This window comes from Ensifer sp. LC163 (assembly GCF_001695855.1).
Lineage (GTDB): Bacteria > Pseudomonadota > Alphaproteobacteria > Rhizobiales > Rhizobiaceae > Ensifer.
Map to the genome: position 1 here is coordinate 392672 of NZ_MBSS01000001.1, position 57671 is coordinate 450342.

At 62.9% G+C, this 57671-nt stretch carries 52 protein-coding genes, 1 other RNA gene and 1 riboswitch (2 of these 54 running past the window's edge); of the genes, 23 read left to right on the top strand and 30 right to left on the bottom strand.

Translation table 11 applies throughout. The features are described from left to right. The 10 genes from BC360_RS01940 to BC360_RS01985 form a co-directional block, all read right to left on the bottom strand. A protein-coding gene (locus tag BC360_RS01940) for a UDP-N-acetylmuramoyl-L-alanyl-D-glutamate--2,6-diaminopimelate ligase (RefSeq protein WP_065794040.1) crosses the window boundary here: on the bottom strand, positions 1–662 show its 5' end (the start). 802 nt of this gene lie to the left of the window's left edge; the window shows 662 of its 1464 coding nt (coding positions 1–662); the start codon lies at positions 660–662; its stop codon lies off the left edge, out of view. A gap of 66 nt (positions 663–728) precedes the next feature. Continuing rightward, complete coding sequence (locus BC360_RS01945) at positions 729–2477, bottom strand: peptidoglycan D,D-transpeptidase FtsI family protein (RefSeq protein ID WP_065794041.1); 1749 nt, start codon at positions 2475–2477, stop codon at positions 729–731. Continuing rightward, on the bottom strand, positions 2477–2860 hold the full coding sequence (locus tag BC360_RS01950) for a hypothetical protein (protein ID WP_065786780.1): 384 nt from the start codon (positions 2858–2860) through the stop codon (positions 2477–2479). Before BC360_RS01950 ends, BC360_RS01945 begins: the two co-directional genes overlap by 1 nt. A 7-nt stretch (positions 2861–2867) precedes the next feature. Continuing rightward, the gene (rsmH, locus tag BC360_RS01955) at positions 2868–3893 is read right to left on the bottom strand and encodes a 16S rRNA (cytosine(1402)-N(4))-methyltransferase RsmH (protein ID WP_065786779.1); all 1026 of its coding nucleotides are present in this window, start codon (positions 3891–3893) and stop codon (positions 2868–2870) included. Between the two features lie 14 nt (positions 3894–3907). After that, positions 3908–4348, bottom strand: a complete 441-nt coding sequence (gene mraZ, locus BC360_RS01960; protein ID WP_065794042.1) for a division/cell wall cluster transcriptional repressor MraZ — start codon at positions 4346–4348, stop codon at positions 3908–3910. Positions 4349–4839: 491 nt separating this feature from the next. After that, an RNA gene (gene rnpB, locus BC360_RS01965) (RNase P RNA component class A) lies at positions 4840–5239 on the bottom strand. A 98-nt stretch (positions 5240–5337) separates the two neighbouring features. Beyond that, positions 5338–6528, bottom strand: a complete 1191-nt coding sequence (locus tag BC360_RS01970) for an NAD(P)/FAD-dependent oxidoreductase (RefSeq protein WP_065794043.1) — start codon at positions 6526–6528, stop codon at positions 5338–5340. Positions 6529–6728: 200 nt separating this feature from the next. Beyond that, on the bottom strand, positions 6729–7256 hold the full coding sequence (locus BC360_RS01975; protein WP_065794044.1) for a lytic transglycosylase domain-containing protein: 528 nt from the start codon (positions 7254–7256) through the stop codon (positions 6729–6731). A 228-nt stretch (positions 7257–7484) separates the two neighbouring features. Next, a complete protein-coding gene (locus BC360_RS01980) occupies positions 7485–8249 on the bottom strand; it encodes an N-acetylmuramoyl-L-alanine amidase (RefSeq protein ID WP_065786775.1) in 765 nt (254 codons plus the stop codon). Then, complete coding sequence (locus BC360_RS01985; RefSeq protein ID WP_065786774.1) at positions 8246–8953, bottom strand: J domain-containing protein; 708 nt, start codon at positions 8951–8953, stop codon at positions 8246–8248. The genes BC360_RS01980 and BC360_RS01985 overlap by 4 nt, the downstream gene beginning before the upstream one ends. A gap of 410 nt (positions 8954–9363) precedes the next feature. On the opposite strand from BC360_RS01985, the gene BC360_RS01990 reads away from it, so the two are divergent. From BC360_RS01990 to BC360_RS02000, 3 genes are all read left to right on the top strand, one after another. Continuing rightward, entirely contained in the window at positions 9364–10578 is a 1215-nt protein-coding gene (locus BC360_RS01990; RefSeq protein ID WP_065786773.1) for a pyrophosphate--fructose-6-phosphate 1-phosphotransferase, read from the top strand. A 134-nt stretch (positions 10579–10712) separates the two neighbouring features. After that, positions 10713–11348, top strand: a complete 636-nt coding sequence (locus BC360_RS01995; RefSeq protein WP_065786772.1) for a LysE family translocator — start codon at positions 10713–10715, stop codon at positions 11346–11348. 116 nt (positions 11349–11464) lie between these two features. Beyond that, positions 11465–12460 carry a lytic transglycosylase domain-containing protein gene (locus BC360_RS02000; RefSeq protein WP_065794045.1) on the top strand — a complete coding sequence of 332 codons (996 nt, stop codon included), beginning with the start codon at positions 11465–11467 and terminating at the stop codon, positions 12458–12460. A gap of 215 nt (positions 12461–12675) precedes the next feature. Here BC360_RS02000 and BC360_RS02005 read toward each other — a convergent pair whose 3' ends face one another. Then, on the bottom strand, positions 12676–14031 hold the full coding sequence (locus BC360_RS02005) for a serine hydrolase domain-containing protein (RefSeq protein ID WP_065794046.1): 1356 nt from the start codon (positions 14029–14031) through the stop codon (positions 12676–12678). A 95-nt stretch (positions 14032–14126) separates the two neighbouring features. Next, complete coding sequence (locus BC360_RS02010) at positions 14127–15689, bottom strand: putative bifunctional diguanylate cyclase/phosphodiesterase (protein ID WP_065794047.1); 1563 nt, start codon at positions 15687–15689, stop codon at positions 14127–14129. 177 nt (positions 15690–15866) lie between these two features. Here BC360_RS02010 and BC360_RS02015 point away from each other — a divergent pair, with 177 nt between their 5' ends. From BC360_RS02015 to BC360_RS02055, 9 genes are all read left to right on the top strand, one after another. Further along, entirely contained in the window at positions 15867–17117 is a 1251-nt protein-coding gene (locus BC360_RS02015; RefSeq protein ID WP_065794048.1) for a DUF3419 family protein, read from the top strand. Further along, positions 17114–17848 carry a class I SAM-dependent methyltransferase gene (locus tag BC360_RS02020; RefSeq protein ID WP_083222387.1) on the top strand — a complete coding sequence of 245 codons (735 nt, stop codon included), beginning with the start codon at positions 17114–17116 and terminating at the stop codon, positions 17846–17848. Before BC360_RS02015 ends, BC360_RS02020 begins: the two co-directional genes overlap by 4 nt. A 120-nt stretch (positions 17849–17968) precedes the next feature. Beyond that, positions 17969–18754 carry a GH25 family lysozyme gene (locus BC360_RS02025; protein WP_065786767.1) on the top strand — a complete coding sequence of 262 codons (786 nt, stop codon included), beginning with the start codon at positions 17969–17971 and terminating at the stop codon, positions 18752–18754. 153 nt (positions 18755–18907) lie between these two features. Further along, positions 18908–20101, top strand: a complete 1194-nt coding sequence (locus BC360_RS02030; RefSeq protein ID WP_065786766.1) for a lytic murein transglycosylase — start codon at positions 18908–18910, stop codon at positions 20099–20101. 515 nt (positions 20102–20616) lie between these two features. Beyond that, on the top strand, positions 20617–21567 hold the full coding sequence (locus BC360_RS02035) for a DMT family transporter (protein WP_065794273.1): 951 nt from the start codon (positions 20617–20619) through the stop codon (positions 21565–21567). A gap of 671 nt (positions 21568–22238) precedes the next feature. Next, positions 22239–22574: an ArsR/SmtB family transcription factor gene (locus tag BC360_RS02040; RefSeq protein WP_083222388.1), complete on the top strand. Its 336-nt coding sequence runs from the start codon at positions 22239–22241 to the stop codon at positions 22572–22574. Next, positions 22571–23002, top strand: coding sequence for an SRPBCC family protein (locus tag BC360_RS02045; RefSeq protein ID WP_065794049.1), 432 nt, complete (start codon positions 22571–22573; stop codon positions 23000–23002). Before BC360_RS02040 ends, BC360_RS02045 begins: the two co-directional genes overlap by 4 nt. Before the next feature lie 44 nt (positions 23003–23046). Further along, positions 23047–23259 (top strand): hypothetical protein, encoded by a 213-nt coding sequence (locus BC360_RS32615; RefSeq protein ID WP_065787022.1) that lies wholly within the window; start codon positions 23047–23049, stop codon positions 23257–23259. A gap of 61 nt (positions 23260–23320) precedes the next feature. Next, positions 23321–23941: a YdeI/OmpD-associated family protein gene (locus BC360_RS02055; protein WP_065794274.1), complete on the top strand. Its 621-nt coding sequence runs from the start codon at positions 23321–23323 to the stop codon at positions 23939–23941. Positions 23942–24035: 94 nt separating this feature from the next. Here BC360_RS02055 and metF read toward each other — a convergent pair whose 3' ends face one another. The 4 genes from metF to BC360_RS02080 form a co-directional block, all read right to left on the bottom strand. Further along, a complete protein-coding gene (metF, locus tag BC360_RS02060) occupies positions 24036–24977 on the bottom strand; it encodes a methylenetetrahydrofolate reductase [NAD(P)H] (protein ID WP_065794050.1) in 942 nt (313 codons plus the stop codon). Between the two features lie 2 nt (positions 24978–24979). Next, on the bottom strand, positions 24980–25999 hold the full coding sequence (locus BC360_RS02065) for an ArsR/SmtB family transcription factor (protein ID WP_065794051.1): 1020 nt from the start codon (positions 25997–25999) through the stop codon (positions 24980–24982). A gap of 596 nt (positions 26000–26595) precedes the next feature. Continuing rightward, positions 26596–28245 carry an energy-dependent translational throttle protein EttA gene (gene ettA, locus BC360_RS02075; RefSeq protein ID WP_065786762.1) on the bottom strand — a complete coding sequence of 550 codons (1650 nt, stop codon included), beginning with the start codon at positions 28243–28245 and terminating at the stop codon, positions 26596–26598. A 118-nt stretch (positions 28246–28363) separates the two neighbouring features. Beyond that, complete coding sequence (locus tag BC360_RS02080; protein ID WP_083222389.1) at positions 28364–29110, bottom strand: ribonuclease T2 family protein; 747 nt, start codon at positions 29108–29110, stop codon at positions 28364–28366. A gap of 216 nt (positions 29111–29326) precedes the next feature. On the opposite strand from BC360_RS02080, the gene BC360_RS02085 reads away from it, so the two are divergent. From BC360_RS02085 to BC360_RS02095, 3 genes are read left to right on the top strand one after another with little or no spacing between them, the layout of a single operon-like run. Then, positions 29327–30277, top strand: coding sequence for an alpha/beta fold hydrolase (locus tag BC360_RS02085; RefSeq protein ID WP_065786760.1), 951 nt, complete (start codon positions 29327–29329; stop codon positions 30275–30277). 12 nt (positions 30278–30289) lie between these two features. Beyond that, on the top strand, positions 30290–31237 hold the full coding sequence (locus BC360_RS02090) for a DMT family transporter (RefSeq protein ID WP_065794053.1): 948 nt from the start codon (positions 30290–30292) through the stop codon (positions 31235–31237). Between the two features lie 45 nt (positions 31238–31282). Then, positions 31283–32929 carry a thiamine pyrophosphate-binding protein gene (locus tag BC360_RS02095; protein WP_065794054.1) on the top strand — a complete coding sequence of 549 codons (1647 nt, stop codon included), beginning with the start codon at positions 31283–31285 and terminating at the stop codon, positions 32927–32929. A gap of 121 nt (positions 32930–33050) precedes the next feature. Here the strand turns inward: BC360_RS02095 and BC360_RS02100 are convergent, their stop codons facing one another. The 3 genes from BC360_RS02100 to BC360_RS02110 all read right to left on the bottom strand — a co-directional run bounded on the left by BC360_RS02100 (position 33051) and on the right by BC360_RS02110 (position 34828). Beyond that, the gene (locus BC360_RS02100) at positions 33051–33401 is read right to left on the bottom strand and encodes a cupin domain-containing protein (RefSeq protein ID WP_065794055.1); all 351 of its coding nucleotides are present in this window, start codon (positions 33399–33401) and stop codon (positions 33051–33053) included. A gap of 156 nt (positions 33402–33557) precedes the next feature. Continuing rightward, positions 33558–33896 carry a TIGR01244 family sulfur transferase gene (locus tag BC360_RS02105; RefSeq protein WP_065786755.1) on the bottom strand — a complete coding sequence of 113 codons (339 nt, stop codon included), beginning with the start codon at positions 33894–33896 and terminating at the stop codon, positions 33558–33560. An 86-nt stretch (positions 33897–33982) separates the two neighbouring features. Beyond that, positions 33983–34828 (bottom strand): DUF4432 family protein, encoded by an 846-nt coding sequence (locus BC360_RS02110; protein WP_065794056.1) that lies wholly within the window; start codon positions 34826–34828, stop codon positions 33983–33985. A 166-nt stretch (positions 34829–34994) separates the two neighbouring features. On the opposite strand from BC360_RS02110, the gene BC360_RS02115 reads away from it, so the two are divergent. Together BC360_RS02115 and BC360_RS02120 are read left to right on the top strand one after the other, a co-directional pair. Beyond that, entirely contained in the window at positions 34995–36422 is a 1428-nt protein-coding gene (locus BC360_RS02115) for a L,D-transpeptidase family protein (protein WP_065794057.1), read from the top strand. A gap of 467 nt (positions 36423–36889) precedes the next feature. After that, positions 36890–38179 (top strand): NAD(P)/FAD-dependent oxidoreductase, encoded by a 1290-nt coding sequence (locus tag BC360_RS02120; RefSeq protein ID WP_065794276.1) that lies wholly within the window; start codon positions 36890–36892, stop codon positions 38177–38179. A 419-nt stretch (positions 38180–38598) separates the two neighbouring features. Here BC360_RS02120 and BC360_RS02125 read toward each other — a convergent pair whose 3' ends face one another. The 7 genes from BC360_RS02125 to BC360_RS02155 form a co-directional block, all read right to left on the bottom strand. Beyond that, positions 38599–40119, bottom strand: coding sequence for a globin-coupled sensor protein (locus BC360_RS02125; protein WP_065794058.1), 1521 nt, complete (start codon positions 40117–40119; stop codon positions 38599–38601). A 289-nt stretch (positions 40120–40408) separates the two neighbouring features. Further along, complete coding sequence (locus BC360_RS02130) at positions 40409–41128, bottom strand: ParA family protein (protein WP_065794059.1); 720 nt, start codon at positions 41126–41128, stop codon at positions 40409–40411. 235 nt (positions 41129–41363) lie between these two features. Further along, positions 41364–42509: an iron-containing alcohol dehydrogenase gene (locus BC360_RS02135; RefSeq protein WP_065794060.1), complete on the bottom strand. Its 1146-nt coding sequence runs from the start codon at positions 42507–42509 to the stop codon at positions 41364–41366. Continuing rightward, positions 42506–43891 (bottom strand): aldehyde dehydrogenase family protein, encoded by a 1386-nt coding sequence (locus BC360_RS02140; RefSeq protein WP_065794061.1) that lies wholly within the window; start codon positions 43889–43891, stop codon positions 42506–42508. Before BC360_RS02140 ends, BC360_RS02135 begins: the two co-directional genes overlap by 4 nt. Before the next feature lie 86 nt (positions 43892–43977). After that, entirely contained in the window at positions 43978–45342 is a 1365-nt protein-coding gene (locus tag BC360_RS02145) for a glutamine synthetase family protein (protein ID WP_065794062.1), read from the bottom strand. Positions 45343–45436: 94 nt separating this feature from the next. Beyond that, positions 45437–46984 carry an amino acid permease gene (locus BC360_RS02150; protein WP_065786743.1) on the bottom strand — a complete coding sequence of 516 codons (1548 nt, stop codon included), beginning with the start codon at positions 46982–46984 and terminating at the stop codon, positions 45437–45439. A gap of 112 nt (positions 46985–47096) precedes the next feature. Then, positions 47097–47870, bottom strand: coding sequence for an N-formylglutamate amidohydrolase (locus BC360_RS02155; RefSeq protein WP_083222419.1), 774 nt, complete (start codon positions 47868–47870; stop codon positions 47097–47099). A gap of 175 nt (positions 47871–48045) precedes the next feature. Between BC360_RS02155 and BC360_RS02160 the strand changes: the two genes are divergently transcribed. The 6 genes from BC360_RS02160 (at position 48046) to BC360_RS02185 (ending at position 54013) form a co-directional block, all read left to right on the top strand. Beyond that, positions 48046–48924, top strand: coding sequence for a MurR/RpiR family transcriptional regulator (locus tag BC360_RS02160; RefSeq protein ID WP_065794064.1), 879 nt, complete (start codon positions 48046–48048; stop codon positions 48922–48924). Between the two features lie 187 nt (positions 48925–49111). Then, a complete protein-coding gene (locus tag BC360_RS02165) occupies positions 49112–50218 on the top strand; it encodes an ABC transporter substrate-binding protein (protein WP_065794065.1) in 1107 nt (368 codons plus the stop codon). A 209-nt stretch (positions 50219–50427) separates the two neighbouring features. Then, a complete protein-coding gene (locus BC360_RS02170) occupies positions 50428–51309 on the top strand; it encodes an ABC transporter permease (protein WP_065786735.1) in 882 nt (293 codons plus the stop codon). Next, a complete protein-coding gene (locus tag BC360_RS02175) occupies positions 51306–52088 on the top strand; it encodes an ABC transporter permease (protein WP_065786733.1) in 783 nt (260 codons plus the stop codon). Before BC360_RS02170 ends, BC360_RS02175 begins: the two co-directional genes overlap by 4 nt. Before the next feature lie 12 nt (positions 52089–52100). Further along, positions 52101–53162, top strand: a complete 1062-nt coding sequence (locus BC360_RS02180; protein ID WP_065794066.1) for an ABC transporter ATP-binding protein — start codon at positions 52101–52103, stop codon at positions 53160–53162. Positions 53163–53297: 135 nt separating this feature from the next. Continuing rightward, positions 53298–53448: riboswitch (FMN riboswitch) on the top strand. A 91-nt stretch (positions 53449–53539) separates the two neighbouring features. Further along, positions 53540–54013 (top strand): 6,7-dimethyl-8-ribityllumazine synthase, encoded by a 474-nt coding sequence (locus BC360_RS02185; protein WP_065786729.1) that lies wholly within the window; start codon positions 53540–53542, stop codon positions 54011–54013. A 351-nt stretch (positions 54014–54364) separates the two neighbouring features. On the opposite strand, the gene BC360_RS02190 is transcribed toward BC360_RS02185, so the two are convergent. The 4 genes from BC360_RS02190 to BC360_RS02205 all read right to left on the bottom strand — a co-directional run. Beyond that, positions 54365–55648 (bottom strand): low temperature requirement protein A, encoded by a 1284-nt coding sequence (locus tag BC360_RS02190; RefSeq protein ID WP_202618515.1) that lies wholly within the window; start codon positions 55646–55648, stop codon positions 54365–54367. A gap of 171 nt (positions 55649–55819) precedes the next feature. Then, a complete protein-coding gene (locus BC360_RS02195) occupies positions 55820–56257 on the bottom strand; it encodes an RpiB/LacA/LacB family sugar-phosphate isomerase (protein ID WP_065794067.1) in 438 nt (145 codons plus the stop codon). A 43-nt stretch (positions 56258–56300) separates the two neighbouring features. Then, positions 56301–57068 (bottom strand): triose-phosphate isomerase, encoded by a 768-nt coding sequence (locus BC360_RS02200; protein WP_065794068.1) that lies wholly within the window; start codon positions 57066–57068, stop codon positions 56301–56303. Continuing rightward, positions 57065–57671, bottom strand: partial view of a DeoR/GlpR family DNA-binding transcription regulator gene (locus BC360_RS02205; protein ID WP_065794277.1) — the 3' portion only. Its footprint extends 179 nt past the window's final position; 607 of the gene's 786 nt are visible here — the last part of the coding sequence; its start codon lies beyond the right edge, outside the window — the gene reads right to left on this strand; its stop codon occupies positions 57065–57067. The genes BC360_RS02200 and BC360_RS02205 overlap by 4 nt, the downstream gene beginning before the upstream one ends.

Consider the following 57671-nt stretch of genomic DNA (forward strand, 5'->3'; position numbering starts at 1 on the left):
GAGGCCATGTAGTGCTCGACCGTCGGGTGGTAGTCCATGTGGTCGCGACCGAGATTGGTAAAGGCCGCCGCCGAAAGGCGCACACCGTCGAGGCGGCTCTGGTCGAGGCCGTGGCTGGAGGCCTCCATCGCCGCATGGGTGACGCCGGCGTCAGCGAGTTCGGCGAGAAGCTTGTGCAGGGAAACCGGGTCGGGCGTGGTCAGCGAGCCGTAGTCGTTGCGGCCGGGCGCAACCACGCCCGTCGTGCCGATCATCGCCGCGGCAAGGCCGGAATGCGCCCAGATCTGCCGGGTGAAGGAGGCGACCGAGGTCTTGCCGGCCGTGCCCGTCACCGCCACCATCGTCTCCGGCTGGCGGCCGTAGAAGGCAGCGGCCGCGCGCGCCAGAAAGGCGCGCGGGTTGCCGAGCGAGAGAACCGGTGCGGAAGCTCCATCCGGCTTTGCACCGGATTCGGCAACGACGGCGACCGCGCCGCGCGCAAGCGCATCGGCGATATAGCTGGTGCCGTTCGCCTTGCTGCCGGACACGGCGACGAAAAGATCCCCTGGCTGCACCTGCCGACTGTCGGCCGTGATACCGGCAACCTCGATCTGCGAGGAAGCGCCATCCAGTTGCGCAGAAAGTTCAGGGAAGCTCGTTCCCGCCAGGTCTTTTATCTTCATGAACCGCACGTCTCACATCGCTCTCAATCCGCCGGCTGGCGAATCGTCTGCATTCTCATTTCATGCCTAATAAGACACAAGCATGGCAGAACCATCTTCTCCGAACTTTGGTTCGACGCCGAGAAGCGGTGCGGAGCGGCTGATGATGTCGCGAACCATGGGCGCAGCATTCGAGCCGGCGGTCCGTCCGCCGCCTTCGCCGGTCTTCGGCGCGTCGATGAATGTCAGCACGATGTACTTCGGATTGTCGATCGGAAAGGCTGCGAGAAAGGCGTTGAAGTTCTGGTCGCTGGCATAGCGGCCGTTGACGACCTTGTCGGCCGTGCCGGTCTTGCCACCGACGTTGAAGCCCGGCACCTGCGCGCGCTTGCCCGAACCGGCGATGCCGTTCCAGCGCAGCAGGAAGCGCATGTCGTCGCTGGTGCTCTTCTTGACGACCGTGGTCGCCAGTTCGTCAGCCTGCTCCTGCGAACGCGGCAGGAAGGTCGGCGGGATCAGCTTGCCGCCGTTGACGAGTGCCGCACCGGCGACGGCCGTCTGCAGCGGCGTCGTCGAAACGCCGTGACCGAAGGAGATGGTGATCGAGTTGATCTTCTTCCATTCGCGCGGCTGGGTCGGCGATTTGACTTCCGGCAGCTCGGTCGGCAGCTTCGACAGGAGGCCGATGCGGGTGAGGAATTCCTTGTGGCCGGGAATGCCGATGAGGTCGGCGATCTTGGCCGTGCCGATGTTCGACGAATACTGGAAGATTTCCGGAACGGTCAGCACCCGGCGCTTGCCGTGAAAGTCCTTGATGGTGAAGCCGCCGATGCGGATAGGTGCTGTGGCGTCGAAGCTGTCGTTGAGCGTCACCTTGCCGGAATCGAGGCCCATGGCGATGGTGAAGGTCTTGAAGGTGGAGCCCATCTCGAACGTGCCATTCGACATGCGGTTCATCCAGCCCTCTTCCGCACCTTCGGCCGGCTTGTTGGGGTCGTAATCGGGAACCGACGCCATCGCCAGCACTTCGCCGGTGTTCACGTCGAGCACGACGGCGCCTGCGGCCAGCGCCTGGTAGTTCTTCATGCCGGCGTCGATCACGTCGCGCACGATGTTCTGGACCCGAACGTCGATCGACAGCTTGACCGGCTCGAGCTTGGCATCGCTGGTCATGCCGATGGCGGCGAGATCGGCGAGCCCCTGCCCGTCGATGTAGCGTTCCATGCCGGCAACGCCGCGATTGTCGATGTTGACGTGGCCGAGGATATGGGCGGCGGTCGGGCCGCCGGGATAGAAGCGGCGCTTTTCCGGCCGGAAGCCGACGCCGGGAATGCCGAGCGCCAGGATTTCGCTCTGCTGCTTCGGGGTCAGCTGGCGGCGCAGCCACTGGAAGCGCGATTTCGACTTCAGCTTGTTGTAGATCTCGCGGGCGTTGAGATCGGGAAGAACCGTTGCCAGCCGCTCGACCGCCTCATCCGCGTCGACGATCTTGTGCGGCTCGGCATAGAGCGAGACCGTGCGGATGTCGGTGGCGAGGATCTCGCCGTTGCGGTCGAGTACATCGGGGCGCGAGGCCATCAGGTTGTCGGCGCGGCCGATGCTCGACACCGTCTCCGGCTGGGCCATGCCGTATTGCACCAGCCGGCCACCGATGACCGCATAGACGAGACCGAAGCTGGCGATGATGATCGCGACGCGGTTCTTCGCCTGGTTGGTGGTCTTCTTGCGCGTGCCCTGGAAGGTGACGTTGAGCTTGGCCTCGGCCGGCAGGTTGTTGCCGCCTGCGGAGAAATGCGCCTTGCTCTTCAAGACCATGATGCGGGAGAGAAACGACATCAGCGCGCCACCGAACCTGTTGCAATATTATCGGTCTTGTTCTCCGGCGCCTTGTCGGCGGCGAGCTTCTTTTCTTCTTCCGTCGGCGGCAGGTCGGCCTTCAGCATCGGCAGTTCCTGCGGGCGGGCGAGCTGCGTGGACGGCGTCGGCGCCAGCTGCAGATCGGCGCCGAAGGCGCCAACCAGGCGCTCGAGCCGGTTCGGCTGCGTCAGCAACGCCCAGTCGGCGCGCAGAAGGTCGATCGTGTCCTCTTCCAGCTTGATGGCGGCATCGAGCTTGCGCACCTCTTCCAGCTTATTTTCGGCACGATGCTTGATCGTGTAGGTGACCGTGGCGGCTGCCGTCATGACGACGATCAGGACTATGTCGAGTGTTCGCAGCATATCTCTCTCAGCCCCCCAACCGTGCAAGGCTCGCCAGTTCCGGCAGATTGAAAATGGACAGATCGTTTCCCGGCGATGGCGCTTCCGTGCGGATACCGGCTCTGAGCTTGGCAGACCGGGCGCGCGGGTTGAGGGACGCTTCTTCCTCGCTGGCAGCCACCATAGGCTTGCCAACTGGTGTGAAGGTTGCAGCACGCGCGGTCACCAGCGGCAGATGCCGCGAACCCGCCGCCTTGCCCGAGCGATCCTGGAAGAAGGCCTTGACGATCCGGTCTTCGAGGGAATGGAAGGTGACGACGACGAGGCGACCGCCCGGCTTCAGCGCCCGCTCGGCAGCAAAAAGCGCCTGGGCGAGCTCACCGAGTTCGTCATTGACGAAGATGCGCAGCGCCTGAAAGACGCGCGTGGCCGGATGGATCTTGTCCTTGGCCTTGCGCGGTGTGACGATTTCGATCAGCCCGGCGAGATCGCGGGTGGTTTCGAACGGTGTTTCGGCCCGGCGCTTCTCGATGGCGCGGGCGATACGGCCCGACTGTTTTTCCTCGCCGAGGAAGCCGAAGATGCGGATGAGATCGGAAACCTTGGCGCGGTTGACGACATCGGCGGCAGAGACGCCGGCCGCCGACATGCGCATGTCGAGCGGACCCTTCTTCTGGAAAGAGAAGCCGCGTTCGGCCTCGTCGATCTGCATCGACGACACGCCGATGTCGAGCACCACGCCATCGAGACTGCCGGCGGGCGCATGCTCGGCGAGCTGCGAAAAGCGGGAGTGGATGAGCTTGAGCTTGCCGCCCGCGGCTGCAACCATCGCCTGACCCGCGGCGATCGCCGTCGGGTCGCGGTCGAGCGCGATCACCTCGGCGCCGGCATCAAGGATGGCGGAGGCATAACCACCGGCACCGAACGTGCCATCGAGAATGACCTTGCCGGGAGCCGGATCAAGCGCGGCGAGAACCTCGCTCAGGAGGACGGGAATGTGACGGACCGGTCCGCCATCGGCTTCAGAAGCACCTCCGCCTTGTTCCGTCACCATTCCGCCTCTCCATTCTATTCCGGGCGCAACCCCCGCGACTTGCGCCCTTCCCGGGCCGCCGCTTGCGCCTTTGCAAAGGCCTGCGGCTCCCAGAGCTGAAAATAATCGCCCCGCCCGACGAACATCACGTCGGTCGAGATACCGGTGAAGTCGCGGATGAAATCCGTCACCATCAACCGGCCTTCCGGATCGAGCTTGACGAAGACCCCGCCCCCATGAACGAGCAGCGACATCTCGTTGGCCGCCGGAGAAAATGGATCCTCGGCCGCCATCTGCCTCTCGAACCGATCCAGGAGCTCCGGCCCGCCGACACTGATCGCCGGGAAGACGAAATCCTGGAAGCAGTATAACTCCCGAACGCCCCCACCCGACAGAACAGAACGAAACGCCGAAGGTACGGACACCCGCCCCTTTGCATCGATCCGATTGGTAGCATTTGACAAGAAGCGGTTCATGACGCGAAACGGCCGCCCAAGACTGACGGGCCATAATCATCGACCCGCGAGAACACTCGACCACACCCACAAAACGCCCCCGCCGGACACCAACATGCCCGCCCATCTCCCGAAGCCGGGAGATCCTGGAATTTTGCGATAATGGGCCACGAAGCGGCCCTTGCGCAGTACCATTATGGGATATCATGGGACCATATGGGCGTCAATGGGATTGGCTCTCAAACAGCCATTGGGCTGATCAAAAATTGATAAGCTGTTAAGTTTAATGAAGAGTTACGAAAGCACCCCCGATGCCTCGCAATGCGACGGCCAAACGGCTTCAAATCGTTGGGAAATCGGAACATCAGCAAGATCGCGGCAAAGCGGGCGGATGCCTCTCCGGGCACAGCTTTCGCCGCTCGCCAGCGCTGAAGGCAAGAGGGCGACGAGCGAACCACGCACTGCCTCAAGCCGCGTCGCAGCCGAAAACATCGCCGGGCAAAAAGGGAAAAATTGCCAGTTGGCCTGTAAGCCGGGTTCTGTATGGCCCCGCCGCCCGAAGACAGCGGAACGTGGCAGCCATTCATCTGGGACTACGTTTGCACGCAGCCTCTTGCAACCCACCCGGATGACTGGCCCGGAAACAGGCTGGACGCTTGCGCGTCCACGTCATCCCTATTCGGTCTTGCTCCCGGTGGGGTTTGCCGTGCCGTCCATGTCGCCATGTCCGCGGTGGGCTCTTACCCCACCCTTTCACCCTTACTCCGCAAGCGGAGCGGTTTGCTTTCTGTGGCACTTTCCCTGAGGTCGCCCTCGCCGGACGTTATCCGGCACCGTATTTCCGTGGAGCCCGGACTTTCCTCCCCCCGCGGCCTTTCGGCACTTGCGGAGCGCGGCTGCCCGGCCAACTGGCAGGCGGTCCTTAACCGACCGCAAGGCCGAGCGCCAGAGAAAAACGGCAATCTCGACGTTTCGGCCATCGCCCGTCGCCGCAGTTTACACTTTTGTGCTCAGCGGAACGAGACGGCGAAATCCGTCTCATAGGCCGGATCGTCGATCCGGCCGTCCATCACCAGCATGGCGCCGAGCCTGCCGATCTCGTCGGAGCTTTTCGCCGCCTGGCCGTTGCCGCCCGTCACCACGGCAATGCGGTCGCCGCCGGCAAAGCCGATATAGGGAAAGCCATGGCGGGTGAACGACGTCACGCAAGGCCTGAAATGCGTCGAAGCGGGTTTGAAACCGGGCATCACCTCGGCAAGCAGCCCGCCCATGTGTTCCGCCGCCCCGGCGCCGGCGCTGCCGCGGAACCATGCGCGCACATCAGGTTCGCTCTCGAGAATACGGTCGGTCGGATCGCCGCCGATCTTGATATAGTGCTTGCCGTCGGCATAGGCGACCGGCGGCAGAAGGTAGTAGCTTTTCGCCTGCTCCGGCGCCGCGCCGATCAGCGACGGCATGTGGTCAAAGGTCGGCAGATCGCCAGCCGCGACCTCCGCGAAGAACACGGTGCGTGCCTTGACGACGAGGTCGATCGGCCGGGGAAGAAGGGTTTCGGAAAGGGAGAAGCCGCCGGCCGCGACGATCACCCGCCCCGCTTCGCGCGCGATGCCGTCTGTCGTCGTCACGACAACCCGGTCGCCGGCCTGCGATACGGAAGACACTTCGCTGCGCACGATCCGGGCGCCGGCCCTTTCCGCGCAGATCGTCTGTGCCAGAACGAGCGCACGCGGATTGATGTGGCCGGCACCACGCGCCTCGTGAATGCCGGCAAAACCTTCGGGAAAACGGAACCACGGAAAGCGCTTCGACAACGCATCTTCGTCCAGCAGCGGTGCGTCGACGCCGAGCGCGTCGCGAGCCTTGGCGACCTTGTCGATATAGTCGTGGCTTCCGCCCGGCGCCGGTCCGGCGATCAGGCAGCCGACCTCGGAATAGAAGTCGATGCCGCTTTGTCCGGCGATCTCGCTGTAGCGGTCGATGGAGCGCTTGGCGAGCCGCGCCCAGACGGGATCGTCGTCGATCGTGCGGGTGATGCGGGCATTGTCGTAGTGGCTGGAAAAGACGCCGCCGTGATTGGCCCAGTCGCTGGGCTCGTCCGGCCCGACCAGGGCCACCCGTGTGCCGGATAGCGCCAGGTGCCGCGCTGCAGCCGCCCCCATCATGCCCTTGCCGACGACGATGAAATCAAAGCTTTCCGACATGTCCGCCCCATCAACTCGATCAGGCGCTGTAGCATGTCGGCGCAGATATGGCACTGCGGTTGCATCACGTTTTGAGAATTGCCGGAACGCGAGACCTGTCCGGCTGGAGCATCCGCCACCGCTTGAGGACGGCCGGCGGATGATGCTCGGTATTCGAGAGAACAGCGCCCCTCATTGGGGACGCGAGGGGCCGGCATCACTCAGTTGAGGATGCTCTGGACCTTGCCGCAGTAACGCTTGGAAACCGGGTTCATGCGCTTGGCGCCGTGGCCGGCATTGTACTTCAGGATGGTGCCGCAGGTGGTGCCGCCGGAAAGCTCATGCGCCACAGCGAGATATTTCATGCCGAACTTGATGTTCGTTTCGGGATCGTAGAGCCCCTTGGAGGAGCCGGAATAGCCCATCATCCGCGCCGTCGCGGGCTTGATCTGCATCAGGCCGATTTCGCCGGCACTGCCGCGCGCCTTGGCGTTGAAGTTGCTTTCGACCTTGACCACCGCATGGGCGAGATCGACCGGAACGCCGTATTGCTTGGCGTAGGACTGGATCAGGATTGTGTACTGCGTGCCCTCTGCGAGTTCCGGCTTCGGGTAGCCTGTCGTCCGTGTAACTGACTTGAGGGATGAGGTCTTGATGGTCTCGTCGACGTTCCCCGCATACGACGTACCAATCCCGGCGAAGAACATGCCAAAGCATGCCGCCGCCGCAGCAACAGACGATATTCTCATGTAGTTTGAAGTCTCCGGTCTGGGGAATGGGCAGCACGGCGCACCCCGCCGTTCAAGCCTCACTTCCCGATCGTTTCATTGACAGGAAATGAGCGTTGCGCCCTGGCGTTCCCTGCAGTTCCAATGGGCGGCAAATGAATGCCGCATCATGGTAAACATGTGGCAACGGAGCAAATTTGTGCGACAAAACTCCGGGAAAGCTAATTTAGCACGCAAAAATTTTGCGCGTCAGGCCCCGAATTGCGGTAGTCCCGCAAGCAGGCGGTGCAACGTATCGAGGGTCGAGATGTCGGCGATGCCGTCAACCCTTTCCTGGCGAAAATGCCGCTGGAACGCGGCAACGGCGCCCTCGGTCTTTTCACAGAAATCGCCTGTGACTTCAATGCCGTAACCGTAGAGCGACAGCATCGACTGGATCGCCTCGACCGGCTGGCCGCGATCGCCGCGCTGGAAAAAGCGACCACCTCCGATCGGCGCCGGTTCCACCCAGTGCCCGACACCCTCGTGGTGCAGACGATGCCACGGAAATTTTTCACCCGGATCGACCTTGCGAATGGGTGCGATATCACTGTGTGCGAGCACCCGTTCAGGGGCGATCGACCACCGTTCGCCACAGTCCCGACACAATTCGACGACCGCCGCGATCTGTTTTTCGGGAAAGTCGGGAAGCCCGCCGGGGTGGCCGGCATTGGCAATCTCGATGCCGATCGAGCAGGAATTGATGTCGGTCTCACCCTTCCAGAAGCTCTTGCCCGCATGCCAGGCCCGCAGCGTTTCCGGAACGAGTTGGTCCACCTGGCCGTCCTCATGGACGAAATAATGGCTGGAAACCTGGCTCTCCTGCCGACACAGCCATTCGAGCGCAGACTTCGCCGTCGGCATGCCGGTATAGTGAAGGACGATCATATCGGGCACCCGCGCATCCGCACGGTCGCCAAAGTTGGGCGACGGCATGAAGCGTGCACCCGCGTAGTCACAGTATTTCGACGTCATGCGGCGCGGCGTTCTCTCTCGATCGCCTCGTAGGCGGCGTTCAGCGCGGCCATGCGGTCGTTGGCGATCGCATGAAACTCTTCCGGCACGCCGCGCGCAACCAGCATGTCCGGATGGTTCTCCGACACCAGCACGCGGTAGTGCTTGCGGATCTTGGCAAAGTCGTCCTTGGGTGAAACGCCGAGCACCTGGTAGGGATCCCGACCTTCGCTATCCACGTGACGCGCCATGATCCGTTCGAAATGGGCTTCGTCCATGTGGAAGATCTCGGCAACCCGCATCAGGAAGGTGAGTTCCTTCTCGTGCACGGCGCCATCGGACTTGGCGATGTGGAACAACCCGTCGATGATGTCTTCCAGGATCGGGCAATTGTTCTCGCAGGACGAGCAGAGCGTCGCCATCTTCTCGGCATAGGCCTCGTAGCCGGCAACGTCCTGGCGCGCGAGGTTATAGAGACGGGCGACGTTCTGCGCCTGATCGGCCGGAAATTCGAAGATATCGCGAAAGGCCGAGACCTCAGCCTCGGTCACTACGCCGTCGGCCTTGGCCATCTTGGCCGAAAGCGCAATCATCGCCACGGAGAAAGCCACCTTGCGCCGCGTCTCCGGGTCGCCTTCGAACAGGGTGCGCACAGCCTCGACCACACCGGCAAGCGCGTTGCCCGTGGCGGTGACGATCTTGAGGAGGCTTTCCCAGAATGACATGCACGATTTTCCTGTCTCTCCAGCCTATAGCATGGATTTTTGTGGTGGCAAATTGCAAGCGGTGGCCTGCGGCGAACCACGGGAATGACGAATTTGTGATGGCCCCTCACTATTGTCAATCCGTTACACTAATGTTGCGCCGGCGCAAGTGTTCCCATCTGTTCCCTGGGGAACACGTGGGCCCTATGGGAAAAGCGCCGGAGCCCCTGGCCCGCAGCCGTTTGACGCAAGCCCTGGCCCTCGCGTCACTTGTCTGCGCGACATCATGTCCATGGCCGCATTCGAAACGGGTGCGACGAAACAGGCGCGTTTGCCGATCGGGCATCCACAGGCCTGTCATTTAACTTCCATCCGATTTGCGCTAGAGAGACCCCCATTCCAATTGCGTGCCGAATCCCCGAGGAGGAAACATGGCCAAGAAGAAAGTCGCAATGCTGACGGCCGGCGGGCTGGCGCCTTGTCTGTCATCCGCCGTTGGCGGCCTGATCGAACGCTACACCGACATCGCACCGGACTACGAGCTGGTGGCCTACCGCTCCGGCTATCAGGGCGTATTGCTTGGCGACCGCATCGAGATCACCGGGGATATGCGCGAAAAGGCGCATCTCCTGCACCGCCACGGCGGCTCGCCGATCGGTAACAGCCGCGTCAAGCTCACCAACGCCGCCGACTGCGTCAAGCGCGGCCTGGTCAAGGAAGGTGAAAATCCGCTGCGCGTCGCGGCCGAAAGGCTGGCTGCTGACGGTATCAGCATCCTGCATACGATCGGTGGCGACGACACCAACACCACGGCCGCGGACCTTGCCGCCTATCTCGGCGCCAATGGCTACAACCTGACGGTCGTCGGCCTGCCGAAGACCGTCGACAACGACGTCGTGCCGATCCGCCAGACGCTTGGCGCCTGGACGGCTGCCGAATATGGCGCCCGCTTCTTCGACAATGTCAGCAACGAACAGAGTGCCGCACCGCGCACGCTGGTCGTGCATGAAGTCATGGGCCGCCATAGCGGCTGGCTGACCGCAGCCACCGCCCGTTCTTATATCCAGATCACTGACGACAAGGAATTCGTCGACGGTTTCATGATGAACCGGCAGATGAAGAACATCGACGGTCTCTACCTGCCGGAGATGAAGTTCGACCTGCAGGGGGAAGCCGATCGTCTGCGTCAGATCATGGACCGCACCGGCTTCGTGACGCTGTTCGTCAGCGAAGGCGCCTGCCTCGACGCGATCGTCGCTGAGCGCGAAGCCGCCGGTGAAACAATCAAGCGCGATGCCTTCGGCCACGTGAAGATCGACACCATCAATGTCGGCAACTGGTTCTCCAAGCAGTTCGCCGCCCTTCTCGGTGCCGAACGGTCGATGGTGCAGAAGTCGGGCTATTACGCCCGCTCCGCGCCGGCAAACAGCGATGACCTGCGCCTGATCCAGAGCATGGTCGACCTGGCGGTCGAAAGCGCGCTCAACAAGGTCTCCGGCGTCACCGGCCACGACGAGGACCAGGGCGGCAAGCTGCGCACCATCGAGTTCCCACGCATCAAGGGCGGCAAGCACTTCGACACGTCAGCGAAGTGGTTCGGCGACGTCATGGATGTCATCGGCCAGAAGTGGCAGGCGGAAGACTAAGCCGCGTTGTCCCGAAACCGGGCATCGGTTCCGGGACAACGATTTGCTCTGAACGAATCTCTGATTGACAGTTGACGGCTCCGCGCCTTGGTGGCTCCCTCTCGGGAATGCCCCTCAAGTGCGGAGCCTTTTTCATGTCGTTCGAACACTGGTTTGCCTTTGCCGCTGCTTCGGCAGTGCTGCTCGCCATCCCCGGCCCGACCATCCTGCTCGTTATCTCCTATGCGCTCGGCCATGGCCGCAAGACCGCTGGCGCCACCGTTGCCGGCGTGGCACTCGGCGATTTCACCGCCATGACCGCATCGATGCTCGGGCTCGGTGCGCTGCTCGCCACCTCGGCTACGATCTTCACCGTGTTGAAATGGGTGGGGGCTGCCTATCTCATCTGGCTCGGCATCCAGCTCTGGAGGGCACCGGTTGCCGGCGGCGAAGGCGCGGATGAGAAGACGCCCGCCAAGGAACGGCCGCTGCGCATCTTCTTCCATGCCTATGCCGTCACCGCGCTCAACCCCAAGAGCATCGTCTTCTTCGTCGCCTTCCTGCCGCAGTTCCTCGATCTGTCGCAGCCGCTCTTTACCCAGATGGCGATTTTCGAGGTGACGTTCCTGACGCTCGCCATCCTCAATGCAAGCCTTTATGCGGCGCTTGCTTCGGCCGCCAGAAGCACTATTTCCAAGCCGAACATCAGGCGGATCGTCAACCGCACGGGCGGCTCGCTGCTCGTCGGCGCCGGGCTTCTGACCGCAACCATGAAGCGGGCCACGGCCTGAAATTCGCTCGCCTGCTTGCTGCAAGACGCCCCATGGGTTAATGGAGATTCACGCATGGCGGCCGGCAGCCGTTGATTTGCAGGGGCTGCGGGGCCCAGAAGCACGAAAGTGACAGCATGGCGAAATTCCGTATTTCCCTTTCAAAACAGACGTTTGGCGTGGCAGCTATTCTGTCGGCGACACTCGTCTCGGGGTGCTCGACTGTCGAGCATATCTCGGTGGAAGAACTTACGGCCGTGCAGACGGTCACCCCGCTTGCAAAGCCCGGCACCGAAATGACAGCCTATGCGCTGCCGACTCCGGATGGCGCGGCAACCGCGGCCTCCGCTGCGCTGTCGGCGCAAACGGCTGGCATGGCAACCACCTATGCCGTCGGCACCGACCTGGCGCAGGCCGCCGCCGGTCCGGCACCCACCGCAGTCGCCGTTCCCGGCGCCAAGCCGGGCGAAGCCCAGGCCGTCGCCATGGCGACGCCGGCTGCGGCAGCGACCAACGCAACTGCCCTGCCGGAGACCGCATCCGCTCTCGTCTCGCCGAAGACGAGCCGCGTTCAGGATCTTCCCGTTTCCACGCTGGCGGTTGCCGCCGCAATGGAATCGGACTTCGACACCGGCGAGCCGGTCGGCCTCGAAACGCTCGTCGCCAACCGCATGATCGTTCCGACCGAAAAGCCGAAGATGGGCGTGATCGGTTCGAGCGTCGCCGCCGTTGCCAGCGTCATTCCCGATTCGATGAAGCTCACCAAGGCGCCGACCAGCTCGCGTCCGGAACTCGACAAGCTCATCAAGCATTACGCCGACCTCAACGGCATCCCCGTCGAACTCGTGCACCGCGTCGTCAAGCGCGAGAGCAACTACAACCCGCGCGCCTTCAGCAGGGGCAATTACGGCCTGATGCAGATCCGCTACAACACCGCCAAGGGTCTCGGCTACGACGGTCCTGCCGAAGGCCTGTTCGACGCGGAAACCAACCTGATGTATGCGACGAAGTACCTGCACGGCGCCTGGATGGTTGCCGACAACAAGCACGACGGCGCGGTCAAGCTCTATGCCAGCGGTTACTACTACCACGCCAAGCGCAAGGGCCTGCTCGAAGAGCTTGGCATGAAGTAATACCAACCTGCGCTGATATTGACCTATTGCGCCGCGCCCTTCGGGTGGGCCGTGTGTCGGCCACCGGCAGCGTCGCAATCCTCGACCGATGCCAAGGCATCGCTCTGCGGTGTGCTCCTCGCCGGATGACCGCACACGGTCTCACGCAATAGGTCAATATCAGCGCAGGTTGGTATAAGCCCGCCGATCGTTTCGGTGAAGGTTTCAGGAGGCGCTCAATCGAGCGCCTCTATTATTTTGGCGTTGAGCTGCTGCACGTCGTAACCGCCGCGTGACGGCGTCAACCCCAGGCGGATGACGGCAAGGCGAAGCGAGGGCACCAGCATGATCGCCTGCCCGTCATGGCCGAGCATCCAGAAGGCGTCCGCAGGGAAGACGCCGGTGCCGGCGCGAACCCCGTTTTCCTGCAGCCACACCTGGCCCGCGCCATATTCGCCGCCGGATGCTTTCGTCGGCGTCCGCATGAAAGCGACATAGTCTTTCGGCAGCAGCGCCCTGCCCTTCCAGTTGCCGTCCTGAAGCAGGAACTGTGCGAAACGCGCCCAGTCGCGCGCCGTCGCATACATGTAGGACGATCCGACGAAGGTGCCGCTGGCATCGGCCTCGAGCACGGCACTCGTCATCCCGAGCGGCAGGAACAGGGCGTCGCGCGGATAGGCAAGCGCAGCGGCGGGGTCGTCGAAGCTCCGCATCCAGAGCAGCGACAAGAGCGCGCTCGTGCCGCTGGAATAGCTGAAGGTCGAGCCCGGCTCAGATGTCGCCGGTTTGGCTGCGACAAAGCCCGCCATATCCCTTTCGAGATAGAGCATGCGCGTCACATCGCTGACATTGCCATAGCCCTCGTTGAACTCCAGGCCGCTCTCCATGCCCATGAGGTCGGCAAGCCTGATCCTGGCGCGCTCGTCGCCGCTCCATTCCGGCAGCAGGCCGGCGCGCGTTACATCCATGCGCCCTTCGGCGACACGCATGCCGATGAGAGCTGATGTCACCGATTTCGTCATCGACCAACCGAGAAGCGGCGTCGAGCGATCAAAACCCGCGCCGTAAGTCTCGGCGATCAGATGCCCGTCGCGCACCACCGCGATCGCCCGCATGCCGGGACCGGCAAGGTTGCCGTCCTCGATCAACGCCTGAACCGCGGGGTCGATATCCGCCTTGTCGCCGTCCGGCCAGGAAGCGTCGGCCGAGCGCGCGGCTTCCTGCGTCGACGGTTCCGCCATCGGCACCAGAGCTGCAACATCCTCGTCGGAGACGTTGGCGCAGCCGAGCCCCGGGCGATAGACGGCATGGGCCGGGGCGGCAAAGCCGAAGATGCGGGTCGAAACCAGCCGTTTCTGCCGGTCGACGGAAACGCTGATGAACTTCAACAGCGGATTGCCCGGCGCCTGGACGTCGTCGGCAAGCACCGCCTGCCCGTCACGCCCGGCGATGAAGACATTCGAGCAGACGATCTTGGCGGCGTAGCCATCGCCGACCTTCAGCAGTTCCGGCGGCGCCAGCGCAAGCCATCCGCCGACGCCGGCAACGGCGACAACAACTGCGGCACCGACCGTTTTCAATACGCGTCCCATCGCATCCTCCCGTCTGACGCGAGAGAGAAGCAGCATTTGCGCGAAAGGAAAAGCCCTTGCGTCGTCACCGAGGAGATGCGCGTTGCCCGTCCGGCTTACGCCAGCCGACGAACGTCCTCGCCGGACGCATCGCGCCACAGGGCCGCCAGATCGCGCGCCGGCAAGGCCGGGGATATCCATGCCCCCCAGGCCTCGACCGCCCCGGCGGTGCGGGCGCAATCCATCTCGCTTTCCCTGGCGATGCCACGCACCGCCATCGGCAGCCGCAGCACTTGGCCCGTCTTGAGGAGGCAGGCGAGCAGCGCGACGCTGCGCTCGCTGCCATGCGACCGACGGATCGCCGGCAGGTCCACCGTCAACTGGTCCGGCTGCAGCTCGCCGACAAGGTTGAGCGGCAGCGAGGCCGCAGCACCACCACTCAGCGCGATGCGCACGCCGAGCGCGCGCAAGCCCTGCAGATTTTCGCCGATCAGGGCCATGTCGCCCGCCGAGAACGCTTCCGGCACTTCGATCGTCAGTCGCCCCGGTGCCAATCCGGCCTCACCAAGACACGTCTTGATATGACCGATGAAATCGCGGTCCCGCAATTGCAGCGCGAAGGGCGCGACCGTCAAACCCACCGGAGACGGCCAGCTCGCCGCCTGCCTGCAGGCCTGTCGCAGCGCCCAATTGCCGACCGAGAGCGCAAGCGCGCCCTGCTCGAGCGGTTCGGCGAAAGCCTCCGTGCCGATGACGCCGCGCACGGGGTGCAGCCAGCGCAACAGCGCTTCGAAGCCACGGATGGCGCCGCTGGCGGCACCGGCGATCGGCATATATTCCAGAAAGAACTCCCGCTGCGAAACCGCGCGGGCCAGGTCCCGCTCGGCCTCGGCGCGGCTTTCCGCCGCCTTTGCGAGGTGCGGTGCATAAAATACATGGCTGTTGCCGCGCATCTCCTTGGCTTCGTAAAGCGCAAGATCCGCCCGCTTCAACACGGCACCGGTCGACAGATCGCCCTGCTCAAGGAATGTCACGCCGATGCTGCAGCCCGATGCCGCCTGGCCATCCGCCAGATCGAAAGGCATGTCGAACAGTGCTTTCACGCGATCCGCAAGCGCTGCGACCTCGGCATCATCAGGCGAGCCCGGCGCAACCAGCACGAACTCGTCGCCGCCGAGCCGATAGACGGTCGCCTCACCGGCGAAGGCGCACCTCAGCCGGGTGCCGATGCCGCTCAGCAGACGGTCGCCGGCGTCATGCCCCATCGTGTCATTGACCGTCTTGAAGCGATCGAGGTCGATGAGGAGCAGCGGCCTGCGCTCGAACGCCGTGCCGTCAGAGCGAAGCGCGCGAAGGACATCCGCCTCCAGCGCCGAGCGGTTTTCAAGCCCGGTCAAACGGTCGCGGTGGACCTCGTTGCGCAACCGCCGCTCGGCACGGCGGGCCGCCCTGAGCTCGCGTTCCAGCCGACGTGAATACGACCAGCGATAGAAGGAGGCTCCGACGAAGAAGGGCATGACGCCCGCCGCAAGCGCTCCGGAAAAGTTCCAATGTGCAAAGGATCCATCCGTGAACACCGTTTCCGTGGTCAGCCAGACCGCCGGAAACAAAGCCCCCAGTGCCGTGCCGGCAGCCGCAAATCGCTGCTCGGGCTTCGGCAGAAACGTTCTTAACATCATGTCGACGCCCCCCGAATATAGGATGGAGCTAGCACGCCAGGGTTTAATGAATTCTTATGGGTGAAAAATCGTAGTCGGCTATTTTTGTGCAGCGCGGGAGCTGTGAAAAAACCCGTCATCAAAGTGTAGCGGAGTCACTTTAGAAGCGGCTAAGTTTCAACTGGATGAGCGGCAGAGATGACCGAACTTGCCCCTGATGTCGGCTTTGGCAGAAAAAATCCGAAGCTGAAAAACGCGCTCCTGCAACACAAGACCTTCTCGCTTGCCGGCCTGTCCGAGCGCCTGTTCGGCCTGCTCTTTTCCGGCCTCGTCTATCCGCAGATCTGGGAAGACCCGATCGTCGACATGGAGGCGATGCAGCTTCGCCCCGGGCATCGAATCGTCACCATCGGCTCCGGCGGCTGCAATATGCTCACCTATCTCTCCGCCGGCCCGGGCCGCATCGATGTGGTCGATCTCAATCCGCACCACATCGCGCTCAACCGGTTGAAGCTGGCCGCCTTCCGCCATCTGCCGAGCCACAAGGACGTCACGCGGTTCCTGGCAACGCAGGGCACGCAATCGAATGTCCAGGCCTTCGACCTGTTCATCGCCCCGAAAATCGATCAGGCCACCCGCAGCTACTGGAACGGCCGCGGCGTCACCGGGCGCCGGCGTATCGGTGTCTTCGGCCGCAACATCTATCGCACCGGCCTGCTCGGCCGCTTCATCGCCGCAAGCCATATCCTGGCGCGGCTGCATGGCGTCAATCCGGAAGAATTCGTCCAGGCCCGCTCCATGCGCGAGCAGCGTCAGTTCTTCGACACGCGATTGGCGCCCCTGTTCGAACGCCCGTTCATTCGCTGGATCACCAGCCAGAAGAGCTCGCTGTTCGGCCTCGGCATCCCGCCGCAGCAGTTCGACGAGCTGGCAAGCCTGAGCAACGACAAATCGCTCGCCGCAGTCCTTCGCCACCGCCTGGAAAAACTGACCTGCCACTTCCCGCTGCGGGAAAACTATTTTGCCTGGCAGGCCTTCGCCCGCCGCTATCCCCTGCCGCACGAGGGCGAACTTCCGGCCTATCTCCACGCCGACAACTACGAGACGATCCGCAATCGCACTGAGAGCGTCGAGGTCCACCACGCCAGTTTCACCGAGCTTCTGGCCAGGAAGCCGGCGGCATCGGTCGATCGCTACGTGCTGCTCGACGCGCAGGACTGGATGAACGACCAGCAGTTGAACGATCTCTGGACGGAGATCACCCGGACCGCCGACACCAACGCGACCGTGATCTTCCGCACCGCCGCCGAAGAAAGCATCCTTCCCGGCCGCCTCTCCCCGGCGCTGATGGAGCAATGGCATTATGATGCGGAGACGTCGCTGAAGCTCGGCAACGCCGATCGCTCGGCCATCTATGGCGGTTTTCATATCTATCGGAAGAAGGGATGAGCGGCGTGCAGCAGGCCGAGATCAGCCACCAGCGGCGCATGGATCACATGTACCGCTACCAGCGACACGTCTACGACCTGACACGGAAGTACTATCTCTTCGGCCGTGATACGCTGATCCGCGAGCTGAACGCAGGCGCCGGCGCCTCCGTGCTTGAAGTCGGGTGCGGCACGGGCCGCAACCTTGCGCTTATCGGCGCGTGCTTCCCGAAGGCCCGGCTCTTCGGCCTCGACATCTCGGCGGAGATGCTGGCCTCGGCGCAAGCGAAGCTCAGCCGCCGCGGCAGATCGGCGGCCACGCTGCGCATCGCCGACGCCACCAGCTTCCAGCCCCAGCTTTTCGGCGAAACCGGCTTCGACCGGATCGTCATTTCCTATTCGCTGTCGATGATACCGGACTGGCAGGGCGCGATCGACGCCGCGATCGACGCTCTCAACCCCGGCGGTTCGCTGCATATTGCCGATTTCGGCCAGCAGGAACGGCTGCCGGCGAGCTTCCGCCGCCTGCTGCGGAGCTGGCTGACGCGCTTTCACGTAACACCGCGCGAAGCGCTGTTCGAGGTGTTGGCTGAGCGGGCAAGACGCGACGGCGCACAGCTCGAGCGCCGGGCCATCGGACGGGGTTATGCCTGGCTTGCGGTCTATCACCGCCCGTCAACCGCGGCATCTCCGTCAGCAAATCCGGTCGCAGCAAGGCTTGACGACCAGGCTGCTGCCGCAATTCCCGCTTGAGCTAACTCAATTTTTACGATGATATGGTGAAAAGGAGGTTCACGCCTCGCTGGGGGATATCACCATCATGAAAGCCACCGTGTGAGGCAGGATCGTCGTTCGTTTCGAAACAGGACCTCCATGCGCCGGCTTCTCCTGGCACTGCTGCCTATTGCCACCCTCCTTTCCGCCTGTTCGTCGACCGACTACGATCTGATGCAGACCGCGTCGATCCCGCCGCGCTTCAGCGATACCGACCCGCAGAATTTCGGCGACCGCACACCGCACAACCACAACATCCACGGTATCGACATCTCCAAATGGAACGGCGATATCGACTGGATGAAGGTGAAGAATTCCGGCGTCTCCTTCGCCTTCATCAAGGCGACCGAGGGCAAGGATGTCGTCGACGCGCGCTTCAATGAATACTGGCAGCGCGCCCGCGCCGCCGGCATTCCCTATGCGCCCTACCATTTCTACTATTTCTGCTCGACCGCGGACGCCCAGGCCGACTGGTTCATCGCCAATGTGCCGAAGAGCGCCGTCTACTTGCCGCCCGTCCTCGACGTCGAATGGAACGGCGAGTCCAAGACCTGCCGCCATCGCCCCTCTCCTGACGAAGTCCGTGTCGAGATGAAACGCTTCATGGACCGGCTGGAAGCCCATTACGGCAAGCGGCCGATCATCTATACCTCGGTCGACTTCCACCGCGACAATCTCGTCGACCAGTTCAAGGAGCACCACTTCTGGGTCCGCTCCGTCGCCAAGCATCCTGGCGAAGTCTATGTCGAGCGCCGCTGGGCCTTCTGGCAATATACCAGCACCGGCGTGATACCGGGCATCGACGGTGCCACCGATATCAACGCCTTTGCCGGCTCGGCGAAGAACTGGAAGAACTGGGTCGCGGCTGTTTCCAAGCCGAAATGACGGCCGCAACGGTTCTGTGCAGAAGCGCGGCAAACCGACCCATTTTCTTCTTTCCGTCATAATGCTCTGAGAGAGCAGCAGCAGATTGCATCTTTGGTACATTGACAGCCAGCGGCGGCGCATCGCGCCCTGCGGCGACAGAAAGGAATTGTGATGATCCTCAAAGCCCGGCATGCTCTTGCATCCGTCGCGCTTCTCACGCTGACGGCCTCCCCCGCCCTGGCGCAGACGCCTGCCTGCGGCGGCGATCTCGGAGCCTTCCTGCAAGGCGTCAAGGGCGAAGCGGTCGCCAAGGGTGTTCCGGCCGATGTCGTCGAACGTGCGCTCGCCGGCGCCGCCATCGACCAGAAGGTGTTGAGCCGCGACCGCGCCCAGGGCGTGTTCAAGCAGACCTTCAACGAATTCTCCAAGCGCACCGTCAGTAAGTCACGGCTCGATATCGGCGCCCAGAAGATGAAGGAATATGCCGACGTCTTTGCCCGCGCCGAGAAGGAATTCGGCGTACCGGCTCCTGTCATCACCGCGTTCTGGGCCATGGAAACGGACTTCGGCGCCGTTCAGGGCGATTTCAACACCCGCAACGCGCTGGTGACACTCGCCCATGACTGCCGTCGGCCGGAAATGTTCCGCCCGCAGCTGATCGCCGCGATCGAAATGGTCCAGCACGGCGACCTCGACCCGGCAACGACGAGCGGCGCCTGGGCCGGCGAAATCGGCCAGGTGCAGATGCTGCCTGAAGACATCATCGCCTTTGGCGTCGATGGCGATGGCGATGGCCACGTCAATCTGAAGAAGAGCTCGCCGGACGCGATCCTGACCGCCGCCAAGTTCATCCAGAGCCTTGGCTTCAAGGCCGGCCAGCCGGCGATCCAGGAAGTCAGCGTGCCCGAGCAGCTTCCGTGGGAAAAGACAGGCCTGCAGCCGGGCATGAAGGCCAGCGACTGGTTCGCGCTCGGCGTCAAGCCGCGCAACGGCGACATCGCCTTCGGCAACCTGGAAGCCTCGCTCGTCCTGCCGCAGGGCCGCAAGGGCGTCGCCTTCCTCACCTACCCCAATTTCAACGTCTATCTCGAGTGGAACCAGTCGTTCATCTACACGACCTCGGCCGCCTATTTCGCAACCCGCCTCGGCGGCGCGCCGACGTATGAGGGCGGCAATCCCGAACAGGGCCTCGACGACACCGGCATGAAGGCGCTGCAGACCAAGCTGCAGACGCTCGGCCATGACGTCGGCAAGGTCGATGGCATTCTCGGCTCCGGCACCCGTGCGGCGCTGCAGAAGGAACAGCTGCGTCTTGGCCGCCCGGCCGACGGCTGGGCGACGCTGGAACTGCTGAACGCGCTCTGAGCATTTCCAGGAAAAGCGCGGTCTTCCGTCAGGAAATGCGTAAAAACAAAGAGTTAGAGCGTTTCTGCGATTCCGTTTAGACCGGAAACGCTCCGCTGCATAGTTCCTTAAATCGGAAACGATTTAAGGAGAAAATTATGTAGTAAGTTTAAAGTGTTACAGCGTCCTTTGCGCGTCATATTTGACGCGCGGCGCTGTAAGCGCTCCCCCGGCCAGGATTTGGCCGGGGGACCTTTCGCCTGGCTGCGCCGATCGGAACCGATCAAGGCAGCCAGGCGACACCCTTCATCGACCAGCGATCGACTTCGATATCGATCGTGGGCGCCGCGGTGCCCGCGAGCGCGCAAGAAGTGGGTGGCGCACTTCAACGCGCCGCGCTAGACCTGCGCGACGCCCCTTCACGCCGCCTTCCGAGTCCCTATCGGCATGCGGCGGTGAAAGCGGCCCATTTGGATTGCGCATCCCGACTGGCCGATTTGATCGGCAACGGCCGCGCAGAGAGCGCGAGCAGCATCATGAATGCACCAGCACCGGCCGGCAGCCAGCAGATGACCATGCGGACCTGGGCCCTCCTGGCCCTTCTCGGGCTCATCTGGGGCGGATCGTTCTTCTTTGCCCGCGTCGCGGTCGCGCACGTGCCACCCTTCACCCTCGTCTTCCTGCGGCTCGGCCTCGCCGCCCTGGCGCTGCACCTCTACATCCGCGGGCGCTTCGGCATCTATCAGGCACTCGCCGGCCGCTGGCGCGAGTTCCTGCTGATGGGCCTGATCAACAACGCCATCCCGCATGCCTTCATCTTCCTCGGGCAGACCCATATCGGCGCCGGGCTCGCGGCGATCCTGAACGCAACCACCCCGGTCTGGACCGTGATCATCGCCAACATGGCAACCGACGACGAGAAACTCAGCTCCGCCAAGATCGGCGGCTGCCTGCTCGGACTTGCGGGTACCGTGGTGCTGATCGGTCCGAGCGCGATCGCCGGACTTTTCGGCAACGCCGGCAGCGTGCCGCTCTGGGCACTGATGCTGCCGGTGCTCGCCGCCGTCAGCTATGGCCTGGCCGCAACCTACGGCAAGCGCTTTCGCGGCCTTGCTCCGCCAGTCACCGCAGCCGGCCAATTGACCGCATCGACGCTGATGATGCTGCCGGTGGCAGCGCTCGTCGATACGCCCTGGGCTCTGCCGATGCCGCCGCTCGATGCGACGCTCGCCATTCTGGCCCTCGCGCTCGTCTCGACAGCCTATGGCTACATCCTGTTCTTCCGCATCATGGGCGAGGCCGGCGCCACCAACGCGTCGCTTGTCACGCTCCTCGTGCCGCCAAGTGCGATCCTGCTCGGCTATCTCTTCCTGGGCGAGACGCTACAGCCGGCGGATGTAGGCGGCATGGCGCTGATCGCCGCCGGTCTTGCCGTACTCGACGGTCGGATATTGCGCCTGAAACGCGCCGCGCAACGGGAATCGTAAGCGCCGGATGCGGCAGCAAGCGTGCCCTTCCGAAGCACTCACGCATGGTTACAAACGTTTACATTAACCCTCCGGCAGCAATTGTGAAAAAAATGTGGCAGCACAAAATAAACTGCAATTTCAAAGTTATAGCCCTGTTGATAAGGCAATTGTGATCACGCGTTTTCGCACTGCAGCACAAGTTTCCCTTTCAAGCGCCGTTAATTCGCCCTATGTTTTAACCGTCAGCGCAAGGAGGGTCTTCGATGGGACTTACACATTCGTTGAATGTCCTCATGATTAGTGCAGCGTTCGTATTCGTGGCCACAATGCTCTTCATCTGAAGTCAGGCCGCTGAGAGTCCAAACCGAAATAGGGACTTTAATTTTCCGGAAATCCAATTTGCAGCAGAAATCTTTGAGGTAGGCCGACAAGAGCAATCTGCCTCGACGCTGCAGGAAAAAAGAAAGCGCATGAAGCACACCTTCATGCGCTTTCGCTTTTTCGGAATGTTTTTCAGGTGTCATGCAGCAAACGCTGCCAATGGCGACTTCCGGCCCGAGGCGGCCTAAATCGCCGCCACTGATGTCATTGGCGATAACGGTCAGCCAATCTCCTCTTCAAAGCCTCTTGACGAACTCATAACCCGTGAGCTATTGATTGAACAAATAGCTCACGGGTTATGGATTACCATGCCAGATATCGCCATCCCAGATCGGGACATGCTTTTTAAGACGCTTGCCGACCCAACGCGGCGCGCCATTTTCGAGGGGTTGTGTCGCGACGGTGATCAGACTGTCGCAGCCCTGACGGCTCGGGCCGGAGTTTCCCAGCCAGGCGTGTCGAAGCATCTGGCCGTCCTCAAGCGGGCCGGTTTGGTGAACGACCGCCACCACGGTCGCCAAACCCACTACAGCGCGCAACTCGGTGCCCTCGCTCCGTTGATCGAATGGACAAACCAGATGACAAGCTTCTGGCAGGGCAGGTTCGACGACCTCGAAGACTTGCTGGACAGGATGGACCAATGAGCGAGACATCGACTGCAACACGCACCGTCATTGTCGAGCGCGAGATCGCGCATCCGCCGGAAAAGATCTGGCGGGCGCTCACCCAGCCTCATCTGATCTCGGAGTGGTTGATGAAGAATGACTTCAGTCCTGCCGTGGGCCACCGGTTTAATCTTCGCGGAGAATGGGGTGGCGTTCTGGATTGCGAGGTGCTCGTTGTCGAGCCGCAAACAACGCTCTCCTATACCTGGAACTTCAAACATGACGATCCTGCCTTCGATCTGAACAGTGTCGTGACGTTTTCGCTCTCGCCCACGACGACGGGCACCCGCCTGCGCATGGTGCAGTCTGGATTCCGGCCGGATCAGAGGCAGGCATACGGCGGTGCCAAGGCAGGCTGGCCTGAGTTCCTTGCAAAGCTGGAACGGGTTTTAACCGAGACAGATTGAAAGGTCTCCCGCTCCTTCAACACTGATAAGCACAGGAGTTGCATGTGCGTTCGAATTTGTGGATTCGCCAGGTTCACCGATGGCTTTCGATTGTCTTCACGGTGGCGGTCATCGCCAACTTTGTGGCCATGGGGCTCGGGGAGCCTCCGCCGTGGATCGTATACGCGCCGTTACCACCACTTTTTGTGCTGATGTTCACTGGCCTGTACATGTTCGCCGTCCCCTACGCCGTCAGGTGGCGCGGATCGAAAGCATAGTCACGCGGGTTGTTTCCTTCCTTTAGCAGCGAGAGATTCGATGGAATTTGCTGTCCGTACCATGATCACTTCAATTGAAGACTACTTTACCAAGGGATGCGGGCGCTGTGAGCGCTTTGCCGGACCGGACTGTTCGACGCGGCGATGGGTGCAGGGCCTGAACGAACTGCGCCAGATTTGCCTCGATGCAGGGTTGGTCGAGACGGTAAAATGGGGGCACCCATGTTACATGCATCGAGACCGCAATATCGTCATCTTCGGCGCTTTTCGCGATAATTTCCGCTTAACCTTTTTCAACGCGGCATTGATGAAAGACCCTTGCGGGGTCCTCCAGAGACAAGGCCCGAACACACGTCATCCCGACATGATCCGTTTCGCGGATACCGTTCAGGTAGCAAAGATGAAGACCGTCATCCTGTCTTACTTGAGGGAGGCGATGGATTATGCGGAGGCTGGGATCAAGCCACCAAAGGATGAGAGTGAAATCGAGCTGCCCGATGAGCTGGTTGACGCCCTGGACTCCGATCCTGAACTTGCAGAAGCCTTTCGGAGCCTGACGCCGGGGCGGCAGAAAAGCTATGTGATCAATCTCAATTCTACCAAGAAGCCCGAAACGCGAATGTCACGCATCGCCAAATTTCGACCGAATATAGTCGCCGGAAAAGGTGCCATGGAGCGATAATCGACATTCCCATGACTGCTTCCGGCGCAATGCAGTCGCGCAAGCGATCGTTTGCGCCTGGTGGCATTCGCCACCAGGTTTCGTGTTTTTCCGATCAGGCTGCCGCGCCGGCAACCGCCTTCAGCGGAACGTCCTCTCCCCGCGACATCTCGTCGGCGCGCTCGAATCCGACGAGATCGCAGACGGCGGTGATCAGCGGCGAGCGGTTCATCGTATAAAGGTGGAAGTCCCTGACACCGCGCCGGGCAAGATCGACGATCTGCTCGGCGGCGATATGCGTCGCCTCCTTGAAGCGCTCCGCCGGCTGGCCTTCCAGATGCGAGAGGCGGGTGACGATCACCTCCGGAACGCTGGCTCCGCAAAGGCCGGCGAACTTCTGCACCTGTGACAGGTTGTTGATCGGCAGGATGCCCGGCACGATCGGGATCTCGATGCCTGCACGGCGGACGCGCTCGAGGTAGCGCTCGAAATCGTCGTTGTCGAAGAAGAATTGGGTCAGAGCCCGCGTCGCGCCCGCATCCACCTTGCGCTTCAGCATGTCAATGTCGGCCGCCACGTCAGGGCTTTCCGGGTGTTTTTCCGGATAGGACGACACCGAGATCTCGACGTCGCCGCGATCGCGCAGCACCCGCACGAGATCGGAACTGCTCTCGTAGCCACCGGGAAAGGGCTGATAGGTGCTGCCGATACCGCCCTGCGGATCGCCGCGCAGCGCGACGAAGTGACGGACGCCGAAGGCGAGGAACTCGTCGATAACCGTGTCCACCTCGGCCGTCGGCGCGCCGACGCAGGTCAGGTGCGCTGCCGTGTTGGCAAAGCCCTTCTCCTCGATCATCCGCTTGACCGTCGTCAGCGACCGCGCCTTGGTGGAGCCGCCCGCTCCATAGGTGACGGTGACGAAGGCGGGAGAAAAGACGGAGAGGTCTTCCGCAGTCTGGAAGAGCTGCGCTTCCATTTCGTCGGTCTTGGGTGGGAAATATTCGAAGGAAAGCCGCAGATTGCCGCGCTCGGCGGGATAGAGCGTCTGTGCCGTCATTCTCAAATTCCCCCTGCTTGCATGCGCTGATGTGGCGCTTCGCTCTCCTCGACGGCCCGCTGATCGCGGGCCAGCCAGATCGTCACCGTCAGTTTTCCTTCGTCCGTGCCTTCCGGCGACAGATCGGTCGTCTTTTCCAGGGCGAGCCCGGCCTTTGCCAGCCAGTCGGTCATCGCCTGATGCGAGAAGCCAAGCCGCGCATGGGCGTGCTCGTCGCGCAAGTGCTCCAGCCCGTGCGGGGCAAAATCGATGATCACCAGCCGTCCGCCCGGCGTCAGCATGCGTGCGGCCTCGGCGATCGCCGCTTCCGGCTGCTCGAGGAAATGCAGCACCTGGTGAATGGTGACGAGATCGAAGGCATGGCCGTCAAGCGGCAGGTTGAAGATATCGCCGTGGCGGATCGACGCCTTGGTGATGCCGGCGCGGTCGAGATTGGAGCGGGCGACGGCCAGCATGTCGCGGCTGGCATCGATGCCGATGCCACGTCGGTAGAGCCCTTCGAACAGTTGCAGGATGCGTCCCGTGCCGGTGCCCAGGTCCAGGAGGCTTTCGACCGGCTCGTCGCCGACCATGTCGCGCAACGCCGTTTCCACGTCCCGCTCGCTGACATGCAGCCGCCGAAGCTCATCCCAGCCGGCCGCGTTGCGGCTAAAATAGGCCTGCGCCTTTTCGGCCCGCGCCTTCTTCAAGGTGACGAGCCGGGATGCATCGCGCGACAGAACCGCGTCGTCCGCGGTGGCGGACGCAAGCATCGCCCGCACCAGCGCCACGCGGGCGCCGTCCTGGCGAAGACGGAAATAGGCCCATGCACCCTCTTGATAGCGGTCGACGAGCTCGACCTCGGCCAAGAGCTTCAGGTGCCTTGAAATGCGGGGCTGCGATTGTCCGAGAATTTCGGTAAGATCCGTGACGGTGAGATCGCCTGCCGCAAGCAGCGCGAGAAGGCGCATGCGCGTCGGCTCGCCTGCAGCCTTCAGCACATCCACCAGCGCGTCGAGACTCAGTTCTCTCTGCTCCGCCATACCCATACCCATCCCCATCAACACATAAAGATATGTTTATGTGATTTGCGAACGCAGCGCAAGCGGATTTGCGTGAAGAGACCAAACTATGCCGCTCCAGGAACAGGGCTTTCCACTGTCCGGGCATGCGAACGGGCGAAGCTAGCGCTCCGCCCGTTGCCGATGTTTTTCTCGCGCGGGGTGTCGCTGACCTTCGGCTCAGATGGCCGCATGCGTCTTGCGCACGCACATGGCTGTCGCGTCATTCCCCCGCAACGGGGCTGCCGGCGCCCACAACCTCATCGCGGCGCCAGCCGGACGCTGCCGCAGATCCCGGCCGTTCTGGCGAGAAGCCCGTGCATCGAGTTTCAAGTGCTGCAGCGTCAGTTGCGCGCTCATTGTCCGCGCGACGCTCGAATGTTTGCCACCTGAACCTATGCGGTTAGCGACGACAGCATGAGCATACGAAGGTCTTGCAACGCCGTTCGTCAAGTATGACATACGGCGCTGTAACAGCTTAAACTGGCTGCAGATTTTCGCCTTAAATCGAGCTCGATTTAAGGAGTTGTGTCGTCGGAACGTCGCGCAAACCCACGTTCACGCGACGCACCTGAACGTTAGCGCGTCAGGCGCTTGTAGGTGACGCGCTTCGGGTTGACCGAATCCGGGCCGAGGCGGCGGATCTTGTCCTTTTCGTAGTCTTCGAAGTTGCCCTCGAACCATTCGACCTGGCTATCGCCTTCAAAGGCGAGGATGTGGGTCGCCAGGCGGTCGAGGAACATGCGGTCGTGGCTGATGATGACGGCGCAACCGGCAAAGTTTTCCAGCGCGATTTCCAGCGCCGCCAGCGTCTCCGTGTCGAGGTCGTTGGTCGGTTCGTCGAGCAGCAGCACGTTGCCGCCGTTCTTCAGCATCTTGGCGAGGTGAACGCGGTTGCGCTGACCACCCGAGAGATTGCCGACCTTCTGCTGCTGGTCGCCGCCCTTGAAATTGAAGGTCGAGCAATAGGCACGCGAGTTCATCTCGTACTTGCCGAGCTTGATGACTTCGGCACCGCCGGAAATTTCTTCCCAGACGGTCTTGTTGCCGTCGAGCGCGTCGCGGCTCTGGTCGACATAACCGAGATGCACGGTGTCGCCGATACGGATCGAACCGCTATCGACCTGTTCCTGGCCGGTGATCATGCGGAACAGCGTCGTCTTACCGGCACCGTTGGCGCCGATGATGCCGACGATGCCGCCCGGCGGCAGCTTCAGCGACAGGCCGTCGATCAGCAGACGGTCGCCATACCCCTTGGTGACGCCGTCCATCTCGATGACCACCTGGCCGAGACGTTCGCCAACCGGGATGATGATCTGCGCGTCGCCCGGACGCTGGTTTTCTGCGGCGTTGACCAGTTCGTCATAGGAGCGGATACGCGCCTTGGACTTGGCCTGGCGGGCCTTCGGGCTGGATGCGATCCACTCCTGCTCGCGCGCGATCGCCTTCTGGCGGGACGCCTCTTCGCGGCCTTCCTGCTGCATGCGCTTGGCCTTGGCAACGAGGTAGGCGGAATAGTTGCCTTCGTAGGGAATGCTGCGGCCACGGTCGAGCTCGAGGATCCAGCCGGTGACGTTGTCGAGGAAGTAGCGGTCGTGGGTGATCATCAGCACGGCGCCGGGATATTCGCGCAGGTGCTTTTCGAGCCAGGCGATCGTCTCGGCGTCGAGATGGTTGGTCGGTTCGTCGAGCAGCAGCAGGTCGGGCTGTGACAAGAGGAGCTTGCAGAGCGCGATACGGCGCTTTTCACCGCCCGAAAGGCTGGTGACGTCGGCATCGCCCGGCGGGCAGCGCAGCGCTTCCATCGCCATTTCGACCTGGCTCTCGAGATCCCACAGGTTCTGGCTGTCGATGATGTCCTGGAGCTTTGCGCCCTCTTCCGCCGTCTCGTCGGAATAGTTCATCATCAGTTCGTTGTAGCGCTCAACGATTGCCGTCTTGGCGGCAACGCCTTCCATGGCGTTTTCGAGCACGGTCTTGGTCGGATCGAGCTGCGGCTCCTGCGGCAGGTAACCGATGGTAGCACCCTCGGCGATCCAGGCTTCACCGGTATATTCCTTGTCGAGGCCGGCCATGATGCGTAGCACCGTCGACTTACCGGCGCCGTTCGGGCCGAGGATACCGATCTTCGCGTCCGGGTAGAACGACAGATGAACGTTCTCCAGGACCTTCTTCGCGCCGTAGGACTTATTAAGTCCGGCCATATGATAGATGAACTGACGTGCCATAAAGGAATGCTCCGCATGGGAAGGAAATTTGCCCGCTATGTAGGCGAATTAGTGCTAAGGGGCAATCGCCAAAGGCGCTTGCCCCCGCCTATCCCATGCCGGTGAGGCTTGTCAGCCGCTATCCGCGGCCTGCCGCGTCGGCAATGCCCTTGGCGCATTTGAACTCGGTCGGCCCTGCCGCCTGTATCAGCGGCGCGAGGCTGGACTTGCCCGACACGTCCCCGGTCAGGCCGATCGTCAGCCCGGTGATGACGCTGCGTCCCGCAACCGTCTGGCAGCGCATGCGCACCCGGTCGCCGGCACCAGTGCCAAAACTTTGATCGAAGGCCTGCTTGATTGCCTTCTCGTCGAGCTCGGAGCCGATACGCGCCCGAAAGAGCGCACCGACGGCTGACCGGTTGAGCTCGTCCAGCATGCGCAGCTGCGCCGCGAAATAGTCGTCGACCGCTGCCGCTTGGCAGGTGCCGCTGCGCAACCATTGATGACGATCGAGCCCGGACTGAACGCCCGGCATCGCAATCAGCAACCGCGCTGCCGTATCATCGGCCATGGCAAGTTTCGGCAGATCGAGCCAATCGCCCTTGCGGTCCTGGCTGCGCATGTCCGCGGCCACCCCGCAGTAACTCTTGCGCAAAGGCCAAAGCCCATGCAGCGACAGGTTCGTGGCATCGAAGCGCTCGGCCGTCTGGCTGGCGCATTCCTTGCGCTGCGGCCGCGTTTCGCAGAAACCCGGCTGCCAGCTGACGGCAAGCACATATTCCGTACGGCCCGAGGCACCTTCCGCCGCAGCGTCGACCTTGTCCTGTGCCAAGACAAAGGACGACGGAGCAAGCAGCATCGCCAGCGCCATCGCAACAATTGTCATTGGACTTGAAATCGCTTTACTCCAACATGCCATGACACTCTCCCGCAAAACAAAACGAGAACAAATATCGCTCAAAACGGGAAAATTGCAACTGTTAATTACAGGTCCGGGAAATCGCTTGTGACCTCATGCGTAACGATCACCAAGCAGCGATTGCCTTTCCGCCGCAAATCGATTTGATATCGGCAGAGTCTGACGATTGGTCCGGGAGAAGGCATGTTCGGGCAGGTGAGGACGCATCAGAGCCCGACAGGCGCTCACCTGAGCTGGCGGCACTTTCCGGCCACCGCCGACGCGCGCGGCATTCTTCTTATCAGCCATGGCCTGGCCGAACATTCCGGCCGCTACGCCCGTTTCGCCGAAGCGATGGCCGGCCACGGCTTCCACGTCTATGCCCACGATCATCGCGGCCACGGCGCCACCCGTGCGCCAGATGCGCCGCTTGCGATGTTCTCGAACAGCGCAGGCCTCGACAAGGTGTTCGCCGACATCAAGGCCATGCGCGCGCTCGCCACAGCGGCCCATCCGGGCCTGCCGGTCATCCTCTTCGGTCATTCCATGGGCGGGCTGATCGCGCTCAACGCCGCCGAGACCGATCCGGGTCTCTACGATGCGCTCGCCGTCTGGAACTCGAATTTTCGCCCTGGTATCGCCGGGCGCGGCGGCCAGCTGATCCTGAAGATCGAAAAGGCGCTGAAGGGCTCCGACGTGCCGAGCCCGCTATTGTCGAAGCTCACCTTCGGCGCCTGGGGCCAGGCGATCAAGGATCGCAAGACCGATTTCGACTGGCTGTCGCGCGACGAGGCGGAGGTGACGAAATATATCGACGACCCGCTTTGCGGCTTCGACGCGACGGTGTCGCTGTGGCTGGACCTGATGCGGCTCGCCTTTGCCGGCGCACGGGCAGACCGGCTGGCGCGCCTTCCTGCCAGCTTGCCCGTCCATCTCGTCGGCGGCAGCGCCGACCCGTCGACCGAAAATGGCGGCGCGATCCGCTGGCTCGGTGCGCGCATGAAGGCGCGCGGCATGACGGATGTGTCCGTGACGATCCATGACGGCATGCGTCACGAGACGCTCAACGAAATCGGCCGGGAGAAGGTAACGGGGGACTTTGCCGCCTGGTGCCGATCCGCGGCCGCCAAGGCCGCGGCTGGCAAGAGGCCCTGACCCGAAATCACCATGGCAGACATGTCCCTCCCCAAGACAACCAACGACCGCATCTCCTTCGGCCTGACGCTGATGGTCCTCTCAGTGCTCCTGTCGCCGCTCATCGACATCTTCGCCAAGCTGGCGATCGCAACCGTGCCCTCGGCGCAGATCACCGCCGTGCGCTTCCTGCTGCAGGTCGTCTTCATCCTGCCGATCGTCCTTATGCGCGGCAGCCTCTTCGATCTCACATGGCGCAAGACCGGGCTGCACGCGCTGCGCGGTGGCCTGCTTGTCGTCACCATGCTGTCGTTCATCACCACGCTGAAGGTGATGGAGGTGGCCGACGCCATCGCCATCTTCTTCGTCGAGCCGATCATCCTCACCATCCTCGGCAGCATCTTCCTCAAGGAGACGATCGGCTGGCGGCGCTACACCGCCTGCGCCGTCGGTTTCCTCGGCGCGCTGCTGGTCATCCAGCCAAGCATGCAGGAAGTGGGGCTGATCGCGCTGTTGCCGATCGTCGCCGCCTTCGGCCTGGCCGTATTCCTGCTGGTGACGCGCATGGTGGCGCAGAACGAAGATCCCTGGTCGATGCAGTTCCATGCCGGCATCTGGGGCGGCGTCTTCTGCCTCGTTCTGCTCTGGCTGGGCGAAGGCAGTGGATCGAGTGTGTTCGATCCGGTCTGGCCCGAGGGCGACACCTGGTTCTATCTGCTCGGCGTCGGCGTCACCGCCACCATATCGGGCGTGCTCGGCGTCTATGCCTATCGCTCCGCCCCCGCCTCGGTGCTGGCGCCGCTGCAATATCTCGAAATCGTCTCGGCGACGATCTTCGGCTGGCTCGTCTTCGGCGACCTGCCCGACGCGCTGAAATGGCTGGGCATTTCCATCATCATCGGCTCCGGCCTCTACATCATCTGGCGGGAACGCCGGATCGACAAGACCGCGAGCATCGCTCCGGTTTCGCCAGCGATCTGAAAATAAGCAGTCTGAAAACAAAAGAATGACTATCGGGAGGAAAGCATGAAAACTGGAGGTCAGCTCGTCGTCGACGCGCTCGTCGCCAATGGCGTCAAACGCATCGCCTGCGTACCGGGGGAAAGCTATCTGGCGGTGCTGGATGCGCTCTATGACACCGACATCGATGTCGTCGTCTGCCGCCAGGAGGGGGGTGCTGCGATGATGGCCGATGCCTGGGGCCGCCTCAGCGGCAAACCCGGCATCTGCATGGTGACGCGCGGCCCCGGCGCCACCAATGCGTCGGCCGGCCTGCATGTCGCGCGGCAGGATTCGATCCCGATGATCCTGTTCATCGGCCAGGTACAGAGCGAGGCGCGTGAGCGCGAAGCCTTCCAGGAAATCGAATATCGCCGCGCCTTCACCGAAGTTGCCAAATGGGTGGGCGAGATCGACGATCCCGCCCGCATTCCCGAATTTGTCACCCGCGCCTTTGCGGTCGCCACCTCGGGCCGGCCCGGCCCGGTCGTGCTGACGCTTCCCGAAGACATGCTGACGCGGCGCGCCGAAGCGCCGGCGGCAAAGCCCTACCAGCCGGTCGAGGGCCATCCGGGTCCTTCCCAGATCAGGGAGCTCGGCGCGTTGCTTGCAGGCGCCAAACGCCCAATCGCCATCCTCGGCGGCACCCGCTGGACGGCCGACAGCGTCGCTGAATTCCAGCGCTTCGCCGAGCGCTGGAGCCTACCGGTCGGCTGCTCCTTCCGCCGCCAGATGCTGTTCGACCACCTGCACCCCAACTATGCCGGCGATGTCGGCATCGGCATCAACCCGGCGCTGGCAAAAGAGATCAAGGAAGCTGATCTCGTGCTGCTGGTCGGCGGACGCTTCTCCGAAATGCCGTCGTCCGGCTATACGCTGATGGATGCGCCCTACCCGCGCCAGACGCTGGTGCATATCCATCCGGACGCTTCCGAACTCGGCCGCGTCTACCGGCCGGAACTGGCGATCGCCGCCAGCCCCCGCGATTTCACCGCCGCGCTCGAAGGCCTCGCGCCCGCGGCCGAACCGGTCTGGTCTGCCCGCACCAGGGCGATGCATGAAGGCTACCTCAAGTGGTCGACACCGCCGGAAAGCGGCCCCGGCGACGTGCACATGGGCCCGATCATGAACTGGATCGAGGCGAACACGCCCGAAGATACCATCTTCACCAATGGCGCCGGCAACTACGCCACCTGGGTGCATCGCTTCCACCGCTTCCGCCGATACGCAACGCAGGCCGCCCCCGCCTCCGGCTCCATGGGCTACGGCCTGCCCGCGGCCGTGGCCGCCAAGCACCTGCATCCGGACCGCGAGGTCATCTGCTTTGCCGGCGACGGCTGCTTCCTGATGCACGGCCAGGAATTTGCAACCGCCGTGCGCTACCGCCTGCCTGTTATCACCGTCGTCGTCAACAACGGCATCTACGGCACGATCCGCATGCACCAGGAGCGGGATTATCCCGGCCGCGTCAGCGCCACGGACCTGACCAATCCGGATTTCGCCGCCCTTGCCCGCGCCTATGGCGGCCACGGCGAGACGGTGGAAAAGACCGAAGAGTTTGCCGATGCGTTCCTGCGCGCCCGCGCCAGCGGCAAGCCGGCGATCATCGAAATCAAGCTCGACCCGGAAGCCATCACGCCGACACGCACGCTGAGCGAAATCAGGAAGGGCTGATCGGAACGCAGGCTCCGCCTGCACAAAGGTCAATCACGGCGCAGACGCGCCGTGGCTGGATTCTTGTGACAAGCACAGGAATCCAGTTGCGCCGCGTCGGCGGCGCTGGGAGATCATTTGCCTATTCCAGCCATTCCGTCGAAAACGCGCCGGCCACATGCAGGTCAGTGGTTTCCAGGCGCCCGGGTCCGAGGTTTTCGAACTTGTGCGGCATATTGGCCGGCGCCACGACGATCTGGCCGACCTCGGCCTCGATCTTGCGATCGCCGACGGTAAACAGCGCGCGCCCCGTGCGGATGATGAAGGTCTCGGGATAGGGATGGCGGTGCAGCTTCGGGCCGCCGCCGATCCTGTCGGTCGTAAAGAACATCACCGAGACGTCGGCACCGTAGGCGCCGCCCTGGAACTCGCCCTGCCAGACATCGGGCTTTTCGGCCCACTGCTCGCGCTCGATCAGATGGATTCCCGCCATGCCTCATCCTCCGTCGGTCGATTGTTCGAACCGCGGTTGGACCGGCACATCAAGTCACGCATGCCCGGGGTGCCACGCATCCCCGGGGTGGTATGCGTCCCCGGAGGCGCAAGGCGTCACAGAGCGCAGTGCGCCCCTATGCTGCGGTGAGCCGGCTCAGCCGCGAATATGTTGCGTCTGCTGGAAGACCGCTGTCGAGCGGGCGCCCGAGCGGCAATAGCCGAGCATCGGCCGCTGGAATTCGTCGAGGGCGTCGACCATCTTTTGAACTGCGTCCGCCGTCACGCCCATCGGGCCGACGGGAATATGCATGGTCTCAATCCCCAGTTCCTGCGCGCGCGCCGCGATGGAATCGAAGGTCGGCTGGTCCGGCGTCTCGAAATCGGGGCGATGGCAGACGATGGACTTGAAGCCAAGCGCCTTGATCTGGTCGAGGTCTTCGACCGTGATCTGGCCGGAAACCGAGTATTCATCGTTGATCGGGCGGATGTCCATGGTCGCTTAATCCCTGCAAAAAACCTTGGCTCCTGATGTAGGCGTGGTGCCCGTCGGCGTCAATTCCAAACGCGTCCAAACGTACATTAGGAGGCGCCGAAGGCGAGCGCATAGGTCCGCGTCTGCCCGGGCTCGAGCAGCTGCAGCTCACCGGCCCCGGCGAGTTCCGGTCGCTTTGCCAGGCGATGTGACGCCGGCTCGATGCTGATGACGTCGGCCATGCCGCGCTGACAGCGCCACATCTGCAGATAAGGCAGGGTATCGGCGCGAAAGCGCACCGTCAGCCGCTTGCCGCCGGCGCCGACAAGCGGCGAAAGCGTCACCTCGGACCAGCCGTCCGCGCCAACGTCAGCGGGAATGCAGAAATGCGCGCTCTCGCCCTCGCCGAAGCGCCAGCCCCGCTCTCCCTCGGCAAAGGAGCGGCTGGTTATGCGGGTATCGTCACCGACGAGCCGGCCGGCAATATTGAGGTGGTACATCATCATCGGCGGAAAGGCATCGGCGCCGGTGTTGGTCAGCCGGTCTTCCAGCATCACCTCGTGCCGGTCCGCATCCACATGCCAGCGCCGCTCCAAGAGCGCATGGCCACCGTCCGCAAGGTTGATCTCGACGGTGGCGATGCAGAGCGTGCTGTCGGCGGACATGTGCGTGTGCTTGACCGGCGTGCCGGCCAGCGAACCGTGCAAGGGATAGCGTGCGCCCTCGCCGCCGCCGGCAATCGGCTCGGGATGGCGGATGTGCTCGGGTCCACAGGTGAAGAGAAAGCCCGCCAGCGCCCGGTCGATGCGCTGATCGCCATCAGACGGGATCGCGGTACCCGGCGAAAGATCGACGCCATCGACGACGAAGGCAGCGATGTCGAGCGCCGACGAGCGGTCGAACAGGATGTGGTTTTCCTGTGCGTCATCAGGTGCATCATATCTCGTTCGCATGCACCGGCCTCCAGTCCAACCCACGGGAATCACAGCGATCACAAAGACATGATAGCCGACAGGGGCTGTTTTTCATCGGTTGAAAGCTGCTAAGACCGCGCCTAGATAGAATTTAACCGCTTATTCATGATGAATTCATTTTTTTCACATTAACGTCGAAATCCGAATGTACCGCGCCACATCAACCACCATGAGAACAGGTTTTATCGTGACGTCAGCGACCCGCACCGGCCTCTCGCTTCTCGCCGCAGCCGGCTTCTTCGCCGTGGATCTTGCATCCGCCTTTGCTCAGGAAGGCTACGGTCGCAATCGCCGCGGCAATGGCGACGTGATGCTGGTGACGCCGGAAGGCGAAATTCTCGATTATATGCCAGGCTCGGACGAAGTGCGCACCATGCGTGACCGCCGCGGCCGCACGGTGTTGGTCGACAACTGGGGCAATGTGGTCGCAACCGTCGTGCCGTCCGATGGCTATGGCGGCTATCGCCGCCAGGGCGACGTTGACGTTTACTCCAACCGCCGCAGCCGCGATCGCGGCTATGGCTATTCGGAGCCGGGCGACGTGACCGGCTCCATTCCCGATTACCGCGACCCGGCCTATGGCGACGTGGTGCCGCCTTCCGTGGAGCGCAACGAACTACCCAACAGCCTGCCCGGCCTGATCGACGGCAGCGAACAGGCGGCGATCGACCCGCAGTATGAGCAGCCGCTGAGGCAATCCATGCCGCCGGCCATGTCGGTCAAGTCCAAGTCGCGCGCCGAAATCACCGCGTTGCAGGTGTTCCTCGATCGCGAGGGCTTCTCGCCCGGCGTCATCGACGGCAAGATGGGCTCGAACGTCACCAAGGCGATCGAGGCCTGGCAGCAGGCAACCGGCGAAACGCTCGATCCGAACAACACCGACGACATTCTCGAGCGGCTGCGCATGAACGGCGGCCTGCCGATCACCAGCTACACGATCACGGCAGCCGACGCCGCCGGCCCCTATGTCGCCTCGATCCCCGACGATTACGCCCACAAGGCCATGCTGCCGCACATGTCCTTCACCTCAACGACGGAAATGCTCGGCGAGAAGTTTCACATGGACGAAGCCTATCTGCGCGAACTCAATCCGGGCGTCGACTTCACCATTCCAGGCACGATCATCAAGGTCATCAATCCCGGCGAAAACCGGAAGGAAAAGGTCGCGCGCATCATCGCAGACAAGGCCCGCAAGCAGGTTCTGGCCTATGATGCCGCCGGCAAGCTCGTCGCCGCCTACCCGGCTACGATCGGCTCTTCCGACACGCCTTCACCGTCGGGCACCGTCAGTGTCGAGCGCATCGCGCTCAATCCCGGCTACACCTACAACCCGAAGATCAACTTCAAGCAGGGCAACAACGACAAGATCCTGACGCTGCAGCCGGGCCCGAACGGGCCGGTCGGCACGGTCTGGATCGCGCTTTCGAGGCCGACCTATGGCATTCACGGCACGCCGGAGCCTTCGAAGATCGGCAAGACCCAGAGCCATGGCTGCGTTCGCCTGACCAACTGGGACGCCACGGAACTCGCCAAGATGGTGAGCGTCGGCGTCACGGTCGAGTTCGTCGACTGACGCGTCGTATCTGACCGATGTCGAAGCCGATCGGCGCCTGAGCGTATGAGCGGGGCGGAAGCCATCGACACGCACCCGCCGGAATCCCGGTCGAATTCATTGAAATCGTAGCATTTTATGGTTCCGATCACCCAATTGGGGGAGTGACACCGGCACGCCCCCAACTGAAAATGATCCTGTCTGATCAAGCGCGTCATCGGTCAGGCAATTTTCATCGGAACCCATAGGGCCGGTACGGCGGACCACCGTCCTGGCAAAGACATTTAAACCCGACTACTCCACCGACACGACCCAGACCGCGGCCGCCCACGAACCGGCTGCGGTCATTTTTTGCGGCCCCCAGCACCACGTCGTGAGGCGCGCGGCCTTCATGACCTCATGAAACATTGTCATGAGAAATTTCGAGGCGATGGTCCTATCACTTGGACACCTCCAAATTTCAGGCCCTTACCGAAGGAATGTCCGCGATGGCGACCGAGCGCACCCTGCCCAACCTCTGGCATGCGACGGCACCGGCAGCGCCGGATACGCGTCCGCTCACCCGTGACCTGGCGACGGATGTCGCCATCATCGGCGGCGGCTTCACCGGTCTTTCGGCAGCGCTTCATCTCGCCGAAAAGGGCGTCAAGGCGACGGTGATCGAGGCGAAGATGATCGGCTTCGGCGGCTCCGGCCGCAATGTCGGCCTCGTCAATGCCGGCATGTGGGTGAAGCCGGACGACCTGATCGCAACGCTCGGTGCCGAGGCCGGCAACCGCCTGCTCGGCGAACTCGGCGACGGCCCGGCAATGGTTTACGCGCTTGTGGAGAAACACGGCATTTCCTGCGAAGCGGTTCGCAACGGCACCCTGCACATGGCCGTCGGCGCCGAGGGGGTGAAGGATATCCGCGACCGCGAAGCCCAGTGGAAGAAACGCGGCGCGCCGGTCGAGGTTCTCTCGGCCGAGCGGGCGGCCGCGCTCTCGGGCGCCGAAGGTTTCTCCGGCGCGCTTCTCGATCGCCGTGCCGGCACGATCCAGCCGCTTGCCTATGCGCGCGGCCTTGCTCGTACGGCCCTTGCCGCCGGTGCCGAGATCTATACGGACACTGCGCTCGTCGGCGCCGAACGCAAGGGCGAGACCTGGGTGCTCAGGGCTGGTGAGAATACCGTCAGAGCCAAGCAGGTGATCCTCGCCACCAATGCCTATGGCGGCATGTTCGCGCAGACGCCATGGCAGGAGCATACGCGGGAACTGACGATCCTTCCCTACTTCCAGTTCGCCACCAATCCGCTGCCGGAGACGGTCGCGAGCCGCATCCTGCCGGAGCGCCAGGGCACGTGGGATACCGGCCTCGTCATGACCTCCTTCCGCATGGACCAGCAGAACCGCCTGATCTTCGGCTCGATCGGCCGGCTGGACGCGGTGGCCGAGGGCACCCACCGTGCCTTTGCCGCCCGCTCCGTGCGCAAGCTTTTCCCCTATATCGGCGATTTCCGCTTCGAATACTGGTGGGACGGCCGCATCGGCATGACCACCAACAACCTGCCGGCCATGCATACGCTGGCGCCGAACGTCGTCTCGGTCAGCGGTTACAACGGCCGCGGCATCGCCCCCGGCACCGTCTTCGGCAAGGCGCTCGCCAACCACGTCACCGGCCAGGCCTCGGCGATCCCGCTTGCCGAAACGCCCGTCACCCCCGACGCCTGGCGCAACGTCAAATCGGCCTTCTACCATGTCGGAGCGCAGGCCAAGCACCTGGTCGACCGCCGCTTCTGAGCGGTTTCGTCGCCGTGCGGCGCGGCCGGAACGTTGACGGTCTTGAACGCCATCGCTCAATGCAGACGCGCGTTGAGCCGCAGATTGCGCCCCACTCTCACCGTCATCCTCGGGCTTGACCCGAGGATCCAGGGTCCGCAACGCGAAATGATCATCTGTCATCGTACAGGTGAAGCGCTGGATCCTCGGGTCAAGCCCGAGGATGACGCGTGGAGTGGTCATGCTCGAGGGGACGAGCCGAGCGGTGCCCCCCTACGGCGGGCAGAGAGGTCAAGCCTGATGGTGGCGACCGCGGACGTCGAGGCGCACCACGAATTTCACCGCCGATCCAGATGCGCTCGTGAGACCTGGCAACAAAAAAGCAACGCCCCGGACCGTGATGATCCGGGGCGCTGTCGGTCATGCTGCGATACGCGGGCTCAGGCCGCGCGGCGGTAGCCCGACGCCGTACCAACGTGAACCTGGGTGGACGTCTGGAACGCCTTCAGCTTCAGCGCGATCTGCTCCGATTCAACCGTCAGCGCCTGGCTGGCGGCATTGGCCTCTTCGACCATGGCGGCGTTCTGCTGGGTGATCTGGTCCATCTGGGCGATTGCCGTGTTGACCGCCTGCAGGCCGGTTGCCTGCTCGGCAGTGCTGGCGCGGATGGAACCGAAGACCGAGCTGACTTCGACCACCTGCGAGACGATCTGCTGCAGCGACTGGGCAACCTGGTTGACCGAGTTGACACCGTCATCCACCTGGCCGCGCGACTTGGCGATCAGCCCCTGGATGTCCTTGGCCGCATCGGCGCAGCGCTGGGCGAGCGCCCGCACTTCCGAGGCGACGACGGCAAAGCCCCTGCCCGCCTCGCCGGCACGCGCCGCCTCGATGCCGGCGTTGAGCGCCAGCAGATTGGTCTGGAAGGCGATCTCGTCGATGACGTCGACGATGCGGGCAATGCTTGCCGACGACGTCTGGATTTCCTGCATCACCTCGATCGCGTGGGTGACGATCTCGCCGCTCTGCTCGGCGTTGGCGCGGGCAGCAATCACCGTCGAGTTCGCCTGGTCGGCGCCCTCGGCGGTCTGCTTGACCGTGCGCGTCACCTGTTCGACGGCAGCAGCCGTCTCTTCCAAATTGGCCGCCTGGCGCTCGGTACGCTTGGCGAGATCGTCGGCTGCTGCCGCAATCTCCTTGGCGCTCATGTGGATCTGGCTGGCGCCGGCCTCGATGCCACCGATCGCGCGGGCAAGCTCGCTGATCGCATGGTTGAAGTTTTCGCCGAGTTCCTCGTAAGCGACAGGCAGATCGGCGGCGATGCGCGCCGTCAGGTCGCCGTCGGAGATCTTCTTGAGGGCGACGCCGAAGGTCTGGCTGACGAGCTTGCGCTCGGTTGCCAGCACCTCTTCCTGCACCGCGCGCTGCTTCGTCACATCGGAAGCGTCCATATAGACCGAGATCGACAGGTCCATGTCGAGGAACATGCCCTTGACGAGGCTCGAGAGCATCGCGCTCATCTCTTCCGCCGAGGTCGTCTGGCGCGAGAACAGGCCGCCCTTCGGCCAATGCGCCCTAACGATTTCGGTGATGAGGTGCTCGGCGATCAGCGCGTAGCCGCCGATATACCAGCGCGGCTCGAGGCCGATGCGGGCGTGAACCTGGCCGATGGTGCGCACCTTCGCGCCATATTCGTCGTTGAAATTGGCGTCGGCGATATTCGCCCAATGACCGACCTGCGCACCCTTGGCGCGGTTGATGTGCGCATCCGACGAGAAGAAGCGGTTCGTCTCCGGCGTCTTCTTGACCCTGGCGTAGAATCTGTCGAGCGCCGGCGCCAGTTCCTTCTCCAGGATCGGCTTCAGGGCCTTCAGGCTCGTCTTGGCTGCATCATCAAGCGCCATGAAATTGAGACGACCGGCAATGTCTTCCTTGCCGGCAGCGACGTGTTCCGTTTTCATGCGCGACTTCCCTGCATGCTCTTGCTGGATCATGGAAACTGGACGGGAGACCAAGCGAAAAAGGTCGAATCCACAATCATTGCCGCAATCATGGCGGCTACCCGCACCTCGGCAAACCGCCATGAGGTGCAATCACTTTCCACCAGCACTGGTATAAGCCCATGGTAAAGGAAGCCTTACGGGCGACAGCCTTTTCGGGAAGTGCGCAACGCGATTCAACCGGAACTGACGAACGTCAATTCCGGTTGCGAGAGGTTTTCAAACAGTGACGTCGAGCACAGACCTTTGATCAGGCCGCGCGCCGCGTCGCCCAGGACGGCGCACGCGAGGCCCAGGAGCGGCGTGCCCTCACCGGCGTCAGGGCCTGCACTTCCTTGGCAAGCGCAGCTGCATTTTCGCGGGCCTTGTCGAGGTTGCTGACGCGGGTCGCATCCATCGACTGCAGCGTTCCGCCGCAGTCGAAGATCTCGCGATAGGCAACGCGTTCGACGATCGGCGTGTCAAGCACGGCAACGCCACGCGAGGCAAGCAGCGTCTTGATGGTCTGCAGCGCCCGCGTCGTCACCAGCGAATTGACGCGGGTGAGCACGACGGAATGGTTGATGCGTACCCGCGCCCTGTCCTCGATCTGGCGGATGAGCTCGAGGATCTGCACGGCGCCGCGCGCATCCATGGCGCAGCCCTGCACCGGGATCAGCACCTGGTCGGAAAGGGCGAGCGCCAACGCGACGATCTGATCCTTGGCACCGGCGAGATCGATGATGATGTAGTCGGCCTCATCCTTCATTTCCCGGATATGACATTCCAGCGATGCCGGGGTGATATGCGAAATGACGGAGAGATTGGCGATCTGGCCGGAGTTTTCCGCCCAACTGGTGATCCAACGCTGCGGATCGGCATCGAGGACCACGACGCGGTGTCCCTGTCTCGCCAGTTCCGTCGACAGGATCAGCGCCGCCGTCGTCTTGCCCGCGCCGCCCTTTGCATTGGCGAATGTGATGACCGCCATCTTATTCCTCATTTTCTGCTCTGTTCCCGCGCCCTGCCCGACCGACGCGTCGAGCGAGCAGTGCCGCTTAATAGAACCTTTCAGAACATGGTTAACGAATTGGAAATTTTCGCTGGCGAAGATTAATACCGCCCTGCCCGATCCGCTGGCAGAACGCGAAAAAGCCCGGAAAACCAAGGGTCTTCCGGGCCGACGAAAATTAACGGTCAGATGCTCCTAGGCAATACGCCTGTGCTCAGATGCACTCCTTGAACAGCTTCTTGGCCGCATCGAGCGTCAGCTCGACCGGGTTGCCGCCGGCCGTCGGGTCGACGATCGCCATTTCCGACATCTCGTCGATGCGGTCGGTGCCGACGCCGAGTGCGGAGAGTTTGTCGGGAACGCCGAGTTCTTTGCGCAGCTTCAGCACGTAGTCGTAAAAACCGTCGAACCCGCCGGAGATCCCGAGATAGGCGGCAGCCCGTACGATCTTGTCCTCGATCGCGGAGCGGTTGAAGCGCAGCACCGGCGGCATGACCACGGCATTGGTCATGCCATGATGGGTGTTGTAGATCGCGCCGACCGGATGGGAGAGCGAGTGGATGGCGCCGAGCCCCTTCTGGAAGGCGACAGCGCCCATGGCGGCCGCGCTCATCATGTTGGCGCGAGCCTCGATATCGGTCCCGTCCTTGTAGGCGCGCGGCAGATATTCCTTGACCAGCCGCATGCCCTCAAGCGCGATGCCGGCCGACATCGGATGATAGAACGGCGAGGAATAGGCTTCCAGGCAATGGGCAAACGCATCCATGCCGGTGCCGGCGGTGATGACCTTCGGCATGCCGACCGTCAGTTCCGGGTCACAGATGGTAACGGCAGGCAAGAACTTCGGATGAAAGATCACCTTCTTGACGTGGCTCGCCGAGTTGGTGATGACGCTGGCGCGGCCGACTTCGGAGCCGGTGCCCGCTGTCGTTGGCACGGCGACGATCGGCGCGATGCCCTCGACGCTCGCACGGGTCCACCAGTCGCCGACATCCTCGAAGTCCCAGACCGGGCGGCTCTGGCCGGCCATGAAGGCCACGCACTTGCCGAGGTCGAGACCCGAGCCGCCGCCGAAGGCGACGACGCCGTCATGGTCGCCGTCCTTGAAGGCCTTCACGCCCGCGGCCAGATTGACATCGTTCGGGTTCGGGTCGACGTCGGCGAAGATCGCCCGGCCAAGGCCGTTGGCCTCGAGGATATCGAGCGCGTTCTGCGTGATCGCCATCGGCGCCAGGCCACGGTCGGTGATCAAGAGCGGCTTCTTCATGCCGGCGGCCTTGCAATGGTCGGCAAGCTCCTTGATCCGGCCGGCGCCGAACTTGATGGCGGTCGGATAGCTCCAGTTCGCGGTGATCGTCATGCGGTGACTTTCTTCAGATGGTAGGATTTCGGACGGGTAAGGTTCTGGAAGCCGATGACCGAAAGCGAGCCGCCGCGGCCGGTTTCCTTGACGCCGGTCCAGCACAATGCCGGATCGAGGTAGTCGGCGCGGTTCATGAACACGGTGCCGGTTTCGAGATCGCGGCCGATGCGCGAGGCGCGGTCAGCATCCTGGGTCCACAGCGACACGGTGAGCCCGTATTGGCAATCGTTCATCAGCTCGATCGCCTGGCTGTCGCTCTTCACCTTCATGATGCCGACGGCCGGGCCGAAGGTTTCCTCGCGCATGAAGGCCATGGAGTGATCGACATCGACCAGCACCTGCGGCGCGAGATAGGCGCCGCCGTCGTCCTGCGGAAACAGTTTTGGGTCGACCAGCGCCTTGGCGCCCTTCGAGATCGCATCGCTGATCTGCTCGCGAACGGTTGCGGCGAAGCGCTTGTGCGCCATCGGTCCAAGCGTCGTTTCCGGATCGAGCGGATCGCCGAGCTTGTAGTTCGACACCCAGGCGACCGACTTCTCGACGAAGGCGTCATAGAGCGATTCATGCACATAGATGCGCTCGATGCCGCAGCAGCATTGGCCGGAATTGAAGGTGGCGCCATCCATCAGCGTGTCAACGGCCGCATCGAGATCGGCGTCTTCCATGACGTAGCCAGGATCCTTGCCGCCGAGTTCGAGGCCGAGACCGGTAAAGGTTCCGGCAGCCGCGCGTTCGATCGACCGGCCGCCTTCGACCGAACCGGTGAAGTTGATGAAGTCGAAGCTCTTGGCCGCGATCAAGGCTGCCGTCGTCTCATGGTCGAGGAAGACGTTCTGGAACACGTCGGCCGGAACGCCGGCTTCGACGAAGGCGCGCACCATGCGTTCACCCACCAGGATGGTCTGGCTGGCGTGCTTGATGATGACGGTGTTGCCGGCCATCAGCGCCGGCGCGACCGTATTGATCGCGGTCATATAGGGGTAATTCCACGGCGCGATGACGAAGACCACGCCATGCGGCTCGCGCTCGATACGACGACCGAAGCGGTCGCTTTCCTCGACAAGGATCGGTTTCAGCGCATCGGCGGCAATCGAAGCGACATAGTTCGAGCGCTCGTTGAATCCCCTGAACTCGCCGCCGTAGCGCACCGGCCGGCCCATCTGCCAGGCCAGTTCCGGCACGACCTCGTCGACCATCTCGTTGAGACGGGCGACACCGGCCAGCACCAGATTGACGCGCTCGTCCAGCGGGCGGCGCGCCCAGCTTTTCTGCGCCTGACGGGCGTGGGCGACCGCCTGTCTCGCCAGCTCCAGCGGCAAGGCCGGGCGCTCGGCATAAACCTCTCCGTTCACCGGAGAAATGCACTTGATCATGCTCATGATCGTCTTCCTGCTTCCATTTCGAATGACGGCGTGGCCGGCCTTGGCTATGGACCGGCCACTGAAACTTTGACTATCCGGCCTCGTCAGGCCCGCTCGAAACCGCGCGCCACTTCCCAGTCGGTGACGCGCCGGTCGTATTCTTCCTGTTCCCACTCGGCCGCGCGGACATAGTGGTCGATAACCTCGTCGCCAAAGGCGGCGCGCAACATCTCGGAGCCGGTCAGCGCCTCGGTGGCCGCACGCAGGGTGCGCGGGATTTCGCGCACGTTCTTGCCGCCATAGGCGTCGCCGACGAAGGGCGCCTCGAGTTCCATCTTGCCTTCGATACCGGAAATGCCGGCTGCGAGCAAAGCTGCGAAAGCGAGATAGGGGTTTAGGTCGGAGCCGCCGACGCGGCACTCGATGCGGATCGCCTTGGTGTCTTCGCCGCACAGGCGATAGCCGGCCGTGCGGTTATCCTTGCTCCACACCGCCTTGGTCGGCGCGAAGGTGCCGGCCATGAAACGCTTGTAGGAATTGATGTAGGGCGCGAGGAAATAGGTGATCTCGCTGGCGTGGCTGAGCAGGCCGGCCACATATTGGCGCATCTGCTCCGACATGCCGTATTTACCGTCCATGTCGAAGAATTTGGGCGTCTTGCCATCGGCGCTCCACAGCGACTGGTGGATATGCGAGGACGAACCGGCCGCCGAATAGTTCCACTTGGCAAGGAAGGTGATCGCCTTGCCGCGCGACCAGGCGATTTCCTTGCAGCCGTTCTTGATGATCGCGTGCCGGTCTGCCATCGTCAGCGCGTCGGCATAGCGCACGTTGATCTCTTCCTGGCCGGCGGAGGCTTCACCCTTGGAGTTCTCGACCGGGATGTCGGCGCCCTGCAGACCGTTGCGGATCGCCCGCATCACATCCTCTTCCTTGGTGGTCTGGAAGATGTGGTAGTCCTCGTTGTAGCCGCTGACGAGCTGCAGATTGCGATAGCCGGACCGGCGCGCATCGTCATAGGTCTGATCGAAGAGGAAGAATTCGAGCTCGCTTGCCATGAAGGCCTTGAGGCCCATCGCCTCCAGCCGCGCGATCTGCTTCTTCAATATGGCGCGCGGCGAATGCGGCACTTCGGCGTGGGTGTGATGGTCGAGCATGTCGCACAGCACCAGCGCGGTGCCTTCGAGCCACGGGATGCGCCGCAGCGTCGAAAGGTCCGGCTTCATCGTATAGTCGCCGTAGCCCTTCTCCCAACTCGTCGCCTTGTAGCCGGAGACGGTCTCCATCTCCAGGTCGGTTGCCAGCAGGTAGTTGCAGCTATGCGATTCCTGCCAGGCGCTGTCGACGAAATATTGTGCGTGGAAGCGCTTGCCCATCAGCCGGCCCTGCATGTCGACCTGGCAGGCGAGAACCGTATCGATGCGGCCGGCGGCGACATCCTCTTTCAATTGCTCGAACGAATAGCTCATCAAATTTCATCCCATGTTTCGGCAAGCGGCCGTTCCCGTGGCCGCAAAAAGAAAGCGGGAGCAGCCCATGCGCTCCCGCCCATTTTATTATTGGTTAGACTTGGCCGACCGCCTTTTCGGCAGCGGCGATTTCCGCCTGGCGGCGTGCCACTTCATCACCGATCGGCGGGCCGCGGAAGCGGCGGTTTTCCAGACCGAACCAGATGATCGCGGTCAACACCAGGAAGCCGACGGTGATGTAGAGCGCCCAGTCGTTCGGCGGCTGGATGCCGAGAACGAAGATCAGCACCATGGCGATGATCGAGAGCACGGCGAAAAGCTTGAACATGCCTTCGCCCAGGCTCCATGGACCCATCTTGTCCCATTTCGACGTACCCCAGGCGAACAGACCGAGTGTGATCGGGATCGCGAAGGAGAAGAACAGGAAGATGACCGTGCACGACACGACGATCGTGTAGACCGGCGTTGCACCGATCGAGACGAGCGACGAACCCCAGACGAAAAGCACGGAGAGGATCGAGCCGGTCCAGATCGCGGAAACCGGCGTACGGTAAGTCGGGCTGACCTTCGACAGCGCTTTCGACGCGGGCAGGCCGCCGTCGCGCGAGAAGGCGAAGATCATGCGGGAAGCCGACGTCACGGTCGCCAGCCCGCACAGCCACTGGCTGACGAGGATGGCGAGATAGAGGATGTCCTTGATGACCGGGTTGACTTGGCTGTCCATTGCCCAGAAGAACACGTTCCAGCCCTGCTTGGCGGCTTCGTCCATGTTCGGGATCATCAGCACAAAGGCGCACAGCATGATGTAGCCGAACAGCGCCGACCAGAGCACCGAGGAGATCATGCCGCGCGGCACGGAATGGGCGGCCTTGACCGTTTCCTCCGACGTGTGCGCCGAGGCGTCATAGCCGGTGATCGTGTAGATCGGCAGCAGCAGGCCGAGCAGGAAGACCCAGGTGCCGGATGTTTGCGGCCAGACGTTTCCGCCAGCTTCGCCCGAGTAGTTCGAGAAGGTGAAGAGCCGGGCGATGTCGTAGCTGTCGGCGGCCGCAAGGCAAACGAGGGCAAGCAGGATCGCGGTCGCGAAGATCAGGTAGCCGGAGAAATCGGTGAGTTTCGCCGTCAGCCCGATACCCATATGGTTCACCAGCGCCTGCGCGCCCGTGATGATCGCCAGGAAGACGATGCGGGTGGTCGTCGAGTCTTCGAGACCGAGATACGGCGTCCCGAACGAGCCCATGAAGAAATAGTAGGTGCCGACGTTGATCGCGCCGAGAACCGTGACGAGGCCGAGCAGGTTGAACCAGGCCGTCACCCAGCCGGTGAAGCGGTTGCCGAGGATCGAACCCCAGTGGTAGAGGCCGCCGGCGGTCGGATAGGCGGAGCTGATCTGCGCCATCGCAACGGCGAAGACGAGCGAGATAAAGCATCCGAGCGGCCAGCCGATGCCGATCGCCGCCCCGCCCGCGCCGGCCGTCGCCTGCGCCAGCGAGTTGATGCCGCCTGACAGAATGCAGATGATGGAGAATGAGACCGCGAAGTTCGAGAACTGGCTCATCCGCCGCTCGAGCTCCTGGGCATAGCCCATCGAGTGCAGGACCTGCATGTCCTGCTTTTTGTCGAGATCAGTGTAGTCTGACATTTTTCTTCCCCTGATTACTTCAGATCCGACCGCCCCATTGCGGCAGGGTCCCATCACCACCTGCCCCGGCAAGCCGGAACAGGACCGCGGCCAGGCCGCTCCCCAGGGTCTTTTATTGTTTTGAAAGTGCTGCCACGCCTTGGGCGAGCAGCCCTTCCAGATAATCGGCCATGACCCTCTGGCCGATCTCGTTTCGAATGAGATCATTGCGGATCTCGATCATCACATTCGGCAGTCCGTTTTGGACGCCGTATTCGATCAGGCTGTGCGTAACCCCATCGGCCGGCCCATAGGGCTCGTTGCGGCGGATGTCGTAGGCAACCTTGCCCCTGGTTGCGAAGATCAGCATCTGGTCGGCGAGCCGGCTGTCGCTATCGTGCAGGATGCCGACTTCGACTGCGCGCGGCTTGCCGAAATAGACCGGCGTGAACGAGTGCATGGTAACAACCACCGGCGGCCGGCCTCTGGCCTTGCGCTCGGAGACGAACCGGGTGACGGCGTTGCGAAACGGCAGGTAGATCTCGTCTACCCGTGCCTGCCGTTCCTCGCCCGGCATGTTGCGATTGCCCGGAACCTCGTAGACTTCGCTGACGGCCGGCATTGCGCCCGCGGCTTCCGGCGGACGGTTGCAATCATAGGCAAGGCGCGAGAAGCGCTGATAGATCAGGGCTGCGTCGAGCTTGCGCGACAGAAGCTCGGCGACAGCGAGCGCACCCGGGTCCCACGCAATGTGACTTTCGAGCGCCTGCTGGGAAAGGCCGAGCGAACCGAGACGCTCCGGCACCCGGCGTGACGCATGTTCGCAAACGAGGACGAGATCGCCTCTCCCGGCCGCGTTCTCGATCGCAACCGGATCACCGTCTGTTTCGGTCAAAAGTCGCGTCAACACCGGCATCCCCTCTTGCCCCGTTAGACGTTCGTTAATGAAAAGATTTGTTCAGAGATAAGCGAGTGTCAATCGAAATCTGAAACGATCTCTTCAAAATTGCGATTGACTTCAATTGTGACAGCGATGTTTAATCTGTCACAAACTGGCGTTAGACCAGTTCAGGGGAACGAATTTGACCAGCAAGGCGACATCCACGACGGTGTCGGATGTGATCAATGCCCACTTCGCCGCGCTGACCCGCGCGGAAAGACAGTTGGCCGAGACACTTCTCGACAATTATCCGGTATCGGGGCTCGGTTCGATCACCACGGTCGCCGAGAATGCCGGCGTATCGACGCCGACCGTCGCCCGCATGGTGCAAAAGCTTGGTTTCAAAGGCTTTCCTGATTTCCAGTCACGGCTGCATCAGGAGCTGGAAGCCACCATTTCCAACCCGATCAGCAAGCATGACCGCTGGGCCGCGAGCGCGCCCGGCACCCACACGCTCAATCGCTTTGCCGATGCCGCCATGAACAACATGCGCGAGACGCTGGCGCAGATCGAGCCACAGGAATTCGACGAGGCGGTCGCGCTTGTCGCCGACCGCAGGCGCAACGTCTATCTGCTCGGCGGCCGCATCACCCGCGCCGTTGCCGATTATCTCTTCACGCATCTGCAGGTGATCCGCCCGGGCGTGACCGAGATCGCGTCGAATGCCAGCGCCTGGCCGCATTACGTGCTCGACATGCGCCACGGCGACGTGCTGATTCTCTTCGACATCCGCCGCTACGAGCAGGAAATGGAGACGCTGGCGAAATCGGCGCGCGAACGCGGCGTCGAGATCGTGCTCTTCACCGATCGCTGGAGTTCGCCGGTGGCAAAATCCGCCTCCAAGGTCTTCCGCTCGCAGATCGAGGTGCCCTCGGCCTGGGACAGTTCGGTGGTGATCCTGTTTCTGGTCGAGGCCCTGATCGAAGCCGTTCAGAGCACCAACTGGGACGCCACCCGCGACCGGATGAAGACGCTCGAGGGGCTGTTCGATTCGACCCGCATCTTTCGCAAGCCGGTTTAGGAGGGGCAGCCGGCACGTTCACGGAATTTTATGCACGTGTGTTTCAGTGAAGGCGTCGTGTCGGAAAAAGAATTGCTCTTCCAACGACATGCGCGGCGCGAACAGACACATCGCTGTCACACAAGTTTCATCGCATCTCATTAACAGCATCGCCGAAATTGACTGAAAACCCATAAGGAGAACGCCAGTGATTTCAAAGACTCAACGCCTGCTCTCGCTTTCCACCGCCATTCTTCTGGCAACGACGGCGATTGCCGCTGCCGAGCCGAGCGCAGAGCTCATCGAAGCCGCCAAGAAAGAAGGCATGCTGACCACCGTCGCTCTGCCCCATGACTGGTGCGGCTACGGCGACGTCATCGCCTCCTTCAAGGCCAAGTACCCGGAAATTCAGGTCAACGAACTGAACCCCGACGCCGGCTCTGCCGACGAAGTCGAGGCGGTCAAGGCTAACAAGGACAACAAGGGCCCGCAGGCGCCTGACGTTGTCGACGTCGGCCTCGCCTTCGGTCCGCAGATGAAGGCCGAAGGCCTGCTGCAGCCTTACAAAGTGTCCACCTGGGACGAAATTCCCGATAGCGTCAAGGATGCCGAAGGCTACTGGTACGGCGACTATTACGGCGTGATGTCGTTCCTCGTGAACAAGGACCTCGTCGCCAATTCGCCGAAGGACTGGACCGATCTGCTGAAGCCGGAATATGCCGGTCAGGTAGCACTCGCCGGCGACCCGCGCGCCTCGAACCAGGCGATCCTCGGCGTTCTCGCCGCCGGCCTCGCCAAGGGCGCTAAGTCGGGCAAGGAAGCCGGCGAAGCCGGTCTCGGCTATTTCGCCGAGTTGAACAAGGCCGGCAACTTCGTTCCGGTCATCGGCAAATCGGGCACGCTGGCCCAGGGCTCGACCCCGATCATCGTCGCCTGGGACTACAACGCGCTTGGCTGGGGCAAGACGCTGGCCGGCAACCCGCCGACCGAAGTCGTGGTTCCGGCCAGCGGCGTTCTCGCCGGCGTCTACGTTCAGGGCATCTCGGCCTACGCGCCGCACCCGAACGCAGCGAAGCTGTGGATGGAGCACCTCTACTCGGACGAAGGTCAGCTCGGTTGGCTCAAGGGCTTCTGCCACCCGGCCCGCTTCAACGCCATGGTCAAGGCCGGCAAGGTTCCGCAGGAACTGATCGACGCCCTGCCGCCGGCAGCGGCTTACGAAAAGGCCTACTTCCCGACGCTCGAAGAAGTCGACGCCAACAAGGCTGCCGTCACCGGCGGCTGGGATGCCGTCGTCGGCGCGAACGTCCAGTAAGCCTTTCCACAGCCATGCCGTCCCGGCCGGTCTTCCGGCCGGGACGGCTACGTTATTCCTGCATGTTTCCTTAAATCCCAGCCGATTTAAGGAAACATGCAGCAATTCAAAGTGCTACAGCGACCTTCGCACGTCTGATAAGGCGGGCGGCGCTGTAGAAAATTCAATGAACGACCGCGTCCGCAACGCGGCTTTTCGGGGCGAACGGAATGTCACCTGCTAAACCCGACGCCAGTCCGCCTGCGCGTCGCCTACCGCTTCACTGGCTGGGTATTCTGCCCTTTGCCGCGTTCGTGACGCTGTTTCTCATTCTGCCGACGATGAAGATCGTGGTCGGCGCGTTTCAGACACCGGACGGCAGCTTCACCTTCGACAATATCCGGGGCCTGTTCACGCCTTCGATCCTTGCGGCCTATTGGATCTCCATCAAGATCAGCATCGCCTCGGCGCTTCTCGGCTGCCTGATCGGCTTTGCCATGTCCGCGGCAATCGTCTTCGGCGGATTGCCGAAGGGGATCCGCGGGCCGCTTCTGACCTTTTCCGGCGTTGCCTCCAACTTTGCCGGCGTGCCGCTCGCCTTCGCCTTTCTCGCGACGCTGGGGCCGGTCGGCATTCTCACCGCCTTCCTGCGCTCGAATTTCGGTTTCGACCTCAGAATGCTCGGCTTCAACCTCCTGTCCTTCTGGGGACTGACGATTACCTATCTCTTCTTCCAGATCCCGCTGATGATCCTCATCATCACGCCGGCGCTCGACGGGCTGAAGCGCGAGTGGCGCGAGGCGGCCGAGATCCTCGGCGCCACCGGCCTGCAATACTGGCGCATGGTCGCTTTCCCGATCCTGCTACCTTCGCTGCTCGGCACCTTGGCGCTGCTCTTCGCCAATGCCTTCGGCGCCGTCGCGACTGCCATCGCGCTCACCGGCTCGTCACTGTCGATCGTGCCCATCCTGCTCTTTGCCCAGATCCGTGGCGACGTGCTCGGCAATCCGCACCTCGGCTACGCGCTCGCCTTCGGCATGATCGTCGTCACCGGCATCGCCAACGCGATCTACATCTGGCTTCGCGCCCGCAGCGAGAGGTGGCTGAAATGAAGAAGATCTGGGCCTGGGGCGCCCTCCTTTTCGGCCTCCTCTATTTCACTCTGCCGCTCATCGGCATGACCAATTTCTCGCTCAAGATGCGTCGCGGCGAATATTCCTTCGATGCTTACGGGAAGGTTTTCAGCGATCCGCGGTTCCAAGAGACCTTCACCTATTCGGTGATGCAGGCGCTGTTCACCATCGTCTTCGGCGTGCTGCTCGTCGTGCCGACGGCCTACTGGGTTCGGCTCAAGCTGCCGCGGCTGCGTCCCTATATCGAGTTCATCACGCTGCTGCCGCTCGTCATCCCGGCGATCGTCATAGTCTTCGGCTATATCCGGCTCTACAACACCTCGAGTTGGCTGCCGCTGACCGGCTCGCTCACCGGCACCAACATGCTGCTGATGTTCGGCTATGCCACGCTTGCACTCCCCTATATGTACCGGGCGGTGGACACGGGGCTGAGGACAATCGACATCGCCACACTGACCGAAGCCGCACAAAGCCTCGGGGCGGGATGGGCCACCATTCTCGGACGGATCATCCTGCCGAATGTTCTTGTCGCGGTGCTCTCGGGCGCCTTCCTGACCTTCGCCATCGTTATTGGCGAGTTCACCATGGCGGCGCTTTTGAACCGGCCGGCATTCGGTCCGTATATGCAGCTTCTCGGCGCCAACCGCGCCTATGAGCCCGCCGCGCTCGCCGTGATCGCGTTCGGCATCACCTGGGGCTGCCTCGGCCTCATCCAGCTCGTCTCGCGCTTCCAAAAAAGCGCGCCTCCCAAGGCCTGAGGATCGTTCCGCATGAGTTTCCTGACACTGACCAACATCCAGAAATCCTTCGGCCCCGTGCAGGTCGTGCATGGCTTCGACATGTCGATCGAAAAGGGCGAGTTCGTGTCCTTCCTCGGCCCGTCGGGCTGCGGCAAGACGACCGTCCTGCGCATGATCGCCGGCTTCGAGACACCCTCCAGCGGATCCATCGTCATTAATGGCAAGGACCAGGGAACGCTGAAGCCAAACCAGCGCAATATCGGCATGGTGTTCCAGGCCTATGCGCTGTTTCCCAACATGAACGTGCAGGACAACGTCGCCTTCGGCCTCAAGGTCGCCGGCGCGCAGAAGGCGGAGATCGACACACGCGTCAAGCAGATGCTGAGCCTGATCAAGCTCGAGCACCTGGCCGATCGCTTCCCCTACCAGCTTTCCGGCGGCCAGCAACAGCGCGTCGCGCTCGCCCGCGCGCTCGCCGTCAAGCCGCAGGTGCTGCTGCTCGACGAGCCGCTGTCGGCACTCGACGCCAAGATCCGCGTGTCGCTGCGCGAAGAAATCCGCCAGATCCAGCACCAGCTCGGCATCACCACCGTGTTCGTTACCCATGACCAGGAAGAGGCCCTGTCGATCTCCGATCGCATCGTCGTCATGAATGCCGGCCGCGCCGACCAGATCGGCACGCCGTTCGAGATCTACAACACGCCTGCCACCCGCTTCGTCGCCTCCTTCGTCGGCACGCTCAACATCATCGAAGCCAAGGTCGCCGACCCGGCCGCAGGCGCCGTCACTATCGGCAACCAGCAGGTTTCCCTGAGGGATGCGATCGCCGGCATGAAGGGCGGCGACAACATTTCGCTGGCGCTGCGCCCGGAGGCAGGCTCGATTGCCGACAGCGCCAAGGGCGACACCGCGCTTGCCGGCCAGGTGGTATCGACCAGCTTCCTCGGCTCGGTCATCCGCACCAGGTTGCGCGTCGGCGGCGACGTCATCTCCTTCGACATGTTCAACGATCCGGGCGTGACGCCGCCGGTCTCTGGCGACAACGTGACGCTGCGTTTCGCCGCCAAGGACCTGTTGGTCATCCGCGAATAGGTTTGGGTCGAAAGCTACCGCGCTGCCGGAATTATTTCACCCCGGCGACGGCAGACCTTGGAAAAATCTGTCGTGATTTCTAGGATTTTCGTCGCGACACGCGTTTGACCGCGCGTGGCCGATCTATATAGTCGCTCCTGTTCTCAGGGCGGGGTGAAACTCCCCACCGGCGGTAGCGATCGAAAGATCGAAGCCCGCGAGCGCCTTGGAGCTCAAGCTCCGGGGGTCAGCAGATCCGGTCAGATTCCGGAGCCGACGGTCACAGTCCGGATGGAAGAGAGCAAGCAGGAACGTGGACCCCGCGCCGGGGTTTCGCGCGCATGCATGTTCGCCCGACGGGAAAATTGGAAACGCCAAACCCTGGAAGGCTTGAGACCATGACTATTCTTTCCCACCCCACCGCCAAGATTGCGATCGTCCGTGCCCGCTGGCACGCCGACATCGTCGACCGCTGCGTCGATGCCTTCGTCGCCCAATGGACGAAGCTTGGCGGCACGGCGGCCGACGTCGAGATCTTCGACGTGCCGGGCGCGCTGGAAATTCCGCTGCACGCGCAGAAGCTTGCCAGGACCGGCCGCTACGCCGCGATCCTCGGCACCGCCTTCGTCGTCGACGGCGGCATCTACCGCCATGACTTCGTCGCCGGCACGGTGCTCGACGGCATGATGCGCGTCCAGCTCGATACCGACGTGCCGGTGCTTTCGGCCGTGCTGACGCCGCACAATTTCCAGGAAAGCGCACCACTGATCGCCTTCTTCCGCGAGCACTTCGTCGCCAAGGGCGAAGAAGCCGCCAATGCCTGCGTCCAGATCCTCGACGCCCGCGCCAAGCTGGCGCTGATCAACGCCTGATCTGCCAGTAGGCCATAGCATCGGACCTGAAACCGGCTGCCCCCCTCATCCGGCCTGCCGGCCACCTTCTCCCCGCACGCGGGGAGAAGGAAACGCGGGGCGCGCGCTGCGAACCATGATCTCGGCAGACCTACCGGAAAGCGTGCGACCGCCGTCACACTGCATCGTGCCTCTGCAGCGCCTGCGCGGGAGGATACGCCCACGGCACGCTCGGCCGTCCCATCTCACCGCCCGCGGGGAGAGGGCTAGTTTCCACACATCTTTAACGCCCATAGCCTTTGAATCAATCTCTGAGACGCGTGATTCAAATCCGCAACGGACGGTCACAAGCCGCTGTTTCGACTCGCGAAATCAATGCGCCGCTTCGCTCTTGCGCAAACTGCGCTCCAGCGCGGCCATCCGGTGACGGTGGCCGGCCGCCTCGTAGCCGACGATGGTCACGACCGGCGCAAACATCAGGATGATCAGGCACTTCGCCATGCCGACCCCGGCCAGGGCCGCGACCACAGAGGCAGCCAGCACGAGCGCCGTGCCCATGAGCAGCCAGAGATGCAGGCGGTCCGCCTGCTGCATCAGATAGGTGTACATCGCATAGAGGAGCCCGATGTAGAACGCGACGGGCACCGCGACCGTCAGCACCGTCGCGACCGAGCCGATATGGGCCTTGTGCTCGATATAGTAAGCGGCCACGTGCAGGCCCGCGCCGGTCGCAACGATCGAGGCGAAGATCGGCATGTGGCCGTAGCCCCAGACGAAGGCCCGCTTGAGCCGGTAGTGATGCAGCACCTCGGCGCTCGGCAGCAGGAAGTAGATCCACCACATGCCGAAGGTGAGCCCGGTGCCCGCGAGGCAGACGAGCGCGACATCGAGATTCCAGCCCTGCCCCTCGACCACGGCCGAGATCGACGCAACTGTGCCGACAACCCCTTCCCCGAGTGCGATAATGGCGAGAAGCCCGTAGCGCTCGGCGATGTGGTGGGCGTGCCAGGGCGTACCTCCATGCCGCGTCTCGGCCAGATAGGGTCCGAGCATTTCGATCGCCGTCAGCGCGACGACCATGGCGAAGGTCACGACAAGCGAAAAGTCGATGAAGATCAGCACGACCCAACCGAACTGGGCGACGCTGATCGCCTTCACATAGGTGAGGCACGCGCCGCGCCGTGCCGGGTCCTGCCGGCTCGCGCGCAGCCATTGGAAAAGCATCGCCACGCGCATGACGACATAGCCGAGAACCATCACGCCGTTGTCGAGGTGCTCGCCCTTGTCGATCGACTCGAACATTGGCGGCAGACCGATCGCCAGGATCAGAACGCCGACCATCTGCACCATGGTCACGCTGCGAAAAATCCAGTCATCCGTGTCATAGGCGGACGCGAACCAGCTGAAATTGATCCAGGCCCAGCAGATCGAGAAGGTCGCGAGCGCAAAGCCGAACAGCCCGGCAAAATAGTGCCCTTCCGCGAGAAAATGGGCGAGTTGCGAAGCCGCCAGGCTGAACGCGATGACGAAGGTCAAGTCGAACAGAAGTTCGAGCGTCGTCGCCGTCCTATGATGTTCGTGCGTGTCGCGGCCGCTCATCCGCGCCACATGGTGATGGGCGCTCGGATGCGGCTCTGTCGAGGTTCCTTCACTCATGAGATGACGCCCCTGCATTTGACAATCCGCAAGCATATTCAAATATTTGCAGAAGCTTCGTCAAGGCGCGGCGCGAGCCCGAAAAAGAAAACGCCCGGCATCTCTGCCGGGCGTCTCGCCGCAATGCGCGAGGGAGGATCAACGTGCATCGCGGTAATGGTGGTCGGATGCTTACTTCGCCGTATCGAGGCGATCGATCGCCTCGACATTGCCGGCCGACGGGCCGTTAGGGTCAAACTCGGAGGCAAGCCAGGCATCGACAATCGACTTTGCAAGTTCCGGCCCGATGACGCGCGCGCCCATGGTGATGATCTGGGCGTTGTTCGACTTGGCCGCCCGCTCGGCGGAATAGGTGTCGTGGGTCAGTGCGGCGCGGATGCCCGGCACCTTGTTGGCCGAGATGCAGACGCCGATGCCGGTGCCGCAGAACAGGATGCCGCGCTCGTTCTCGCCATCGACGATGGTCTGTGCCAGCTTCTGCGACAGGTCGGCGTAGAAGCCGGACTGGCTGAGGTCGTTGACTTCGAGATCGGCCTTCCCCTTGAGATGGGCGGCGATGACCTCGAGCAAGGGCTTGCCGGCGCTGTCTGCTCCGATTGCGATCTTCATGATTTTCCTTTCCGTCCGTGTTGATCTGCGGCGTGCGGGGGGCTCAGATCGCCTTCGAGACGCGCTGCAGAATGTCGAGATAGCCGTTGACGTCCCAGGCGGAGCGGCCGATGAACAGGCCGTCGATATGCCCCTGGGTGATCAGTTCTTCGCAATTGCCCGGGTTGACGCTGCCGCCATAGAGAACGGGAACGCGAACACCGAGGGCGCCTTGCGCGACATCGGCGATCCGCTTGTGACGGGCATCGGCATAGTCGGCCGTCGCCGGAATGCCGTTGACGCCGATTGCCCAGACGGGCTCATAGGCAAGCAGGACCGTGGCCTTGCGGGCGTCGCCTTCCAGCAGTTCCAGCGCGCCTTCCACCTGCCGCTTCAGGACGGTATCCGCCTCGCCCGCCTCGCGCTCCGCGAGCGTCTCGCCGATGCAGATCAGCGGCACCAGGCCATGGCGCACGGCCGCTGCCGTCTTCAGGCCCACAGTCCGGTCAGTCTCGCCGAAGTGCTCGCGCCGTTCGCTGTGGCCGAGCTCGACGACGTCGAGGTTGCAATCCCGAAGCATCACCGGCGAAACCTCGCCGGTCCAGGCGCCGGCGTCATCCCAGTGCATGTTCTGCGCGCCGACCTTGACGCTCGTTGCCGCGAGCCGATCCTTGACCTGCCGGGCAGCGGTGAAGGGCGGAATGACAAAACGCTGGATGCGCTCGTCGCGGGCGCCATCCGCTGCCGCCAGTCCGTCGGCAAAGACCATGGCTTCCGCCAGCGTCTTGTTCATCTTCCAGCTTGTGCCCACCCAGAGCTGAGGCTTGTTCATGCTTTCTCCGATGCTTTTCGATTGTCGACCTTGACCAGGCGGATGCCGGCCTCGCCGAGCGCCGCGGCGTGCTCGTCCGCCACCTCGGCGCCGGTCAGCACCGCATCGAAGGCATCGAGCCCGGTCAGGAAATGCAGGGCAGACCGCCCGAACTTGTCGTGATCCACCAGGAGATATTTGCGCGCCGCCGACTTCGCCATCAGCCGCTTGGCCTGTACGACCTCCTGGTCCTGGTGGAAGGCTGCCGTTCCCTCGACCGCGGAACTGGAGAGGAAGGCGATATCGACGCGCAGCGAGCGCAGCGCCTCTTCCGTGACGATGCCGAAGAAACCGTTGAACTTCTTGCTGTACTGGCCACCAAGCGCGATGACGTTGATGCCGGGCGCTCCGGACAGGCTGGCGATCACGCCGAGATTGTTGGTGATGACGGTCAGCGGCCTGATATCCCTGACGTAGGCGGCGATCGCACCGGCCGTCGAACTGTCGTCGATGAGAATGCTCTGCCCCGGCTCGATCAGGCTCGCCGCATATTCGGCAATGCGGTTCTTTTCGGCGGCGGCAATCTTCTCGCGGTAGCGGAAATCGCTTTCGAACTGCGGGCTC

Coding starts and splice junctions, on each gene's coding strand:
- BC360_RS01945 (WP_065794041.1), bottom strand. CDS start 2,477: ATGTCGTTTCTCTCCCGCATCATGGTCTTGAAGAGCAAGGCGCATTTC.
- BC360_RS01950 (WP_065786780.1), bottom strand. CDS start 2,860: ATGCTGCGAACACTCGACATAGTCCTGATCGTCGTCATGACGGCAGCC.
- rsmH (WP_065786779.1), bottom strand. CDS start 3,893: ATGGTGACGGAACAAGGCGGAGGTGCTTCTGAAGCCGATGGCGGACCG.
- mraZ (WP_065794042.1), bottom strand. CDS start 4,348: ATGAACCGCTTCTTGTCAAATGCTACCAATCGGATCGATGCAAAGGGG.
- BC360_RS01970 (WP_065794043.1), bottom strand. CDS start 6,528: ATGTCGGAAAGCTTTGATTTCATCGTCGTCGGCAAGGGCATGATGGGG.
- BC360_RS01975 (WP_065794044.1), bottom strand. CDS start 7,256: ATGAGAATATCGTCTGTTGCTGCGGCGGCGGCATGCTTTGGCATGTTC.
- BC360_RS01980 (WP_065786775.1), bottom strand. CDS start 8,249: ATGACGTCGAAATACTGTGACTACGCGGGTGCACGCTTCATGCCGTCG.
- BC360_RS01985 (WP_065786774.1), bottom strand. CDS start 8,953: ATGTCATTCTGGGAAAGCCTCCTCAAGATCGTCACCGCCACGGGCAAC.
- BC360_RS01990 (WP_065786773.1), top strand. CDS start 9,364: ATGGCCAAGAAGAAAGTCGCAATGCTGACGGCCGGCGGGCTGGCGCCT.
- BC360_RS01995 (WP_065786772.1), top strand. CDS start 10,713: ATGTCGTTCGAACACTGGTTTGCCTTTGCCGCTGCTTCGGCAGTGCTG.
- BC360_RS02000 (WP_065794045.1), top strand. CDS start 11,465: ATGGCGAAATTCCGTATTTCCCTTTCAAAACAGACGTTTGGCGTGGCA.
- BC360_RS02005 (WP_065794046.1), bottom strand. CDS start 14,031: ATGGGACGCGTATTGAAAACGGTCGGTGCCGCAGTTGTTGTCGCCGTT.
- BC360_RS02010 (WP_065794047.1), bottom strand. CDS start 15,689: ATGATGTTAAGAACGTTTCTGCCGAAGCCCGAGCAGCGATTTGCGGCT.
- BC360_RS02015 (WP_065794048.1), top strand. CDS start 15,867: ATGACCGAACTTGCCCCTGATGTCGGCTTTGGCAGAAAAAATCCGAAG.
- BC360_RS02020 (WP_083222387.1), top strand. CDS start 17,114: ATGAGCGGCGTGCAGCAGGCCGAGATCAGCCACCAGCGGCGCATGGAT.
- BC360_RS02025 (WP_065786767.1), top strand. CDS start 17,969: ATGCGCCGGCTTCTCCTGGCACTGCTGCCTATTGCCACCCTCCTTTCC.
- BC360_RS02030 (WP_065786766.1), top strand. CDS start 18,908: ATGATCCTCAAAGCCCGGCATGCTCTTGCATCCGTCGCGCTTCTCACG.
- BC360_RS02035 (WP_065794273.1), top strand. CDS start 20,617: ATGAATGCACCAGCACCGGCCGGCAGCCAGCAGATGACCATGCGGACC.
- BC360_RS02040 (WP_083222388.1), top strand. CDS start 22,239: ATGCCAGATATCGCCATCCCAGATCGGGACATGCTTTTTAAGACGCTT.
- BC360_RS02045 (WP_065794049.1), top strand. CDS start 22,571: ATGAGCGAGACATCGACTGCAACACGCACCGTCATTGTCGAGCGCGAG.
- BC360_RS02055 (WP_065794274.1), top strand. CDS start 23,321: ATGATCACTTCAATTGAAGACTACTTTACCAAGGGATGCGGGCGCTGT.
- metF (WP_065794050.1), bottom strand. CDS start 24,977: ATGACGGCACAGACGCTCTATCCCGCCGAGCGCGGCAATCTGCGGCTT.
- BC360_RS02065 (WP_065794051.1), bottom strand. CDS start 25,999: ATGGCGGAGCAGAGAGAACTGAGTCTCGACGCGCTGGTGGATGTGCTG.
- ettA (WP_065786762.1), bottom strand. CDS start 28,245: ATGGCACGTCAGTTCATCTATCATATGGCCGGACTTAATAAGTCCTAC.
- BC360_RS02080 (WP_083222389.1), bottom strand. CDS start 29,110: ATGACAATTGTTGCGATGGCGCTGGCGATGCTGCTTGCTCCGTCGTCC.
- BC360_RS02085 (WP_065786760.1), top strand. CDS start 29,327: ATGTTCGGGCAGGTGAGGACGCATCAGAGCCCGACAGGCGCTCACCTG.
- BC360_RS02090 (WP_065794053.1), top strand. CDS start 30,290: ATGGCAGACATGTCCCTCCCCAAGACAACCAACGACCGCATCTCCTTC.
- BC360_RS02095 (WP_065794054.1), top strand. CDS start 31,283: ATGAAAACTGGAGGTCAGCTCGTCGTCGACGCGCTCGTCGCCAATGGC.
- BC360_RS02100 (WP_065794055.1), bottom strand. CDS start 33,401: ATGGCGGGAATCCATCTGATCGAGCGCGAGCAGTGGGCCGAAAAGCCC.
- BC360_RS02105 (WP_065786755.1), bottom strand. CDS start 33,896: ATGGACATCCGCCCGATCAACGATGAATACTCGGTTTCCGGCCAGATC.
- BC360_RS02110 (WP_065794056.1), bottom strand. CDS start 34,828: ATGCGAACGAGATATGATGCACCTGATGACGCACAGGAAAACCACATC.
- BC360_RS02115 (WP_065794057.1), top strand. CDS start 34,995: ATGTACCGCGCCACATCAACCACCATGAGAACAGGTTTTATCGTGACG.
- BC360_RS02120 (WP_065794276.1), top strand. CDS start 36,890: ATGGCGACCGAGCGCACCCTGCCCAACCTCTGGCATGCGACGGCACCG.
- BC360_RS02125 (WP_065794058.1), bottom strand. CDS start 40,119: ATGAAAACGGAACACGTCGCTGCCGGCAAGGAAGACATTGCCGGTCGT.
- BC360_RS02130 (WP_065794059.1), bottom strand. CDS start 41,128: ATGGCGGTCATCACATTCGCCAATGCAAAGGGCGGCGCGGGCAAGACG.
- BC360_RS02135 (WP_065794060.1), bottom strand. CDS start 42,509: ATGACGATCACCGCGAACTGGAGCTATCCGACCGCCATCAAGTTCGGC.
- BC360_RS02140 (WP_065794061.1), bottom strand. CDS start 43,891: ATGAGCATGATCAAGTGCATTTCTCCGGTGAACGGAGAGGTTTATGCC.
- BC360_RS02145 (WP_065794062.1), bottom strand. CDS start 45,342: ATGAGCTATTCGTTCGAGCAATTGAAAGAGGATGTCGCCGCCGGCCGC.
- BC360_RS02150 (WP_065786743.1), bottom strand. CDS start 46,984: ATGTCAGACTACACTGATCTCGACAAAAAGCAGGACATGCAGGTCCTG.
- BC360_RS02170 (WP_065786735.1), top strand. CDS start 50,428: ATGTCACCTGCTAAACCCGACGCCAGTCCGCCTGCGCGTCGCCTACCG.
- BC360_RS02175 (WP_065786733.1), top strand. CDS start 51,306: ATGAAGAAGATCTGGGCCTGGGGCGCCCTCCTTTTCGGCCTCCTCTAT.
- BC360_RS02180 (WP_065794066.1), top strand. CDS start 52,101: ATGAGTTTCCTGACACTGACCAACATCCAGAAATCCTTCGGCCCCGTG.
- BC360_RS02185 (WP_065786729.1), top strand. CDS start 53,540: ATGACTATTCTTTCCCACCCCACCGCCAAGATTGCGATCGTCCGTGCC.
- BC360_RS02190 (WP_202618515.1), bottom strand. CDS start 55,648: ATGAGTGAAGGAACCTCGACAGAGCCGCATCCGAGCGCCCATCACCAT.
- BC360_RS02195 (WP_065794067.1), bottom strand. CDS start 56,257: ATGAAGATCGCAATCGGAGCAGACAGCGCCGGCAAGCCCTTGCTCGAG.
- BC360_RS02200 (WP_065794068.1), bottom strand. CDS start 57,068: ATGAACAAGCCTCAGCTCTGGGTGGGCACAAGCTGGAAGATGAACAAG.